Below are 57,671 nucleotides of genomic sequence, written 5' to 3'. Positions count from 1 at the left end.
GCCTCCCCATGGCGCTGTTTCTGGCGGCACTAAGCCAGATACCGCCGGAACTTTACGAAGCGGCCGAACTCGATCATGCCGGTCGGTTCAGCGTCCTGAAAAACATCACCCTGCCGTCGATCCGTCACACCGTGCTGCTGGTTCTGGTCCTGCAGATCGTCGGTCAGTTCCAGATTTTCGGTCAGGCCCACCTGATGACACAGGGCGGGCCTGCCAATCGGACGCGGACGCTGGTTCAGTACATCTACGAGACGAGCTTCCGCGACTGGCAGGTCGGTTACGCCACGGCCATGTCCTTCGGGCTCTTCATCCTGATGCTTGGCTTCACAATGCTGCAGCTCTGGCTCGGCCGCAGGGGGGACGAATGATGGCAAGCGCACGTACAAGCGGCCTGCGCCGCGCCACGGACGGTCTCATCCTCGCCGCAACCATCGCCTTTGCGATCCTCTGGCTTCTGCCCGTAGTCTGGGTCGTCGCCATGTCGCTGAAGCCGAATGCCGAGCTAATGCGTTCCACGGCAGGCTTCCTGCCGGTCCCATTCACCCTCGATAATTATATCGGCCTCCTGAAGCTCGATACCGTGCCGCGCTGGCTGATGCACAGTCTGATCGTCTCGGTAACGATGACAATTCTGGTTCTGGTCGTCTCGTCTATGGCCGGCTATGCGTTCGCGCGCCTGGAGTTCCCCTTCAAGAAGACGCTGTTCATGCTCGTGATTGCCGGCCTGATGGTGCCCGAGCAGGCAGTGTTCATTCCGCTGCACACGATGGTCTCGGGCTGGGGACTGCATAATACCCACTTCGCGCTGGTCATGCCGCGCGTCGCCGTGCCGATCGGTGTGTTTTTGATGATGCAGTTCTTCCGCAGCGTTCCGAAAGAACTGGAGGAAGCGGCCGCCATTGATCACGCCTCACGGCTGACGATCTTTCTGAAGATTATGTTGCCGCTCTCCGTGCCTGCACTGACCACGCTCGGTCTGTTCACCTTCATCTTCGCCTGGAACGACTTTCTCTGGCCGCTCGTCTCGGCGACCAAGGCCGACATGTACACGGTCACGGTCGGCCTTGCCTCGATCCAGACCAACTTCGCTTTCTCGGAGGGCATCGGCGCTGTCATGGCATCGGCGGTCTTTGCCAGCCTGCCCATCGTTCTTCTGTTCCTGATCTTCCAGCGCTTCATCGTGGCAGGTGTTGCCATGAGCGCCGGCAAATAGGCACCGGCCCGACCGGCCATGCCGGGACGGGTTTTTCGCAACGGCATCGCAAGGAGGATATGATGCACAAGACGAAAATGCTGCAACGTCTGGCGCTCGCCACGACACTGATGACCGCGCTCTGGGGAGGAGCAGCCCAAGCAGTCGACATCTCGTTCTTCCGCTTCTTCGGCGATTGCCAAGGCGAATACGGCGAGGTGACAGACGTGACCAAGGCCAATGGCGAATGCGGCATCATCACCGCGCTCACCAACAAGTTCAACGCAGAAAATACCATCGGCGCCAAGGTCGTCACCCAGACGGCCGAATGGGGCGCCTATTACGACCTGCTGACCGCGACTTATTCCACCGGCAACATCCCTGACGTCGCCGTCATGCACGCCTCGGTGATGCCGAATTTTTCCGACCGGGATCTGCTGACGCCGCTGACCAAGTCTATTGCCGATCTCGGCATCCAGACAAACGACTTCGTACCGGCGGCGCTGAAGAACGCTACCGCCAAGAATGAAATTTATGCCCTCCCATACGACCTTCATGCGCTGCTCTTCCACGTCAACATGGACCTGATGAAGAAGGCGGGCCTTGTGAACGCAGACGGCTCGCCGATCCTGCCGAAATCGCCCGAGGAACTGCTCGAGCAGGGCAAGAAGTTCAAGGAAGCGACCGGCAAGTACTACATCGGTTCGGAAGCCCAGAGTTCGGAAGGCATGATGGTGCGCCTGTTCGACACGCTTCTCTGGCAGCAGGGCGTCGATGTCCTCTCCGCCGACGGTAAGACGGCCAGCATCAACACAGCGGAAGGGCTGAACGCAGCCAAGCTAATCTCATCGATATTCTCGGAAGGTCTTGCCAATCCGGCGCTGGATTATCCCGGCTCCGAACAGGCGTTCCTCAACGGCGAAACCGGGATTCTGATCAACGGCACCTGGGGCGTCGACAACTACGATACCCAGGCCAAGAGTGGCAAAGTGGCCCTCAAGGACTATCGCGTCGCCAATGTGCCGCAACTCTACGCCAAGCCGTCCGTCTGGGCCGACAGTCATATGTGGGTCATTCCGAAGGACGACGATCGCAGCGAAGACAAGACGAAAGCCGCTCTCGCCTTCCTGAAGTTTCTGAACGACAACAGCTTCCAGTGGTCGCGTACCGGCCATTTGTCGACTCGTCAGTCGGTTCTGAATTCCGAAGAGTTCAAGGCCCTGCCGCATCGCTCCGAGTTTGCCGACACTGCCAAAAATGCCACGTCACTGCCGCAGATCCAGAACCAGCGTGCGGTCTACAACGCGATGATCACCGACTTGAACGCGATGTGGCTGACAGGCACCGATCCGCAGGCAACGCTTGAAGCGATGCAGGCCGGCGTCGAGCGCGTCCTGCGTCGCAATCGCTAGTTCCTCCAACCCCTCTTGAGGGGTTGGTTTCCCACCGGGATACGCGCCACGCCGTGCGTATCCCGGAACCCCAATCGAAAAAGCCGATCTTCCAAGGATAACCGATGAACGCCTATTCCCAGTCGCTCGCCCCAGCGAACACCCCGCTCCGCGAAACGCTTTCCCTTGATGGGACCTGGGAGTTCCGCCACGAGACCGATCGTGCATGGCGGCATGCAAAGGTGCCGGCCCACTGGCAGGCTTGTTTTGAGGATCTCGCCGTCAGCTTCGGATCGGCAACCTATCGCAGGACCTTCGCGCTCCCCGCAGAATGGTCGGATCGGGAAATCGCCATCCGCTTCGGTGCGGTCAGCGATCTGGCCACTGTCTCCATCAACGGCACCGAGATCGGCCGTCATGAAGGCGGTTATCTTCCTTTCGAATTCGTGATTCCACCCGCTCTGTTGAAGGCGGAGAACACCGTCGAAGTCCTGGCCTGCCTGCCGGATGCTTACCGCAACGAGAGTGGCGCCGATTTTGCGGAGATCCCGCATGGCAAGCAGAGTTGGTATGGCCCGCAAGGCGGCATCTGGCAGTCCGTCCTCATCGAGGCCCGCGATCCCGCTCACATCTCATCGCTTCGCCTCGACCCGATTTGGCCGGAAGCCAGGCTCGATCTTAAAGCCCGCTTTGCGAGCATGGTTGCAGGCTCGCTGAAAATCGAGATCATCGGCCCGCAGGGCATGCCAGTCTTTACCGGAAACATTCCGGCCGCGGGAAATACCCTCGATCATTGGATCCAGCTCGACTCCGTCGCGCCATGGTCGCCGGACAGCCCGAACCTCTATACGATCACAACGATCCTCAGCGCCGACGGCGTCGAGATCGACAGCCGGCAGGAAAGTTTCGGCTTTCGCCGCTTCGAAGCCAAGGATGGCTTCCTGCATCTGAACGGCAAGCCGCTTTATCTGCGCGCCGCGCTCGATCAGGATTACTATCCCGATGGTTTCGGCGCGCCGCCTTCGCTCGACCTGCTCGAAGACCAGTTGCGCAAGGCCAAGGCAATGGGCCTGAATTGCCTGCGCTGCCACATCAAAGTGCCGGACCCGCGCTATTACGAGGTCGCCGACCGGCTGGGCATGCTGATCTGGAGCGAAATTCCAAATATCGAGACCTTCACCCCGACCTCCGCCGAGCGGCTGCGCACGACAATGGAAGGTATTCTCGCCCGTGACGGCAATCACCCTTCCATCGTAATCTGGACCCTGATCAATGAAGATTGGGGCACTCGGCTGCGCGAAGCGGCCGAACAGCGGCAATGGATTTCCGACATGGTCGACTGGCTGCGTGTCGAAGACCCGCTACGGCTCGTTGTCGACAATTCCGCCTGCTTCCCGAACGTCCACGTCAAGACCGACATCAACGACTACCACTTCTACCGAACGGCGGTGGATCGGCGCGAGGAATGGGACACGCTCTGCCGCGAATTCGCAGGCAATGCCGACTGGACCTTCTCAACCGAAAAGGAAGCCGTGCGCACGAGGAAGGAACCGCTTGTCCTCTCCGAGTTCGGCGTCTGGGGTCTACCCGATCCTGCCCCTCTGCGCGAAAAGAACGGCCGCGACCCCTGGTGGATGGCCTATGGTGCCACCTGGGCGGATGGCACGGCACTGCCGCAGGGCATCGAAGCCCGTTTCCGCGAACTCGCCCTTGAGAAAGTGTTTGGCGATCTCGGCCAGTTCATCGAGCAGGTGCAGTGGTATCAATACATGAACCTGAAATACGAGATCGAGGTTATCCGAACGCACGCGCCGATCGGAGGTTATGTCATCACCGAACTCACCGATGTCCATTGGGAAGGCAACGGGTTGATGGACATGGCACGCAATCCGCGCGTCTTCGCCGAAGCGCTGCCGGCCGTCAATTCCGACATTGTCATCGCGCCGGGTGCTGCCCGCCACGCCGTCTATGAGGGGCAGACGGCCAGCTTCGACATCAAGGTGTCGAGCGGCGGAACAGCATTGCCCGAAGGCAGTCGCCTCGTCTGGGAATTTGGCGCTGAAAAAGGCGAGATACCGCTGCCGGCTATTGCGCCGATGCAGGTTCATAATGCCCCGGTCACCGCAACAGCAGATGCAGTGCCGGTGCCCGAGATCCAAAAGGCACGGTTCCAGGTCGTGGCGCCTGATGGAAGCGTGCTGTCTCAGAATTCGGAGACACTCGCGGTCTACGTTAAGCGCGATGCGCCCCCCATCCGCTTTGCTTCGAACGACGACGGCATTTCCGAGAGGTTGTCAGCCCTTGGCCATGTCAGCGTCTCGCCGCACGAGGCGGATGTCTTCGTCACCAGGGACATCGATGCCGATCGCGTCGAGGCAATCCATTCCGGCCAGCAGGTGCTGCAGATCGTCGACAAGGCCCCCGGCCGTCTGCGCGATGACGCGCCGCCGCGCGACGGCCCGATGTCGATTGAAATCGATCCGGGTGCCGGTGGCATGGTTTCCGGGCCATACTTCAGTTTTCCCGGCTACAATCTCGTCAATCGTCACAAATCGATCTGGCGCGGGGATTGGGTCGGCAACTTCTCCTGGTTGCGCCGGGATGGTGTCTTCGCTCATGTGCCGGGCGGTCCGCTGTTCGACCTGTCCTTCACCGGCGTCGCGCCGCACCAGGTGATGGCCGGCCTCCGTCCCTGGGAATTCCAAGGTCGCGTGCACGCTGGCGTCGTCATCGGCTGGGTTCACAAACCCGCTGCCTTCATCATCGAAAAGCGGCTCGGTCGCGGTAAACTTGTTGCGACGACCTTCCGCCTCCACCAGGAGGCACCAGATGTCGACCCGCTTGCCACCGCGCTTTACGATGGCCTCGTCGCTCTTGCCATAAGACCGTGAGCTCAGCGACAGTCAACAGAGGTCGCGGCAACTTTGCTTCGTGCTCAAGCGCTAGCGAGAGGGCTCAGGTCGCCGGTCGGGTATATGGTCCGAAGCGGGCGAAACGGATCGAAAGGCTTCGTAGCGAGCATCCCAGGCTGAACTGTCTTCCCAGGAGAATCATCCCTCTAGGAGATAGGTCTGTTATGCGATCTTCGGCTGCGATATTCTCGACCGATGAAACTCAGTCAGACCATACGGTTCGCTACAGCCGAGGACGGCACCCGTATTGCCATGGCGTCTTGCGGAGAGGGTCAGGTGATCCTGCGGGCGGCGCACTGGCTGAGCCATGTCGATTACGATCTCGAAAGCCCGGTGTGGCGGCCGTGGCTCCAGGCGCTGTCCGCCCACAACCGGTTTGTGCGCTACGATCCGCGCGGCTGCGGTCTGTCGGACCGGCATGTCTTTGACCTTTCGGTCGAAGCGTGGCACGCAGACCTAGCTGCCGTGGCAGCGTCGATCGAGGAGCCGCGCTTCGTCCTCCTCGGTCTTTCGCAGGGCGGCGCGCTCGCTATCGCATATGCCCTCAAGTATCCCGAGCGAGTATCGCATCTGGTGCTTCTGAACGCCTACGGTCAGGGTGCCCGCGCCAGAGCTCAGACCGAGGCGGAGCGGCTGGAAGCCGAGACCCTTGTCAATTTCGTTCGCATCGGCTGGGGACGCGATAATCCGGCGTTTTGCCGGTTCTTCACCAATCTCTTTATCCCCGACGGCACGCCTGAACAGCATCGCTGGTGGGGCGATCTCGAGCGGCAAACGGCAACGGCCGACGTCGCCGCACAACTGCTTTGGCAGATGCAGGGGATCGACGTGCTCGACCTTGCGGCGATGTTGCGCGTCCCGACGTTGATCGCACACTGCCGCGGTGACATGCGCGTGCCGTTTGACCAGGGTTGCAAGCTCGCCGCCGCGATTCCAGGCGCGAGCTTTGTGCCGCTTGAGAGCAAGAACCATGTGCTCTTGCCGGACGAGCCCGCTTGGAATGTATTTCAAACGGAACTTGCTGCCTTTCTCGGGCAGGATCGGTCGGTGCGGCCGCGCGCGGTCAGTGAGGCCGGTCTGACACCCGCCGAGGCCGCCCTTCTCGACCTTGTCGCGGAGGGGCTAGATAACCGCGCGATCGCCGAACGGCTTGGCAAGAGTGCAAAGACCGTGCGAAACCAGCTGTCGGTGATATTCAGCAAACTCGGCGTGCATAGCCGCTCGCAAGCGATCGTCGTCGCGCTCTCCCGATAGTCCCGCTCTGCAGGTGGATAGACACCTCCTCCGATGCCGACGGGACATGTGTCCCTCCAAGGAGTGGATTTCTTCGCAGACGCGGGACAACCGCCTCATGCTCGCCGAGACGGCAAGCTTCATCCTTGGCATCGCGGATGGCAGGACGCCATCCGAGCACCGGGAGGAATTCACATGACGGAAATCAACGAAACAACGCTCAATGAACTCGTGGGCCGCGTCCTTGGCGACCTCGGCGGAGCGGTCAGCGTGCCGCTGGTCCGGATCGGAGATGCTCTCGGGCTGTACAGGACACTGAAGGAGATCGGACCGGTGAAGGCCGACGAACTTGCCGATGCCTCGGGATGCGCACCTCGCTATGTGCGCGAGTGGCTGGCGGCACAGGCCGCCTCGGGTTATGTGCACCATGAGCGAGGACTGTTCTCGCTGACACCCGAGCAGGCCTTCGTGTTTGCCGAGCCGGACAGCCCGGTCAATCTGATCGGCGCGTTCGATACCGCTGCTGCGATGGTCGAGAACCAGCCGAAGGTGCAGTCCGCCTTCAAAACCGGCCGAGGCGTTGCCTGGGGCGATCAGGCCGGCTGCATGTTCTGCGCCGTCGCGCGGCTATTCCGCCCAGGTTATGTCAATGCCCTTGTGCAGGACTGGCTGCCGGCGCTCGACGGTGTCACCGACAGGTTGAAGATGGGTGCGAAGGTGGCGGACGTTGGGTGTGGGCACGGGTTATCGACGATCCTGATGGCGCAGGCGTTTCCCAATTCCCGCTTTGTGGGCTACGACTTCCATCCGGGCTCGATTGCCGCTGCGACTGCGCACGCTCAGGCACACGGTTTGACGAACCTGAACTTCGAGGTCGGCCGTGCGCAGGATTTCGACGGTCGGGATTTCGATCTGATCACCTGCTTCGACTGCCTGCACGACATGGGCGACCCGAAAGCCGCTGCGGCTCATATCCGGAAGGCGTTAAAAGAGGGTGGCGTCTGGATGGTAGTCGAACCAATGGCCGGAGATACGCTGGAGGAGAACATCAATCCGGTTGGACGGCTCTATTACTCAGCCTCGACGATGATCTGCGTTCCGACCTCGCTTGCGCAGGAGACAGGGCTGGCGCTCGGTGCGCAAGCGGGAGAGCGGCGATTGACCGAAGTGATCCGGTCGGGCGGTTTCACCCATATCCGGCGTGCAGCCCAGACGCCCCTCAACATGATCCTCGAGGCCAGCTGACAGGTCGCGCCTCCCGTTGGAAATGCCGCGCCGCATTCCCGGCCTCGTCAGGAAAGTCGACGAGTGCGGCGTCTGGCTTGCAGCAGAACGCCAGCCGCCCTATCCTCAACGGCGGCGGTAAATCGTGCGAAGGCTTTGCTCTTGGCGGGCTGTGTGGTAGGAGCGGGCCATGACATCATTGATCGATTTCGATTGCCAAGGCTGCGGAGCCTGCTGCTCCTTCTCGCCGACCTGGCCCAGATTTTCCACCGAAACAGACGCTGCTCTCGATTTGCTGCCGGCGCATTTCGTAGCCGCGAACCAGCAAGGAATGCGTTGCGACGGTGCGCGTTGCTCCGCATTGGTCGGTCGCGTCGGTTCAGAGACATCCTGTCAAGTGTACGATCTTCGGCCTGACGTCTGCCGCGCCTGCGTCCCAGGGGATGACGCATGCTTGACCGCGCGCGCGTTCTTCGGGCTCGGTCAGCCAAGTTTGCCGCCCAGCCACATCGATGCGGAACCGCCAATCAACTGAGGCGGGTTCCGTCCGGCTCATCTCTTCGCCTGTCGACTTTACTGCAGCGATTGTCGTCCGACAGTCAGCCGAAGGTAAGGCCCGGTGGAGCCATCCGACGTGGACTATCTGCCTAATAGCGCGACAAGCGATATCGGCATTTCGACCGCGAAAAAATCCATTGCCGCACCGATAATCATCACCCACACGACGATCAGGAAAATGAGCGCTGCAATCCTGATTTCTACAGGTTGCATTATTTGCGCCGTCCCAGCATATGCGTCCCCCCGAGACAAAACCCTGTTATCCCTCGTGCAAATTCCCTATGGCGAGGGATGATGCGTGACGGTCGAGAGCGTGGGCGCATGGGGCGCCGAACCCTTCGCTTTCTCGAAACTGATGTGGCTTTGACCGATCAAGTCGCCGGACGTAGCTCTGTCGCTGCGTTCGAGATGATGGCCATCAAGGAAGGAGCGATAGGCATCTGCGATACCCTCCTTCAGACCTATCTTAGGAGACCAGCCGAGAGTGCGAAGCTTGTCGACGCTCAGGAGTTTACGTGGCGTGCCATCTGGCTTGGTGAGGTCGCGCGTGATCTTGCCTTCGAAACCAACGATCTCGGAGACGAGGTATGCCAATTCGAGGATGGTAATGTCTTCGCCACAACCTACGTTCACATGACTTTCGGCGGAATAGGTCTTCATGAGATGGACGCAGGCGTCGGCGCAATCGTCAACATGCAGGAATTCGCGCCGCGGCGTGCCGGTACCCCAGATACATATCTCTTGTTGCTGGTTGACCTTGGCCTCATGCGTCTTGCGTATGAGCGCCGGCATGACATGGCTTGACCCGAGGTCAAAATTGTCGCCTGGACCGTAAAGATTGGTAGGCATGGCCGAGATGAAATCTCTACCGTGCTGTTTGCGATAGGCTTGGCAGAGCTTTAATCCGGCAATTTTGGCGATCGCATACCATTCATTCGTGGGCTCAAGCGATCCGGTCAGAAGTGAGTCCTCAACGATCGGCTGATCGGCGAATTTCGGATAGATGCAGGACGAGCCCAGAAACATCAGTTTTTCGACTTGAGTTCTATGGGCGGCGTGGATGACGTTCGCTTGGAGAATCAAGTTGTCGTAAAGGAAGTCGGCCGGATAGGTAGCATTCGCGAGAATACCGCCGACCCTCGCAGCAGCCAGGAAGACAGCATCGGGACGATGCTTACTCATCCAGGCCTCCACCTGCTCCTGCCGTCTGAGATCGACCTCGGCGCGGGTGGCCGTCAAAATCTCGCAGCCCTCGGAAGCGAGACGCCGCACGATCGCAGAGCCCACCATGCCGCGGTGCCCGGCGACATAGACCCTCTTTCCGGCAAGGCTGTAGATCATCTCAGGCATAGGCAAAACCTTTGGTTACACCGACCGACGGAACATTTTGTGCCATGAGTTTCAGATCCTCGCGAACCATCTCCGCAACCAGCTGATCAAGATTGGTCTCATGTTTCCAGCCAAGCTTCGTGTGCGCCTTCGTCGGATCGCCAATCAGAAGATCAACTTCGGTCGGACGGAAGTAAGCCGGATCGATCTCCACCACACACTTGCCGGATGTCTTATCGTATCCCTTTTCCTCAACCCCGTTCCCACGCCAATCAATCGGCATGCCCACCTGGGCAAAGGCTTTGTCGACAAAGGAACGAACCGAGTGCGTTTCGCCGGTCGCAAGGACATAGTCCTCCGGTTCGTCTTGTTGCAGCATCAGCCACATGCCACGGACATATTCTCGTGCATGTCCCCAGTCGCGCTTGGCGTCCAAGTTGCCGAGATAGAGCCTTTCCTGCAGTCCAAGATGGATCGCCGCCGCCGCCCGGGTGATTTTGCGCGTCACGAATGTTTCGCCGCGGATCGGGCTTTCGTGATTGAACAAAATGCCGTTCGAGGCGTGCATGCCATATGCCTCGCGATAATTGACCACAATCCAATAGGCGTAGAGCTTGGCCGCAGCGTAAGGTGATCGAGGGTAGAAAGGTGTCGTTTCGCTCTGCGGGACTTCCTGAACTTTGCCGTAGAGCTCTGAGGTGGACGCTTGATAGAAGCGGGTCTTCTTGGTCAGTCCCAGGAGGCGAATTGCTTCAAGCAGCCGAAGGGTCCCGGTTCCATCAGCGTTAGCCGTATATTCCGGCGTCTCGAAAGAGACTTGAACGTGGCTCTGTGCGGCGAGATTATAGATTTCGTCCGGCTGCGTTTCCTGAACGACGCGGATGAGGTTCGTTGAATCGGTCATGTCCCCGTAATGCAGAATAAAGCGAGGATTTTCGACATGGGGATCCTCGTATAGATGCTCGATGCGACTGGTGTTGAACGACGATGAGCGTCGCTTGAGGCCGTGAACAATATAGCCCTTTTCCAGGAGCAATTCGGCCAAATACGCACCGTCCTGACCCGTTATACCTGTAACCAGCGCGACTTTATTTTCGTTTTTCAATGCGGTCTCCGTAACTTATTTCGGAATCAGGCGGACTGCTGTTCGAGTTCATGTGAACTCGTGGTACTTCCTCAGGGAGCTCACAAACAGTTCTGAATCGCTGAAGTTGTACATGGCGTGTTGTTTCGGATTGACGTTGTTTATGGCAACGGCAATCTCTGCGTTGCGCGCGGTCTTCAGCTGATGTAGGCAAAACTCTACGGCGCGACGGCTCGTCTTTCCCCATTTTACGACCACCAGCGTTCGTTCTGCTAACGCTGTCAGATGCATCGTATCAGCCGAGGCGAGCACCGGCGCGCTGTCGAAGATGACGATTTGGCCGAGTGAGGCGGCCATCGCGACGATGTCCGCCGCATCAGCCAAACGAACGCGCCGATGGAGACTGGCATTGCCAGCCGGGATGAAGTCGATGCCGCTTGGATGGTGATGGACGATGTCCCGCATTCCGGCCTGTCCACACAGGAATTCGTTCAACCCCTCCTTCAGCTCCGATTTGAAAAACGAGTCGAGATTTCCGAGTCTGAGGTCGCCATCGACAAGCAGCACCGGAATCCCGTTGGCGGCGAGATCGATTGCCAGGGATCTGGCGACAAGCGACTTACCCTCTCCGCTGTGAGCCGACGTCACAACGATACTGTTGGGCAACTTTCCGCCATTGGATTGTTTGAGCGACGTCATGACGGAGCGAATTGCTTCGTCAAACATCCCGTCTTGGATGCTCCCGAAGAGCATCGACGGATCTCTCCGGTCTTTCCGTTTCAGGTGCGGGATGAATCCGGCGGGTACGATGCGCGACATTCCGGCCATCTGGTCGAAGCTGCGGACTGAGTTGTCCAACATCTCGACCACGAAAGCGGCCGTCACCGCGATCGATATCGAAGCCAAAAGGGCGCCGATCAAATAGAAAAGCCGCCCGCGTCCCTGCGGCGCCAGCGGCACCGCGGCCGGTGACAAGACTTCCAGTTCCGCGCCCGGCAACATGGCTTGCGCAGCCAGGCCACGGCGCTGCTCCTCGAGCTTGTCCAGCGCCGTTTGCTCTCTGTCAGCCATGTGCTGGAGTCGGGCCAACTCGGTTTGCGCCAGGGCAGAGCGAGTGCGTTTCTCATGAGCGGCCGCCAATGCCGACCGGATTGCGTCGTCCTCATGATCGAGCGCCGCAAGCTTGGCGTGTATCGATTGGAGATATCGATCGGTTGCATGGCTGAGATCGGTGCGAGATTTAAGGATCTTGGCGCGCGCGTCGACCACGGCTTCGGCGGTGTTGCCATATGTCTCAAGAAGGCGCTCGAGATCTTGCTCCTGCGCACGAAGCTCGCGTTGCATTGCAACAATGCTGTCGGGAATGACCATATTCTGCAGAACGAGCGAGGGGTCATCGGCCGCTTCGAGTGCGGATATCGTTGCTCTCGCTTCAGCGCGGCTTTGTTCAATTTTTGTCCGCCGCTCGCCCAGCTCCACTATAGACTTGATCTGTTCAACCTGATCGTCGTCATTTGAGGCAACGTCGGTAGCTTTCTGGTACACGTCGGCGGCATCGCGTGCTGCCTTGGCGCGCGCCATCTGTTCATCGATGCGCAGCAGAAGCCATTCTTCTGCTGCGTCCACTCGACCGCGCAGACTGTCCTTCCGCTCTTCGAGGTAGATGCTGATGAGCCGGTTCGGGACCGAGGCGGCCAGTTCGGGGTCGCTCGCATCGAAACCGATCTGAATGACGTCACCCTGGCCATCGCGCCAAACGCGGAGGGCCTTGTAGTATTTCGGGATTATCGGCTCGATGCTGTCCCGTATCGGCAAGGACGGTTTTTCACTATCGACCCAACCGCGCAGCATTGATCGGATCTTGTCGATAGGCGAGATTTCTTGCAGCGCCGGATTGAATTCCGGCCATTCATTGAGCCGCAGGTCGCGGATTACCCGCTCTGCGATGCTCCTGGAAAGAAGCCGTTCGGTCTCAGATGTGGCGTCCAGCGGATCGTTGCGGCCGGACTCGTCGATGCCGAGCTTTGTCGCCAGAGGCGTGTGGATGATCAGCCGGGACTCGGCATGATAAGTCGGCTTCAATCCAGAAATCACGGTGGCGGCAACCGCCATAAGGAGCATGACGATGGCCATTATCATGGCCATCCGTCGCCGGATAAGGCGCAGGCCTGAAGTCAGATCAAGGTCGTCCGAACGAGTCTCTACCTGAAGCCGGGGATCGTAGCGCATCGACGAGAGCGAGGTGTTGCGGTCTGGCGGCACAGTCGAAATAGTCATCGTTCACCCGCCGTCGTTTGAGGTTGCGCGGAGATCGCGTCGTAGAGTTTGTCCAGCGATCGCATGTAAGCCTTCATACTGAAATTGTTGAGATAATGAGCGCGGGCCTTGGCCGACAGATAGTTGCGGACTTCCGGGTCGGTGACGAGCTTAGCCAGCGCCGCAGCCAGGGCATCCTTGTCTCCGACAGGTACGAAGACGCCGGTTTCACCGTCGGAGATGACTTCGCCGTGCGCGCCGACGCGCGTGGTGACGACGGCGAGCCCATGGGCAAGCCCTTCGACCACAGCCATTGCCAAGCCCTCGGCATGCGAAGGCAAGACCAGGATATCTGCCCGTGTACACAACGCCTGCGCCTCGTCGGCGCCAAGCCAGCCCGGCATTTTCACCAGATCTGAAAGTCCCATGGCGGCAGCCTGGCGCCGGTAGTCTTCCACAGGTCCGTCGCCTGCCAGCACGGCTCGCCACCGGAGCTCTTTCATGATCGGATGACTTAAGGCAAGCAGAAGCTCCTGAACGCCTTTGCGTTCGCTCAGCCGGCCGAGAAATATGATCAACGGCATCTCGCCGACATGAACATTGCGCGGCCCGGGGTCGGGAACACAATTGCCGATGACGACGACGCGGCGCTCTTCCACGCCGAGAAGCGTCGTTAGCGTCACGCGGTCGCGCTGGCCCAGTGCCACGACCTGGTCGGCATGTTGGAACATCCGGCGTACAAGCATTTGTTGACGTGGCGAGCGTGCGGCAAAGTCGCTCGCGTAGTCGTAGTCGTGCAGGTGCAATATGTGAGAGCATCCAAGGAGACGGGCAGCCTCGGTCAGGATCAGTTTTCTTGCGGTGCTGCCGCGACCCGCGACATGAATATGGTGAATGCGTGCCGGAGCAATTATCCGGTCCTTCGCCATCATCAAGACGGCGCCGAGCAGGCGCACAGGCGACGCAACTGAGGACCACCGAGGCCCTCTGGTGTCGGTGACGAGGTGTGTTTCGCCGGCCTCCTTCGCCATGTTCGATATATAGCCGACGAGCCTGCCAATTCCGCCACCGTTTTCGCAACCACCCGGGACGTAGTGGCGGACGGTTGCTGCTGCGTTGCGCGTCGCTACCCGATTCCCATGCGTGAGCGCGTTCATTAGCATGCCCCGACCACCTCGCGATAAACGGCCGCAGCCTGTGCTCCGACCTGTTCAGGCGAATTCGGACCTGTAGCCCATGCAAGCGCGTTGGTTCCGAAATTGCTTCTGAGTTCGTTATTTTTCGCCAATGTCCAGATGGCCCGCGCGAGCTGCTCCACATCTCCCGGTGGAACTACCATTCCCAGTCCGTTTGGCAGAACGGTGGCTCGCAATTCGCCGACATCAGTCACGATAACCGGTTTGCCAAATGCCGCGGCAAGATTGAGGACGCCGCTTTGAGAGGCTTCCGTATAGGGAAGGACAACGATATCGGCATCCAGAAAAAGCTGGGCGACCTCCATATCCTCGATAAAGCGGTTGCGAATATCATAGCGGCCGGCGTCCCCCATAAGGGGCTGGAAGATCCACGGATCATCGCCGCGGCCAGCGACAGTGATGCGGAGATTGGGGAGCAGGTCCTTGAGCATCGCCTCGGCACGGATCAGATGCTCCAATCCCTTGTAAGCAAAAATCCGTCCGAAAAGCAGAACGCGCAAAGTTCCATCTGCGCCGCGCGGCGCCATCTTGTGCCGCCGAGCGAGTTCCGCGTAGCGATGAATGGCGGGATGCGACAGGACATGGACACAATCAGGCGATTTTGAATATCGCTCGAGGACCATTCGTTTCAGCCCTTCGCCATGGACGATGACATGACCCGATTGCCGCACCATCAATTGCGGAGCCCAGGCGGGCAGGGTGCGGGTGTCGGAATCGCCGGGATGCACCGCCACGTCATGGACGGTGGTCACGATCGGGATCGGGCGCCAGAACGGCGCGGCAAAGTTCAACCAGAGCGTCGAGTTGCTCAGAAGGTGAATGACGTTCGGCCGCTCCTGCCGGATAAGACGTGTGAGTTGGTGCAGGAACCAGGGATTGGAGAGCGAGCGGTGCCTTGGCCAGTCCATCAGGTGCAGATCGACAGCCGGATCGATCCATGGAGCAAGGTGTGCGTAGCGCCGGCGCGGAACCGCTAGGACGACGTGCGCATGTCGCGCAACGCCACTAGCGAAGGAGATGGTGTAGTCTTCCAGTTCGGAAACCAGCAGCAGCGCCTTCATCGTGCCGACTCCGACAAGCCGACATCCTGACCAAGTCGAGGCAGGTCGCAGGCTGTGCGCAGTGCATCACGCGTCCGCCTCAACAAGTTTGGTTCTCCGGCGAAAAAGAGCCCTTCCACGGCAAGTCTGAGCCGGGTGCGTGTATCGGCGCCCTGCAGCCTGGCTGAGGCCACCCGGTACGGATAGTGATCGGTCAGACGCAGCCTTCCCGCCAGATCGTGCGCAGAAAGAAACCGGTTCGTCGCTTCAACGGTCGCCTGCCAATGGGCCATCCGCCTTCGCAGCATGGCGGCGTCATCGACTGGCCGATACCAATTGTTGTTGTGAATCCGATAGAACCCGAGTGGATCCGACAAGGCGACAACGCCCCCCAGAAATGGGTAGATGCCTGTGAGCCAGGCATCTGCAGACATGCGGAACTGCTCGGGAATATCCCCTGCAGCATCCCACGCGCTACGCCTTACAGCGATAGCTGATGTCATCGGGAAGGGCCACCAACCAGCCGATCTGGCGAGCCGTGGCGACAAATTTCCTGAACACAGGGTCCGAGGGATTGGCTTGAAGGCTGGTGAACCATCGGTCTGCGTTGGCTGAAGTCGGTGATAAACAAGCGATGCCTGAGGATTGGAGTGGAAAGCAGCGGCTGTTGCCGACAGCTTACCTGGCGCCCACCAGTCATCGGCGTCGAGAAAACAGAGGATGTCGCCACTGCTTAACTTCACAGCAGCATTTATGGCGGCGGCCTGTCCCTGGTTTTCCTGGAAAAGCACCGCCACCCGCTTGTCATAGCCGTCGAGAACAGAGCGCGACTGATCGCTCGAGCCGTCGTCGACGACGATTATCTCAACATTGGACGCCTCTTGGCTCAAGGCGCTGTCAATCGCTCGTTCGACGAAGCGACCGTAGTTGTAGTTGTTGATAAGGACGCTGAATGTCGGCCGCTCCATGACACCCCTCAAGCGCGTCGCTGGGCGACACGTCGGTGCGCCAGAGTTGCGAACGCTCGCGCGTTTGGCAGCGCGAATTGATGGAAGGAGTTCAGCTCGATCAGGATTTCGCTTTGAGCCGGTAGGGTCACCGCCGACAACGCCGCAACGCGTGACGCTCCCTTTATATAACGTACAAAACCAGGACCATGACGCAGAACCATTGCAATCCCAACCCTTCTAAGCGTCACCTGCCAACAGCCGGCTGCGCCAGAATTATTGCCTCACTTCACCGGAACTGCGGCTCGGCGCGACGTGCTTCGCGGTATGCTTTCATCGTCAAGCTACCGGTGATTGGTCACGGGTGACATCTCCTCTTATGGGCAATGTCGTAGGCCCCAGCACCAACTTTTGGGGGAGGGGTAGACTGCAAGCTTAATCCAAACAACGCCCTTGGGTGGTGGGTATGGACGTTAGGCTTAGCCCCGCCTTCGTTTGCGTTGGTTGACCGGGGATATGGCGGGATGATTGTTCGTTGGTAAGCAGCGCAGCTATGAAAGGGGACCCATGTCTTTCCAAATTGCCGCGATCAACAGCCTCTCATCTGTCCAAGCAAATCGGGACGGGTAATGAGAGCGTATACGCTTAGAATAGCGAATGGGCCGACTGTCAGTTGGCGGGCAATAGAGTGCTGGGGCGCCGGCCTATGCCTTTTTCTTCAGACAGGCGCGCTTTTCCCGCTCATGCTGGCGGATGCCGACGGAGGCCTGAGCGATCATGCCAGGTCTATACTGCGTCTGCTTTGTTTACCGGTATACGGGTTTACATTGCTGATGCTGGCACGAAATTCTCCGCAATTCATCATAGCGCTGAAGCGAAATTGGTTTGTCCCCCTGATGGTCGCCATGCCCTTCGTGTCTGTCTTCTGGTCGGTTGGCCCGTCGACGACTTTCAGGCGTGCCATCGGCCTGCTCTTCACCGTACTTCTGGCCTATGTGTTGGCCATACGCTTTACACCGAGGCAGTTGCTTCTCATCGCATTTGCCACCTTCGGAACATGTATCGTCCTTAGCCTGTTGCTTCTTCTAGTGTCACCGGGGCTCGCTCGCATGCCCACGGACAGCGCGGTTCGCGGCATATTCATCCACAAGAACAGCCTTGGTTGGTACGCCGGCATGATGATACTGGTGTCGACCGCCATCGTAATGGACGGCAATCCAGGCTTGCGGCGAGCAGCTTTGATCTTGCTGATGGCGGGCGGGGCTTGTCTCTTCCTTTCCGGATCGATGACCGCGACAATTGCGACGGTATCGGCATATTGCCTGATCGGCTTCTACTCCATGTTGCAGCGAATCCGTGGCGTCGGTCGCATTGTCTTCATCCTGTTTTTCGTTCAAATCTTCGTCGGGATCCTCCTTTTGCTTCACGAGTTCTTGGTCCCATTCCTTGAGGCGCTTGGCAAGGATGCCACTCTGACGGGTCGAGTGCCCTTGTGGGAGCTGGTCGATGGTCAGATCGCCGATCATCTGCTGCTCGGCTTCGGCTACCAAGCGTTTTGGACAGAGGCGAATCCCGAAGCCTGGATTATCTGGTCAAAGATCCAATGGATGGCTCCCCACGCCCATAATGGATTCCGCGATACGCTGCTGAGCTTCGGAGCAAGCGGAATGACTTTGTTCGCTCTGATGCTTTTGCAGGCACTCCGCCAAGGCGCGGCCCTCCAATGCGGGGACCCGCGTTATGGCTGGCTCTGGTTGAACGTCTTCACGGTTGTGATTTTGGTGATGAACCTGACCGAGACAATCTTCCTGATCCAGAATGACGCGATTTTCATTCTGTTCACAACGGCCATCATCATGTTCTCTCTATACAAGCCTGTTGTTGCTTCGACGGCCCCCGGCCGGCAATTGCGAGCACCGGCCCGCAGCAAAACGGCGGAGCTGCAAATCTCATGAGGCTGCGCTTCGCACCGATCTTGAGCATTTTGCTTGCGATGCTCTTTCCGCAGCCGAGCAAGCTGGCTCCGGTGCGCCCGGACGCAGATGCGCCCGACAGGCTGCAGACGGCGGTCAGGGAGGCAACCTGCGCGGAAGCTTCGCCGGCGACCTTTTCGGACAAGCTGAAGGGGACTTCACTGAGCAACATAATGACCGGAACATCCGCGCCCCGGGCAGTATTCTATGTCTCTCCCGATGGCAAAGACACCTGGAGCGGGCACCTTCCTAAAGCAAATTCTCGGCGTACAGACGGTCCTTTTGCCAGTATTGAAAGAGCGCGGGATGCTGCGCGCCAGAAGGGCGGCCAGAATACGATCGCAATGGGCAATGGGGATTACTATCTCGCTGAACCGATAGTCTTCGATGCTCGCGATGCGGGCCTGATCATCGCGGCGAGATGCAACGAGGCGCCGGTTCTGCACGGCGGCCCGATCGTTCGCAATTGGACGGCGCAGGACGATGGTCGCTGGAAGGCGTCACTGAAGTTGCCTGCGGGCCGGGATCTGGGCGATCTTTTCGTCGGCGGCGCGCGCCAGACGCAGGCTCGCTTTCCCAACGCTCCACTCGATGGAGATCCGCGCAAAGGGTGGCTTTTCGCGGCTAAGTGCACGCAGGACGACGACTTATGGCATGGTAACACGCGTTTTTGCTTCCATGCCGGCGATCTTCCGATCTCAAAAAATGCAGCAGGCCTTGTCGCCCACATCGTTGGTGGTTTTCACCCCGGCAGCCAGTGGGGCAGTGATACCCTCCCAGTGGTTTCAGTCGACACCGCGAACCGGGCGATAAATACCCAAGGCACCGGCTATTTCTTCACCGCAGAAGGCAGCCGCTATTTTTTGACCGGGGCGGCAGCGCTGCTCGATGCGCCTGGGGAGTGGTGGTATGACCGCACCAAGGGTCAACTCGATTATATCCCGACCAATGGGCTACCAACAGGTTCTACGGCTGTAGCCGGCATCCTGCCGACCTTCTTCAGGCTGGATGGAGCCGACGGGATGGTTGTATCGGGGCTCCAGTTTCGGGATGGGGATCCGCGGGGCAGCGGCAAGTTCGGTACCGACACCAGAAGCTTTGGGGCCATACGGCTCGATCACTCGGATGGTGTTCGGCTGCTCGGCAACTCCATCGACAATGTCGGCGTCGGCATCCATGTTTCCGAGAGCAAAGGTGTCTTGATTGCCGGCAACGTGATTGGAGATGTGGCTGGCAACGGGATTTACGTTGGCACGACCTATGGCAGCTTCGGCAAATCCGACGGTGCCAAAATCCTCTCGAACCATATTCATGACATTGGAAGGGTCTACTTTGAAACCGCGGGCATATGGTTCCAGGCGGCCGACAGTATCAGGATCGCTCATAACCTGGTCGAAAATACTGCGCAGTTCGGTATCGCCGGCGGCTCATTGTGGGGGGCACAAGACGCAGTCCACGACGCAGTCATCGAACATAACGAGATCCGTAATGCCAATCAGCAGACGGCAGATGGCGGTGCCATCAAGCTGATGGGCGAGCAGGCAGACCTCCTGAACAGCAGCATCCGCTACAATCTGGTCACCGGGACAGGTCAACTTATGAACAGGGCCGATGGGACGTTTTGGCCTTTCGGATATGAAAATATCAATGAATGGCCGACGCCTATCAGTTGGGCGATCTACACGGATGGCAAGGCCAGTGGTGTGCGCATCGAAGGAAATACGCTCTCGGACAATATATCGGCGATCGGCATCAACGGCGGCTGGAGCAACTTGGTGACGGGAAACGTCATCACGCATGGATCGGGCGCGGCTTTTCGCGTTGATGACGGTACGGGCAGGGGTTGGCGTCCGCCATGGGCACGTCCCAATCGTATCGAGAGCAATATCGTGTCGATCGACAGTAGCAACGGGCTTGCAGCCTATGTCTACGCTCCTGACCATGGGCCTGGATACGTGCAGTTCGCGCATAACCGCTACACCGGCAATTTGAACGACAAGAGCTTCCGAATACATCCGGAGATCATGCCTTCGGGAGAATTTGGCAGTTTACAGGATCTTCAGAAGGTTGGGGCGGACACCGAAAGCGTAGTCGCGCCGCCCGAGTAACAAAAGGGCGACGCGACGAGCGATGTTCCGCACCGGCGAGATCTGCCCGAGCGGCTTGGCGACTATCGCTCGGTGAAGCGGCGCTATTACCGCTGGATCGAGATGAGGAAACTCGCCCAGCACGATTGTTGCGGCGATCGGACGACCGCCGCAACAAGTAATAGTTACAGGAGAAAATCGCCTGCGCCCACGTGGACGAGGCCCTTCAGCTGAACCTCGAAATCATGAACGCCGTCGCCGTTCAGGTCGCCCTGGATAACGGTAGCGTCGTTCGCGGATCCAGCCTGGTCGTCATAGTGCCAGGCGAGCGCGCCAGCCTTATGGTCGAACAAGGCATTCTCCTGCGCCTGGAAATGGAAGGTTCCATTGCCCAGCCCAGAACCATTCGCATCTATCGCCGCGATGTCGATCTTATCGACGCCATGCTGGAAGTCGGTGATGATGTCGCGGTTCGAGCCAGACCCGGCTTCCGTCGGTGCTTTGAAGACAAACGTATCCGCGCTGACGCCACCGGTGCTGACGCCACCGGTCATGATGTCTTTTCCGGCGCCACCGATGATGACGTCCCCGCCGGCGCCGCCATCCAGCTTGTCCGCCCCAGCCCCGCCATTGAGAACGTTGCTGCCGCCATTGCCGCCGGTCAGCACGTCGCTGTAGCTGGAGCCAGTCAAGTTTTCGATGCTGGCGATCTTGTCACCGGTGGCCTGCCCGCCCGCTGCGGCCTTGGTCGCCAAATTGACGCTGACCGCACCGGAGCCCGCATAGCTGGCCGTGTCGGTGCCATAACCGCCGTCGAGCACATCCGCGCCGGCGCCGCCCTTCAACACGTCACTACCGCCGAGACCCTTGAAGGTTTCGTTGCCGCCGTTGGACTGACCGGTATGTGGCAGGATGTCATTGCCGTTGGTGCCGGTGAATACCTTCGTCGGCGTGGTCGGTGTGGTCGGCGTTTCCGGTTGCGTTGGCGTGGTTGGCGTTTCTGGTTGCGTCGGCGCGGTTGGCGTACCCGGTTGTGTTGGCGTGGTTGGCGTTCCCGGTGTCGAGCTGGAGCCCGATTCGTAGGCACCCATGTCGACAGTTCCAACGACGCGAGCGTGGCCGTCCAGATCGACCGACCCGACGCCGTACTTGGCGGTTCCGCTGTCGATTGCCGCCGAGCCGGAGCCGAGGTGGAAGTTGTCGCTCGCTGCCCCCGAAAATTTGGGGTCGACGCCGAGCTTGTTGCCGTTCGCCGCGCTCGGCATCGCGTTGCCGCCGTCGGTCTTGACCGATGCCTGGCCGGCCGTGCCGTTGTAGGTGATGTTGTTGGCCCAGACGACGTTGTTGTTGGTGTAGCTGTCGGTCGACGTGTTATCGATCGCAGTGTTGTTCTTGTTCACCGATGGGTCCGCTACGGCGATGTTGTTGGCCCAGATGTTGTTGCTCGACGCCGAGTTGCTGAGCTCACCGCGCCAGGTGCCGCTGTTCGCCGGGTCCTGATTGTTGTGGTATGCGGTGTTGTTTTTCACCGTGACGGAGTCGCTCCAGGTAACCTGGATGCCTTTGCCGCCGTTCTCGTAGACGAGGTTATTGTCGACCAGGGTCTTGAACGTGTAGTTCGGATGACCGCTCGTCTGCGTGCTCTGGAAATCGTCGATGATGATGCCGTTGCCGTCGGTGTGCTCACCCGACTTGGTGACGTTATCGTGCGAGATGTTGTCCCGCACGATCGTCCGGTAGCCGTCGGTCGAGGTATCGCCGGTGATGTTCCGGTTCTGGTAGATCGAGATGCCCGAGAACCAGCCCGTCGACGCGTTGTTGTAGGTCTCGTTGCCTTCGATGCGAATGAAGTCCGACTGGTTGAACTGGATGCCCGACTCGCCGCTGCCGTGGACCTTGTTGTTGAGGATCTGGACGTGGTGGGCATTGTTCGCTTCGATGCCGTCGCCTTTGGCGCCGCCGATGTCAAAGCCGTCGATTGTCACGTAGTTGGCGTTGACACTGATCGCGTTCCACGAGCCCGCGGGCGGCCGGATCAGCGCCCCGCCGGGCACTTCCGAGCGCAGCGTGATGTCGGCTGCCGCCGAGCCGTCCGTGTCGATGTTAATAGCTTCGTTGTAGGTCCCCGCCTTCACCACGACCTCGTCGCCGGGTCTTAGGTTCGCCGACATCGCCTCGCTGATCGTGCGGAAGGGAGAGGAGGTACTGCCGTTACCGCCGCTGCTGCCAGTTGTCGCTACGTAATATGTTGTCATGGTCTTGTTCCTCAACCCCCGCCCGTTAATATTTGTGGTTAATCCAGCGTTACGGCGGCAGGTTATAGGGTGACATTTTTGAGGGCGCAACAGCAACGCAACAGTAAGTGCTTGAGAAGCATAGCCTTATTGCTGCCACAATATCCGAATCGATCCAAAGTTACGTTTTGAAATATTTGGTGAATTTGGAGTCGCCCAAAATGTGGCAGTATTAATATCTCGCTTGCCGGGAGTTATTCTTTCTGCAACCAGAGCGATATGCATCCATTGAAAACTTTAGAAAAATCTGATGGGCGTGGCTGGATTGCTCCCGCCAAATGCGGAATCGACATTTTTTTCTGAATTCGGCAATTTTTTGGGCAGCATCGCCTTACGATTGATGCTGATCGAGATGGTAATGGGGAGGTCGACCGTATCGATTCGGCCAACCCATTGCCCAGCATTTCAAGCGCCACCGCTTTCCCGCCGAGATCGTCTGGCATGCGGTGTGACTACACCTTCCGTTTCCGCTGATGTCGACAATCTGCTTGCCGAGCGTGATATCGATGTCTCGTTCCAGGCCGTGTCTGAGTGGGCGACCAAGTTCGGCCGCTGGTGCGAGACCTCGGAACGGTGGCGGGGAAGTCCTCTTTATGAAATCCAGCTTGCTCCGTCGGCTGACCCGGCTTGGATCGATCCGGTGTGCAAGATGCATGCACCATATTCATCTCATAAGCGTGCCGCCCCGCAGGGTCCCTGGTTTTTCTCGCCGCGTTGTAAAGAAGCATATCGACGGTTCTGCCGCAGACTATGAGTTGCCCCGGTCGCAGTAAACGGACAGGGGACAACTGTTTAACTCGGATGGCAACGGTGATGGCGGCGAGCTTGGCCAATCCCATGACGTTCACGAGCAGTTTGTCGTATCGGGTTGCGGCGCGTCGAAACTGTTTGAGCTTGCTGAAGAAGCGCTCGATGCACTTGCGCTCCTTGTAGAGGTCTGCGTCGCGGGCGCGCTGCACTTTCGGTTGCGCTTTGGCGCGATGGCGAGCCGCGTTCGGCTTTGCCGAGGTCAAACCGCTCTTTCGGGACAGCGCTCATCAAAAAGAGCAGCCTGGCAAGCAGCTGGGGTACATCGCCTTACTTCGAATATGTAACCTATCTCGGCGTAAGACGTAGAAACATGAAGTCTCTTCTACGTCCAATAGTTAGAGACGCAAGTATGGAGGCAATCGTCTTGGCAGCATATTCTGATGACAGTTTAGATCGCGAAAGCGTAGGTCATGAGAAAGCAATCAGCAGACAGAAGCCAAGATTCAGTTCTCAACCAAACGAGTTCTTTGGAATGTATTAATGTCCTTGGTGTTCGCATTTCGGCAGTTAATCTCAAGAGTGCCACCGGATTTATTCAAAAAGCGATCGAAGACGGCAGGAAGGAATATGTGTGCGTTCGCGACGCGCACGGCGTGGTCCGGTGTCAAGATGATCCCGAGCTCCGGTCGATACATAACCGGGCTTTCCTCGTAACACCCGACGGCATGCCGTTGGTATGGGCATTGAAGCGTGCCGGTCATGCGGAAAGCGACAGGGTCTATGGACCTGACCTGATGTTATCCGTTTTCGATGCCGGCAGCTCCAAGGGCTTGCGCCACTTCCTTTATGGCGCAACGGCCGAAACGCTCGAACAGCTGCAGGCGCGCCTTCTCGCAAAATTTCCGCAAGCTCGGATCGTCGGCTCCTATGCGCCACCTTTTCGCAAACTGTCGCCGCGGGAGGAAACGGAGATTGCTGACCAGCTCAATCGATCGGGCGCCGATATCATCTGGGTCGGGCTGAGCAGTCCAAAGCAGGAACTCTGGATGGCGCGCATGCGCGATCGTCTGGAAGCATCGATGCTCATCGGTGTCGGAGCCGCATTCGATTTCCACGCCGGCCTCAAGCGGCAGGCTCCAAGGATCATTCAAAGAAGCGGCTTCGAATGGGCGTTTCGTCTTTTATGCGAGCCGCGACGGCTGTGGCGGCGCTATGCGGTCGTCGTGCCGACGTTCATCTCACTGACGGCATTCCAGAGACTGGGGCTTCGAAAGTTTCCGATCGAAGACGCGGTTTTTGGACCAAGCGCGCCAAAAGAAGCAGCTGCAAAGGTGTAAAGCCATCATGTCCTTATTTGCGTCGCCAGCAATGACACCGAGGCCGCCGAAGGCAGCCACCTCAAATGACATGACGTCGCGGGCGATTGCGGCAGGTTCCGTGCCGCCCATAGCAGCTAAGACCGCCGATCCCTTTGACCGGGCAGGGCTGTATATGCCCGTCGCACTACGGAGTCGGCTTCCTCGGCTTGCAACCTCGTCCTTCCTGGTCGCCGGCGACATTGCAAGCTATTTGGTTGCCTACTTTGTTGTCCTGTCCTTTTTCCCCAGTGGTTTGGAGGGCACGCTGGCGGAGCGTACGTTCACGATCGCAGCATTCGCCGCGATTATTCTTTACACATCGGCCGGCCTCTATCCTGGGTATCGGTTGCATGACCATGAACATCTGCGGCGGCGCACTGTCGCTGGCGTCAAGGTGGCTGTCCTGGCGGCGTTTGGAGCAATTATCCTGCCGGAGGGGGAACGACTGCTGCTTGCCGTCATTGGGTTCCTCGCTCTCGGGCTGATTGTTCAGCCATTTGGGCATTGGCTTGCACGGAGCCTGTGCTGGAAACTTGGAATCTGGGGGGAGCGCGCGGTTGTCATGGGGGGAGGCGACCTTACTCCCGCTCTCGTGGCGCATTTCAAGAGCCACTGGCAGTATGGCATCAGGCCGGAGGCCATCTCCCTCGATAGTTTGGAGGCATTGCCCGATGGCGGGCCATCCATTGCCGTGATTGCGGGCGCCACAGGCGCGCTTGCATCCGATTTGGCGGCGATGCGTCGGAAGTTCGCCGAAGTTATTTTGCTGTCCGATACGCCGAGCCTCAAGGTAAGCGGATTGCGACCTGCGGATGTCGGCGGAGAGATCGGTATTCGCCTTATCAACAGTGGGAGTTCAATCAACTCGGACTTGGTTCGCCGGATCCTCGATCTCGCAATCGCCATCCCTGCATCGATTGTCGTCGCCCCATTCATCGCGTTTGCAGCGGCTGCAATCTATGCCATTGATCCAGGCCCTGTCTTCTTCCGGCACACCAGGGAGGGGCGGTCCGGCAAGCCGGTGCACGTCCTCAAATTGAGGACGATGTATCAGGATGCAGAGCAGCGCCTCGAAGCAGTCTTCCGAGATGACCCTAACATGCGCGCCGAGTGGTTGAGCCATTTCAAGCTCAAGGACGATCCGCGCGTCCTTCCGGTTATAGGACATATGCTGCGCTCTTCGAGCATCGACGAGCTGCCGCAATTGGCAAACATCATTGCGGGGCAGATGGCCATCGTCGGACCGCGTCCGTTTCCAGAATATCACCTCTCAGCGATGGATAGCGAATTTCGTGACAAGCGGCGTTCAGTAACACCGGGGCTGACGGGCCTCTGGCAGATATCCGAACGAAGCAATGCGGATATCGAACTGCAGCAGCAACTCGACGAGTTCTACATCGACAACCGGTCCCTGTGGCTCGATTGCCAAATTCTTCTCAGCACAATCCCTGCGGTGTTCAAACGCAGGGGAGCCTACTAACCATCCTCGCTTCCGCGAGGCAACCGTCAACAACGGAGCACACTAATGCACGGACAAAAGCGAGTTATGGTAACCGGCGGCACCGGATTTCTGGGATCATTCCTGTGCGAAAGACTTTTGCGAGAGGGCAATGACGTTCTCTGCGTGGACAATTACTACACCGGTTCGCGCGACAATGTACTGCACCTTCTCGACGATCCCCGCTTTGAGATTCTTCGTCACGACATCACCTTCCCGCTTTATGTGGAGGTCGACGAGATTTACAACCTCGCCTGCCCGGCATCTCCGGTCCACTATCAATTCGATCCCGTGCAGACCGTGAAGACCAATGTGCACGGGGCCATCAATATGCTCGGCCTGGCCAAACGCACCAAGGCGAAGATCTTCCAGGCATCCACGAGCGAAGTTTATGGCGATCCGGCAGTCCACCCGCAGCCGGAGGAGTATCGGGGCAGCGTCAATCCCATAGGCCCGCGGGCATGTTATGACGAAGGCAAGCGGTGCGCAGAGACGCTGTTCTTCGACTATCATCGTCAATATGGCGTGGAAATTCGGGTGGCGCGGATCTTCAATACCTACGGGCCGCGCATGCAGACCAATGACGGCCGCGTCGTCTCCAATTTCATCGTTCAGGCGCTTCGAAACGAGCCGATCACCATCTTTGGCAACGGCAGGCAAACACGATCGTTCTGCTATGTGGACGACCTGATCGACGGCTTTATCCGTCTGATGGCGGCGCCCGCTGGGGTTACAGGCCCCATCAATCTCGGCAACCCCGGAGAATTCCAGGTCCGTGAATTGGCAGAAATGGTGGTCGAAATGACCGGATCGAAGTCCGGCATCGTCTTCAAGGATCTGCCAGTTGACGATCCGACACAGCGCAAGCCCGATATCAGCCGCGCAACGCAAGAACTCGGCTGGCAGCCGAAGGTGAACCTTCGTGAGGGGCTTGAGAGAACGATCGCTTATTTCGAGTGGAAGCTTTCCGGCGGTGTAAGGAACAGGCTTGGCACCCAGTCCTCGCAAGAGGCTTATCCGCATCTGGCGGCTGCGAACGTCGAACTCACTGCTCCTGAAGCCATTCGATAGGGACATGAATAGCACCGTTGATGATCGAAAACCGCGGCTCGTTTTTTTTCAATGGGACCATCAGCCCAATGCGAACGCGGCCGGTTACCTGCTGCTGCACATGCAGCAGCAGGTCAAATGCCTCGCAACACATTTCGATGTCGTCGTCATTAACCGCGACTGCGATTATGCAGAGATATGCGCCAGGTACGAACCGGATCTGACGCTGTTTGAAAGCGGTTATCGGTCGCATGGCTCGCGTCGGATAAAAATCACCAACACCAATACCCATATCGCCGTTCCCAAGCTTGGCCTTCATAACGCCGACGCATGGTGCGATCGACGCGCGGGCTTCCTTTCCGATATGGAGCAGTGGGGCATCGAGGCGTATTTCGCGATCGCAACGATGGCTCCGGAATATATGCCGGCGGTGAAGGAGAATCTGTTCGTCTGGCCAAATTTCATCGATCCCGAAGTCTACCACGACTATGGCCAGCAAAAGGTCATCCCGGCCATGCTCACAGGTCAGGCCTACGGCCTTTATCCCTGGCGACAGACGGTCTTTCCGATAATCCGCGACCGTTACCCCTGCCTGGTCTCGCCGCAACACGCCTATGAGAGCAAGCTAGCTTCCCAGCTCCTGTCTGGAGAGGCTTATGCGCGCGCGCTCAACGCGAGCCTCATCGTCCCCACATGCGGCACTATGGGCGGCGAGGTCGTGCGCAAGCATTTTGAGATTCCCGGGGCAAAGGCCTGTCTCGTGACGGAACGCACGGCAGCCGTGGAGGCAGCCGGCTTTGTCGACATGGAGAACTGTGTCTTTGTTGACGGGCGCAACGTCGTCGAGCGACTGGATTACCTTTTTGCCCACCCCGACGAAATACGGCGTATCACGACAGCAGGTTACAGTTTGATCCATGCGCGTCATACACTGATCCACAGGCCGCAAATATATCAGTGGTTCATGCTGAACAAGGGCCTGCAGTTCGGCGAAAAGATCATCCAGTCCGGCCCGTTCGGCGATCTTACAAAGGTCCCGCGGATCTCCAAGCAAGAGAGCATCCATATCGTGGGGGAAGCGAGCGATCGCGCTTTACTGAAGCAGGGCGACCTGCTTCTCGAGCAGGGCAGGGTGGAGGAGGCGAAGCACTGCTACGCACGCTGCCTGGATTATGTATCGTACCTCCCCGAAGCTAAATTCCGCCTTGCCATTTGTGCGTTGCAGGAGGGCGACGCCGAGCGCGCCTATGACCTTCTGGTGGACCTAGTCAAGGTGACCATGACCGAATATGGGGCACTCAACCCGGATCCGGTCGAGTGGGCGTACTTCCTTCTCGCTTTGATCTGCAGAGGCCAGTTTGAGCGGGCGCGGAGGCTGCAAGATTTCTATCCATCTCTATCCCACGACGAATTCAGGCGCGCGCGCCTCGTCATCGCGCAACTCGGTCGCTCAGGCGATGGGGTCGTCTCGGGACGGTATGGCAGCGATCGAAAAAGCATTCATCAGCTTCCCGATCGGAGCGATTCCGATTGGCTTGCATGGTTCTCCGATATTCTTGAGCGGTGTCAGCAGCCAGATCTTGCAAATGTTCTTCGTCACGCTCCCGTCGGCCGAAGCGGCGCCGGCGAGAAAGTAACATTTCTACACTTCAAACGTGATGCTGGTTGGCGTCTGCGACTATATTCAGGCGCCGATGGCCTGATGGTCAGACTGCGCCTGAATGGCCTGAGGCCGAATGTACCGCCGCTGCCTGAGTTCCGATACTTCTGGCATCTTGCGCGGCGTCTGGTCCCCCATTCGCGGAGAGGCCCGTTGCGCAGGATCCGAACGGCGCTTTCCAGGCTTCCAATGGGCACCGGCAATTAGCTGTGAGCGCACATGCAGACAGCCTCACCTGGAGAGGCGTGCATGACAAACTTCTCCGGTGAGGCTGAAGATGCAATCGGGGACTCGGTGGCGTATTTGTCGCGCAGCCACCGAGCATGTTTAGAGCGAGAATGCGCTCGTGATGCGATGCAAGATCTGATCGGCCGACGCATCAGCACAGGCTGTTTGTCGCAGAGCCGCCCGAAAGAAAAAGATCGTTGAGCTTGAACACGACTTCCGTTCTGTTCGTCGCTTTGACCTTTTTCATAATATTGCGAACATGCACCTTTACAGTGCTTTCTCGCAGGTTGAGCTCATAAGCGATAATTTTGTTTGCCTTTCCGCGTCGGAGCGCCTCCACGACTTCGACTTGACGATCCGTGAATATGCCGGCTAGCGGGCGTGCGGTCGAATTGCTCGAGTCCAGCAAGTGACGCATGGCGAACAGAGCGCTTGCAGGCACAAAAATTCCTCCTGCCACCGACAGCGCGATCAGCTCCATACAGACACTGACGCTGACTGAGGCGGGTATGAACCCTTTGGCTCCGTACTCAAGTGCCCTAACGATTTGACCGAAATCGTCGCTATCGGCCAATACGATGAGTGGCGTCGATGCGAATTCCGACGAAAGCTTCCGGATTTGCTCCGAAACGGCCGGTTCATCGATCTTTTTGCCGCCGACGTTCAAAAGGATTGCCGAAAGCGGAGGATATTCGTCGCGCTTCTGCTTCCACTCCTCAATTGATCCAAAGGCCAAAATCTGCAAATCCGCTTTTTGGGCAGCCATGCATTGCGCCAGGCATTGACGATCGAGCTCACGATTATCGAGAATGACAAGCGAATGCGTGTGTCTTCCCGGCGCGGCAGATGTGTTCGGATTATCTATCCTGAGGGGAAGAGCTACGTTCTCCTGCCTGAGGTCCAAATTCGGTATAAGTGCTGAATTCACAGCTTACCCTCCCCTAACACGTTACGCTCAACTAAGACCCGAGTACCAACCCCTCTCAATACGGGGGTTTAGGAAACTCTAAAGTAGGAATCGAATACCACAATTCGCCGAGCGTTACAGTAGCTAATATAGGCTAAGTACTACACAGATTCCATAAATGGATAAGATGTTGAAGATAAGCCTGAGTATAGACCTAGGTCTTACTAGAGAGCTTGCGGGATAGTCTCTGTTGTTGCGTCGCCGTTTGGCGATGAACCCCTAAATGCATGGAAACCATCGCTGTCTCCGACGTAAGCAGCCGACGAGTGCGGGGGGTAACCCCACCACCAATGATGGTCAGGGGCATAAACCAGGGCGTAAGTCGTCTTAAGTAGATACGCCTTTCGGCGGATAAGCTTAAACGTTTTGTTTCTTTACTCAGATGAAGAAAACAATTCTCTTTGGAATGGAGAGAAGTATTTCTCCTGTTGGTGTGAAGCCTTGGACGCAATCGAACGATTATTTGTTTGACTGAAAATCGGGCCTGTTAGGAGTAGGGAGTTTGCAGGGATGATTGCATCAAACGTCAAGCTGGGTGAAGGCAGCGTCATCCACCATCGAGATCTTGTGAATCTCTACGGCTGCACGATCGGAGCAGGAACCCGCATCGGCACCTTCGTCGAGATTCAGAAGAACGTCATCGTCGGAGAAGACTGTAAGATCTCCAGCCATTCCTTCCTCTGTGAGGGCGTGACCCTGGAAGATGGTGTGTTCATAGGCCACGGGGTCATGTTTACGAACGACACCTACCCGCGCGCCGTCAATCGAGATGGCAGCCTGCAGACGGAGGCCGACTGGATTCTCATCCCCACGCTTGTCAAGCGCCACGCATCGATCGGCAGCAACGCCACCATTCTGCCCGGCGTGACGATCGGAGAGGCTGCCCAGGTCGGAGCGGGAGCGGTTGTAACAAAGGACGTGCCGGATGGCGCCATCGTCGCGGGCGTTCCAGCCAGGGTTATCGGCCGTGTCAATGACGGGCCAGTCGACATGCACGCGTTGGAGGGAATGTGATGATCGGCATCGCTGTTGTTGGGTATGGATATTGGGGGCCGAATCTGGTTCGCAACATCTCGGAGGCAGCCGGAGCGCACCTCGTTTCTGTCTGTGATCTCAATGTTGACCGGTTGGCGGCTGTCAAAAGCCGCTACCCCGCCGTGACGATCACCGATGATTTCGAGGAAGTGCTGCGTGATCCAAGAGTGGATGCCATCGCTATCGCGACGCCGGTCTTCACCCATTTCAAGCTCGCAATGCAGGCTATGATGGCCGGAAAGCATGTCTTCGTCGAAAAGCCGATGGCATCGACGACGGAGGAAGCTTCGCGGATGGTCGAAGAGGCCACACGTCGACGCCTCGTGCTGGCGGTGGATCACACCTTCGTCCATACCGGCGCCGTTCGCAAGATGCGTGAACTGGTCGAGAACGGCTTGGGGGACATGTATTATTATGACTCGGTTCGGGTCAATCTGGGGCTCTTTCAGCATGATGTCAGCGTCATCTGGGACCTCGCGGTCCATGATCTCTCCATCCTGGACCATGTCGTGCAGGAAAGGCCGGTGGCTGTTTCAGCGACAGGCATGAGCCATGTACTCGGCGAGCCGGAAAACATCGCCTACCTGACGCTCTTCTTCGAAAGCAAGCTCATCGCACACATCCACGTCAATTGGCTGGCGCCGGTCAAGGTGCGCCGCACGCTGATCGGTGGCAGCAACAAGATGATCGTTTACGACGATCTGGAGCCCAGCGAAAAAATCAAGGTCTACGACAAGGGCATCACCCTGAACCCCAATTCTCAGGCTTACGGCGAGAAGGTGCATCAGATGATGGTCGGCTACCGCAGCGGCGACATGTGGGCGCCCAAGCTCGATATGACCGAAGCACTGAAACGCGAACTGGATCAGTTCGTCGAGTGCATCGAGCAGAATTCGCGGCCCATTACGGACGGCCATGCCGGCCTGCGCGTCGTTCGGATTCTGGAAGCAGCAAGCCGGTCGTTGGCCCAGCGCGGTCGCATCATCGAGCTCGAAGAGGCGAGGCGCATCGCATGATCCCGTTCCTGGACATTAAGGCACAGTATCAATCAATCAAGGGTGAGATCGACGCCGCCGTGCTCGGCGTCCTCGCCTCGGGGCAATACGTATTGGGCGACGAGGTCGCGCATTTCGAGCAGGAATTCGCAGATTATTGCAACGTCAAGCATGCGATAGCCGTCAACACCGGAACGAGTGCCTTGCATCTTGCCCTGCTTGCGGCGGGCGTTGGTCCCGGCGATGAGGTCATTACCGTGCCATTCACGTTCGTCGCAACCGTGTCGGCTATCTGCTACACGGGCGCACGGCCCGTGTTCGTCGATGTTGAGCCCGTGGCACTCACGATGGATCCGGCGGAAGTCGAGGCAAAGATTACTCCCCGGACCAAGGCCATTGTTCCCGTCCATCTCTACGGTCAAATGGCCGATATGGACGCGATCAAGGCAATTGCCGAGCGCCACGGGATACCCGTCATCGAAGACGCCTGCCAGGCCCATGGCGCGCAATACAAAGGCCACCGCGCCGGCAGTATCGGCCTATCCGGCTGCTTCAGCTTCTATCCGGGCAAAAACCTCGGCGCCTGCGGCGAGGGGGGTATGGTCGTTACCAATGACGATGATCAGGCCAAGACGATGCGCATGCTGCGAGACTGGGGTCAGGAGCAGCGCTATCACCATCTGCTGAAGGGCTTTAACTATCGCATGGACGCCATTCAAGGCGCGATCCTGCGTGTCAAGCTCCGGCACCTTGAAGCTTGGACCGAGGCGCGTCGCACGCATGCGCGCCGCTACTCTTCGCTGCTTGCCGGATCGACGGTTTTGACGATCCCTGTCGAAGCATCCGATCGGCGTCACGTCTATCATGTCTATGCCATAAGAAGCCGTGATCGCGATGGACTTCAACGCCTGCTCAGCGCGGAAGGCATTCCGTCCGGGCTCCATTATCCCATCCCTGTTCATCTGCAGAAAGCCCATGCCGACCTTGGTTACCAGGCCGGGGATTTCCCGGTCTCGGAAGCCGCGGCACGGGAGGTCCTCTCGCTGCCGATCTATCCAGAGATGCCTGTACGACACGTTGACCAGGTGGTCGCCGCGCTGGAGTACGCCTATGTCAGTTAACCGCGCCGGCGAGGCTCGACTGGTGCAGGCGGTCCATGGTCGCCATGAAAGGCCGGCAGATCCTGGCTACCAAACTGGGTTGGTCGAAGAACTCAGACAATCATACGGGCGCGCTGGCCTGATAGACCTCTATGGTCGTTTCGCCACAGGCGACGGGGTCGTCGACACACTGATGCGCAAAGCCATCTGGCAAGCGATCGCGCGGAGCTGCGGCACGGGACTGCAGGTTGCGGGCGGCGCCGGTTTCAAACATCCGGAAACGTTTGAAATCGGCAATGGCGTGTTCATCGGCGCTCAGGCCTATATCCAGGGCCGCTTCGACGGCACTTGCGTGATCGGCGACAATGTCTGGATCGGCCCGATGGCTTATTTCGACGCACGCGACCTGGTTATCGAGGATTGTGTCGGCTGGGGCCCTGGCGCCAAGGTGCTTGGCTCGACCCACACCGCGCTGCCGGTGGATGTGCCGATCATTCGCACCGATCTCGAAATCAAGCCGGTCCGCATCGGCGCATGGGCCGATATTGGAACGAACGCAACGATTCTTCCCGGCGTGAGCATCGGAAAAGGGGCGATCGTCGGAGCGGGTGCAGTCGTTGTCTCCGATGTCGAACCGTTTTCAGTCGTGGCGGGTGTGCCGGCGAAGTTCATACGCTGGCGCACGGAAGCCGATCCTGTGCTGGATTTATCGCATGGAGGAAGATCGTGAGAAATCAACGGGTACTCATTACCGGCGGAGCCGGCCTGATCGGGTCGCATATCGCCGATCTCGTCGCATTGGAGAAGCCGCGGGAGATTATCATCCTCGACAACTTCGTGCGCGGACGCCGGGACAATCTCAGCACGGCAATAGGTGGCGGGTCCGTCAACATCATTGAAGGAGATATCCGTGACAGAGCCTTGTTGGCGAGAACCTTCGAGGGCGTGGACATCGTCTTTCACCAGGCGGCCATCCGCATCACGCAATGCGCCGAAGACCCACGGCTTGCCTTCGATGTACTGGCCGAAGGCACGTTCAATGTTCTCGAAGCTGCCGTAAAGGCAGGTGTGTCGAAAGTCGTCGCTGCCTCTTCTGCCTCTGTGCTGGGTTTGGCCGAGAGCTTTCCGACCACCGAAGCGCATCATCCCTATAATAACAGGACGATCTACGGGGCGGCCAAGACGTTTAACGAGGGGCTGCTTCGCAGCTTTGCGGAGATGTACGGCCTGCGCTATGTGGCGCTGCGCTATTTCAACGTATACGGGCCGCGAATGGACGTTTACGGCGCCTATACCGAAGTGCTGATCCGCTGGATGGAGCGTCTGGCGACCGGAATGCCACCCCTCATCTATGGAGACGGCAGCCAGACGATGGACTTCGTCGATGCACGTGACATCGCCCGGGCCAACCTGCTGGCTGCGAAGAGCGATGTCACCGATGAAGTGTTCAATGTCGCGAGTGGTAGGGAAATAAGCCTCCGGGAACTCGCGCAGATGCTGAGCAGCATCATGGGGGTCTCACTCGAACCGCAGCACAAAGAAGCCCGCGCGGTAAACGGCGTAACCCGTCGTCTTGCCGATATCAGCAAGGCCGAGAAACTCCTGGGCTTCAAAGCGGAAATATCGATGGAACAAGGGCTTCGCGACCTTGTCGCCTGGTGGAAGATGAAGACCGATGCGGCAGGAGGCCAAGCTGCATGAGCCCGTCGCTACCTGTAGTTCCAGTTGCCAAGCCCGTTCTCGGAGAGGAGGAGGCGGAGGCTGTTCGCCGCGTTATTCTATCAGGATGGGTGACGCAGGGGCCGGAAGTTGCCGCTTTCGAGAGTGAATTCGCTGCCTTTGTCGGCGCTGCACATGCCTGCGCCGTCTCAAACTGCACGACCGCACTGCATCTCGCCTTGATGGCGGTAGGTATCGGTGCCGGTGATGAAGTCATTACGGTCAGTCATTCGTTCATCGCAACCGCGAACGCCATCAGATACTGCGATGGCGTGCCTGTCTTTATCGACATCGAGGCGGACGGTTACAATATCGACCCTAGCCTGATCGAAAGGGCAATCACGTCCCGGACCAAGGCAATCCTGTGCGTTCATCAGCTCGGCATGCCTTGCGATCTTCGCCCTGTCGTTGAGATCGGGAAGCGCCTCTCGATACCGGTCATCGAGGATGCGGCGTGCGCAACGGGAAGCGAAATCCTTTGGGATGGAAATTGGGAAAAAATTGGCAAGTCGCATGGCGACATTGCCTGCTTCTCCTTCCACCCCCGTAAGGTCGTCACGACCGGTGATGGTGGCATGTTGACTACGGCCAATCCCGAGTATGACCGAAAATTTCGCCTCTGGCGCCAGCATGGCATGAGCGTCACCGACGCCGTCCGTCACGGCTCGAGGCAGGTGATCTTTGAAGACTATGATGAACTAGGCTACAACTACCGCATGACTGACCTTCAGGCGGCGGTCGGACGGGTGCAACTGCGGCGGCTGCCGGAGCTGATTGCGCAGCGCCGGCGGCTTGCCGAGCAGTATATAGAGCGCCTGTCCACGATCCCTAGGCTAACGCTGCCAATCGAGCCCGGCTGGGCTCGCAGCAACTGGCAGAGCTTTTGTGTGAGATTGCCTGATGCTGTCGACCAAAGGGCGGTCATGCAAGCGCTGCTCGATCAGGGGATATCCACCCGGCGCGGTGTGATGAACATCCATCTGGAGGGGGCCTATTCGGGCCAAAGTTCCCATCGTGCTGCCACAAGTCTGAAGCGAAGCGTGGCAGCGCAGCGGCAAACGATAATCCTACCGCTTTATGCTCAGATGACGGATCTCGACATCGTCAGGGTTGTCGAAGCACTTCGAAGCTCATTGGCTGAGGCGGCCAGCATACCCGCCGCCGTACAGCACGATCGGGACATCGCGCTTGTATGATTTCCTGATTGCGTGATGCAATCCTCGTTGTGCCGCAGGGCCTAATGCGCATCGCCTCGATGCGCATTTTTTATTAGGCAAATTTCGCGATCCATCCTCTGATCACTGCGGGCATCATCTCGGGCGGAAGAAGCTGGATCAGCATGCGCAGCGAGTAGATCCCCGTCAGAGCTACGGCCAAGGCGCCGATGCCTATCGCCGGCCATAACGGCAAGACCCAAAATGCCGAAAATACCAACACCGATGCAGGCAGGAAAAGCAGCACGTGCCTGCGGTTGGCTGCGGACCCGCGGAAGCCGGTAAGCCGCCGCACGATCACGTAAATGAGGATGCTATGCCAGACGTAGAGGCCGAAAAACGCCATGCCGGCTCCTGGCGTACCGAACTTCGATACGAAGTGCCATGCCAGCCCTACATGCACGAGCGTGGCCGCCACCTCCGTCCAGAAGAAAATGGCTTGGGCACGCTTCGCCAAGATGATGAAACCCATCGGCCAGGCGATGATCCTGAGCATCATGCCAAGGCAGATCCATCGCAAGAGATCCACCGCCCCATGAAACTCCGAAGAATAGAACAGGCTCATCATGAGCGGCGCCAGCGTCAACGTGGCGAGCAGACCAGGGCCGGCAAGAAGGATGCTGATTTCCATCTGTTCATTGACGAGGCGGTTGCATTCGGCGTGATTGTCCGCAGTCGTGGTCAGGCGCGGATAGAAGTCCGTTCCCATCGCCTGCAAAATGAAGCCGGCATAGAGACCGCCCAACCCCCAGGCCGCCTGATACAATCCTGCGGCCATCACGCCCCCGTCCTTCAATACGATGATGCGGATCGCATAGGCCGCGCCGAAGGTCAGAAGTCCGCTCGCCATGAACACGGCGCCGAATCTCAGCAGAGGTGCCCACTCTTGACCAAATTGGCGAGCCGACATTCGCGGCGAGTGTGCGCCTATCCGTCTGCTGTACCACCAGGTGGAGAGTGTTGTGACGGCCGCAATCGCTACGACCGACGGTGCGATCGCCTGCGCGCCGAACAGGTAAATCAGCGGGACAGTGCTCACTGTGCTGAAAAAACCTACGAGCACATTGATGCGGGCAAGATTTGCAATGCCACGTAAGCCCTGGATCAACGCCGTCTGCCCGGACGACACTATCCGGAAAAATACAGCGAGCGAGAGCAGCGCGATGCCACCGGCGTGCTGGTAGTCGCCGAAGGTGAAATCCGAGACCGGAAATGCCAGCGCTGCAAGAAGGAGCGCGCCAAGCAGGCCGAGTATTATCGATATGCGTCTTAGCGCTTTCGCCGACTGTGCGATCCTCGCTTCGTCGCCGGTACCGGCGGCCTCGGCGACCTGGCGCACCCCGCTGCCGCCCAGTCCCAGACCAGCGGCCGTTTGCGCGATATCGACGATTGACTGGTAGAGGCCCATGAGCCCCACGCCTTCTGGCCCAAGCAGAACGGCCAGGGCCTTGTTACGAATGACGCTTAGAGCGACGTTCACGAGCGAGGAACCGCCCATCAGCATCGTCGACTTGAGGATCTGGGTATAAGTCTGCCCACTGGCTGGGATCATGCGCAAAGTCATCAATTGTCCTTGGCCGCTATGCTGTGGGGCGGGATCTCCGGCGCAATGTCGCCGACATGTTGCCCAACGCCGCTTCGGAGATACGCGGCACAGGCATTGCTGTTGAGGCAGGAAGCGAATTTAAGACCTGGTCGGGTTTATGGCAGCTTGTATCAAGAGCAATTTCTCTCGCGCAGGTAGTCGGAGCGCCTTGGCGCTGGTCAATCGTCCGCTGCGAGTTCGTTTGCAATACATGCTTTTCGCGGGTCACTGGCTTGCCTGACTGGCGCGTGTTTCAGTTTCACGCGGCAGGTCGGCGGGCGCGGCCTGAGACACGCGATCCGCAATGGGGGGTCGAACGACCCTCACAACATCACCCGGGATCAGTGCCGTTGTCTCGGAGGCCTGGAACTGCCTGATTTGGCCTTCGCTTCGCCGGCTCACCGTAAACGTCAGCGGGAGCGCCTCGTCGGTGATATTCGAGCTTCCCCCTGTCGCGAGGTCATCGAGAAGCAGTTTTTGCGTCATCTCGCGCTTCAATTTGAGCTGGTCGAGACTTGCCTGTTCCGACTGCAATTCGGAAGCGACTTCGCTTCGCCGCGTATCATAAAGCCCCTCAAGATTTCGCGTTGTCTCACTGATCGCCTGACGGCCCCGCATGATGGCGGTGACAAGGTCGAGCCGATCGGAGCGGTAGGTGGTGAGCAACCGTTCCAGATCCAATTGACGCGACGAAACGGTGAGGCCTTTCGAAACCAGTGTTTTGACGCTGGTCAGCTGGTCCTCGATCGATTTGATATTGTCCTCCGAGCCCTGCACCTTCTCGCCCAGCATGCCGACTTCACTATTCAAAAGATCACGCAATTCCGTGAGCGCCTTCGACTGCCTGTCCAGCGCATTTGCGCGAGCCTGAAAAATGACCCGTTCCTCGTTGTATATTCCCGCGGCGTATTGCTGATTGACGCCGAGCGTCTGATCGAAAATTATCTCCTTTGCCCCTGTCATCTCTGCTTGGAGCCGTGCTAATTTGGCAGTGCTGCGCAGCAGGGAGTGGTCGATTTCCCGCAGCTCGCCCGCGAGTTTGATCGTCTGCGATTGCTGCAGACTTGTGGCGCGGAACGGGCCGCCGCTCATTGCCAGGGATTGCAGGACGGTAAGTCCTGAGCGGAATTTGTACTGCCCAGGCGTGGTTACGTCTCCGACGACATAGATTGGCGGGTATTCGAGAATTTCGATCGTGACTGCGGGTGGCTGAACCAATCCGATTTTTTCTTGCAGACGCTTGGCAATCTCGTTCGTGAGGCTGGTGTTATCGCGATTGCCGACGGAAACGGATCCAAGAAAGGGCAAAAAGACAGCGCCTTCATCCGAGACGGTATATTCACCGCCAAGCGCATCCCATCTTTCATATTGGCCTTTGGACTGCATCCATTGGACAATCGTCAGACGGATTTTCGTCTGCGGAGCAAAAGCAGTGTCATCGGCGAGAGCCGGCGGCACAGCTCCGGCAAGAAAGACGAGTGTACTGATGACAAGCGTCGCCGGAAAGAACACGTTAAGAACGCGATACGATAGCTTCATTTACATGTCCAGCCTGCAAAAGCGTCCTTAAACGGACACCGGTTCAATGCCTTAGGCGCTACGCGAGCATCGGGCGCCAGGTCCGAAGCCGCAATGCCAGTGTGCAATCTGGCGAAGCCTTGAGGAAGGTGGCGGTTGTTTGCATCGCCCTATCATTATTGATGAGGTGGGGGAGGGGGCTTAGCCTAAACCGAGTAGGAACATATACCTTCGGCGCGGTACAGAGGCATCGGCCCGAGAAACCACGAGGTCATGCGCGCAGGAAGAGGCGCGCTAAAGCATGTCGCGCAAAAGTGTGCAACGGTTTTGCGCTAACGACATGCGTAAAAGTAAAGTTCTAAAGCGCGACGCGCTTTAGCCGCGAAGGACAGCGATCCCTCGCCGCAGAGCCGTCGTGTTTGGATCGTTGATTTTGCAAGTCGATGATATTGACCGGCGGCGTCGCCTTATCAGTCGGCGCAAAGAAAAAGGCCTCCAAACGAACACCTTGCGTGTCTCGCCCATCACGTCGTCCATGCCAACACTGCGGTTTGCCCAAAGGATGCCGCCTGTAGAGCAAAAGGCGTAGGACCTACTCGCTTATTTTTGGGCTATCATTCAGGGCTTCGTAGCAAACGATCCCCGTAGATTCGATCCCGACAATCTCGCGAGAGAAGGCCACGCCATGTATCGCAACGCTCGCCGGTGGACATCACGCTCACTCCTGCTGGATTCGTTGGTTCCCCGATGGTTGACCGTCGGCGGAAAGGGAAGGCCTCGCAAGCCTGCCGATAAGCGCGAGGATAGTGCTCAACTTGCGACATCCGTGCAAACGGCGGATGGAAACAAGCATGATGGTACGCTTGTCGACAATCCCCACAACAACGCGGCGCTCAATGAGCATGATGTTGGACAGAGTGCGGGCGTGATCGGCGACGCGGACAGTGGGGTGGATATCAGCCACCCAGCGCCGTCCTTGCCTGCCCTGCCTGACGCTTTCGCAGCAAATCGCGAGACCGGGGTTCAAAGCGGGAACACTGCCGCGTCTCGGTTGTTCGCCCACACGCCTGGTTTTGCAGGTTTCGAGCGGGATGCGCGCGGCGTTGCATTCGGGGCGCAATCGTCCCTTTATCGCAGCTACGCTGGAATGAGCCTCATAGGCGACGATCCTTTGGCTCCGTATTTGCCGCAAAGCCCTGCACCGAGAGTTTCGGGAGAAGGATCTGCCGCGGTGACGGGCGAGCGTGCTCACTCGGGCAATGTCGTCATTCTCGAATCGAGCCCGTCAGCGCAGGCGACTGCGCATCAGACTGGCGCGGATTCACTGGCGTTTGGCATGCCCTTTGGTGTGTGCGGATGCGGCTACTTTACCTCCCCCACGCGGATTCTCGATTGGGCCCACGGCGGCGCCGTGCTTCAACAGGACGGTCAATTGCCGGGAACCAGGCTGACCGAGGGGCCGGACTTTGTATCGACGATCAAGCGGGCCATCGGCGCCTCGACCAGCGACCCGCTTCTCGATCGTAACCTGTCCCCTCTCTCGGGCTGGCGCGGGACCGCAACGTGGACGGCGGATTCGACGATCTTGAACGGATCGTTGCCAGGAGGCGGAGAAATCGGAACGGGCACCGCCACCAAGGGTATCGGCACTCTTTCCGGCTCGGTGACGACGCCACCTTCTACGCAGCGATCGTTGACGACGCAAAATCTGGCGGCCGCGGCTGCGGCCAACAACCTGATCGTGCTGGAAAACCAGAAGCAGGGTAACCCGGAGAGCGAGTGGGGCATCGACGGCGCCGGCAGCTCCAACATCGAAGGGTTTGCGACCGACATCAGCGTCGACAACGGCAAGACCATCAGCTTCAAGATCAATACCAATTCCACCAACTACCGGATCGATATCTACCGGCTCGGCTATTATGGCGGCATGGGCGCCCGCAAGGTCGACACCATTCAGCATACCGGATTGCAGACTCAGCCAAATCCGTTGCGCAACGCCTCGACCGGCACGGTGGATGCCGGCAACTGGGCTGTGTCGGCCTCATGGACCGCACCGGAGGACGCCGTATCGGGCGTCTATATCGCCAAGCTCGTGCGTCAGGATGGCACCTCCGGCCAAAATCATATCCCGTTCATCGTGCGCGACGACGACAGCCAAAGCGACATCGTCTTCCAGACGGCAGACCAGACCTGGCAAGCTTACAACGGTTGGGGTGGGGCAAACCTCTATGGCGGCAACGGCCCGGCGACGGGGCAGGGTGCGGGTCGCGCCTATGCGGTCAGCTACAACAGACCGATCGCGACCCGTGGCGGGGTTGGCACTTTTGCCGGTCCGCAGGATTATCTGTTCGGCGCTGAATATGCGGGCATCTATTGGCTGGAACAGAACGGCTATGACGTCTCCTACCTGTCGGGTGTCGACGCCGACCGCTATGGCAGCCTGTTGCTCAATCACAAGACCTATATTGATGCCGGGCACGACGAATACTGGTCTGGACAGCAGAGGACGAACGTCGAAGCCGCGCGCGATGCGGGCGTCAACCTGATGTTCTGGAGCGGTAACGAGGTCTATTGGCGCACCCGTTGGGGCAATGCCTATAGCGCCGACGGTACGCCTTATCGCACGCTGATCTCCTACAAGGAGACATTCTCGCCCACCGCGAGCATCGACCCTTCCAACGAATGGACAGGCACATTCCGTGATCCGCGCCTCAGCCCACCCGCCGTCGGTGGCGGAAACCCGGAAAACTCACTGACCGGACAGTTGTTCAAGGTCGACGATGTCGGCAGCAATCTCCAGGCGATCACTATTCCCTATGACGACGCCAACCTGCGCTTCTGGCGCAATACCAGCGTTGCCAATCTTCAGCCTGGCCAGACGGCAACGCTCACCAAGAACTATCTTGGTTACGAATGGGACGAAGCGGTCGATAACGGCTTCGATCCAGCCGGTCTTGTCAAGCTATCGTCGACGACGCTTCCGGTCAGCACCTACTTGCTCGACTACGGAAACACGACCGGCAATGCGACCTCGACCCACAATCTGACGCTCTATCGTGCGCCGAGCGGTGCATTGGTGTTCGGCGCCGGTACCGTCTACTGGACATGGGGCTTGAGCGACAATCACGATAATCAGGCGACCCCCACTGATCCCCGCGTGCAGCAGGCAATGGTCAATCTGCTTGCCGACATGGGCATTCAGCCGGGAACACTACAATCCGGACTCGTTGCCGCAACCGGTTCCACGGACAATGTTGCACCGACCTCCATCATCACCGTACCCGCGACGGCGGCCGTTGGATCCACCGTGACGATTACAGGCACCGCTGCCGACACGGGCGGCGGGGTCATCGCCGGTGTCGAGGTTTCCACCGACAACGGGGCGAGCTGGCATCCGGCGACGGGTGATGAGAATTGGACTTATTCCTGGTCGCCGCAGGTCGCCGGTAGCTACACCATCCGCTCCCGCGCCGTTGACGATAATATCAACCTCGAAACGCCCTCGTCCGGGCGCACGGTCACCGTGAGCGGACCGAGTTACACATCTCTCTTCGGTTCGGCAACGCCAGCGGTCGTCAACACCGACGATACCTCGGCTGTTGAACTCGGGGTCAAATTCCAGACCTCTGCGGCTGGCACCATCACCGGCATTCGTTTCTACAAGGGCAGTCAGGATACGGGCACGCATACCGGTTCATTATGGTCGAGCACCGGTACACGGCTTGCGACCCTCACCTTCACCAACGAGACCGCCAGCGGCTGGCAGACCGCCTATTTCACCAGCCCGGTGGCATTGACGGCCGGACAAACCTACACCGCGTCTTACCACACGAATACCGGTCACTATTCGACAACCGCCGACTATTTCATCTCCAATGTGACGAGCGGGCCGCTGACGGCGCCGGCCACCGGCAACGGCGTGTACACTTATGGCAGCGCCAGCCTGTACCCCACAAGCACCTTCCGGTCGACGAACTACTGGGTCGATGTGATGTTCAATCCGTCGGCCTCCAACACGACGCCGACGGCAGTTGCCGATGCGGGGAATGCGACCGAGAAGGGTGGCGTGGCCAATGGTTCGGGCGGTGTGGTTGCCAGCGGCAACGTGCTGACCAACGACACCGATGCGGATGCCGGTGACACCAAGGCGGTGACGGCGATCCGCTTCGGCGCTACATCAGGTACGCTCGGCACGGCGCTGAACGGCACCTATGGCAGTCTCGTGCTCAGCGCATCGGGCGTCTATAGCTATGCCGTCAACGAGAGCAATGCCGCCGTGCAGGCGCTGCGGCAGTCGACCAACACGCTGAGCGATGTCTTCAGCTATACGATGCGTGACACGGCCGGCGCCACCGCCACGGCAAACCTGACCGTCACCATCCACGGCGCCAACGACGCGCCGGTGCTGGCGGTCCAGACGGCTAGCCAGAACGCCACCGTCGGCTCTGCCTTCTCCTTCACGCTGCCGACGACCACCTTCACCGATGTCGACAGCGGCGAGACGCTGGCCTATGCGGCAACGTCTGCCGACGGCACGGCGCTGCCTGCCTGGCTGAGCTTCAATGCCTCGACGAGGATCTTCTCCGGAACGGCGACGACATCAGGTAGCTATGGCGTCAGGGTGACGGCAACCGACCTCGGCGGCCTTGCCGCCAACGAAACCTTCAACATCGCCGTGTCGACATCAGGCAACACGACGCCGACGGCAGTTGCCGATGCGGGGGATGCGACCGAGAAGGGTGGTGTGGCCAACGGTTCGGGCGGCGTGGTCGCCAGCGGCAACGTGCTGACCAACGACACCGATGCAGATGCCGGTGATACCAAGGCGGTCACGGCGATCCGCTTCGGCGCTACATCAGGCACGCTCGGCACGGCACTGAACGGCACCTATGGCAGTCTCGTGCTCAGCGCATCGGGCGTCTATAGCTATGCCGTCAACGAGAGCAATGCCGCCGTGCAGGCGCTGCGGCAGTCGACCAATACGCTGAGCGATGTCTTTACCTATACGATGCGCGACACCGCCGGTGCCACCGCCACGGCAAACCTGACCGTCACCATCCATGGCGCCAACGACGCGCCGGTGCTGGCGGTCCAGACGGCCGCCCAGAACGCTACCGTCGGCTCTGCCTTCTCGTTCACGCTGCCGACGACGACCTTCACCGATGTCGACAGCGGCGAGACCCTCACCTATGCGGCAACGGCGGCCGACGGCACGGCGCTGCCTGCCTGGCTCGCCTTCAACGCCACAACGCGGACGTTCAGCGGCACGCCGACGACATCAGGCACCTACGGCGTCAGGGTGACGGCAACCGACCTTGGCGGCCTTGCCGCCAACGAGACCTTCAATATCACTGCGACAGTGGCGCCTGCGACCTACAGCCTGTTTAACGCCTCCAGCACACCGGCCCAGACGAACCTCAACGACGGTCAGCAGCTCGAGGTCGGCGTCAAGTTCCAGTCGAACGTCGTCGGTGATATTACCGCCATCAAGTTCTACCGCAGCGCCAACGACAACGGACAGAACGTCGTCGATCTGTGGACCACGACCGGCACCAAGCTCGCCACCGCCACCTTCTCCAACACCACGGCAAGCGGCTGGCAGACGGTGAACTTTACAACGCCCGTCACCATCGCCGCCAATACCACCTATATCGCGTCCTACCACACCACCGGCGCTTACGTGGCGAGCAATGGCTTCTTCGCCAACGGCGTCAGCAACGGTCCGCTGTCAGCGCTGTCCAGCGCTGCGGCTGGCGGCAATGGCGTCTATGCCTACGGCGGATCTGCCACCACAGGTCTCTTCCCGACCAGCACCTTTGACTCGGCAAACTATTATGCCGATGTGGTCTTCCGGCCGCAGCTCGCAGCTTGACGCGTCGAACGAGGTTAGAGACGGTTTCGAATGAGGCTTATAAAACGCAAATGACAGTCGCTCCGAATGCCCTCATTCAAGGGATGCCGATAAACAGCATCGACCGGCTGCCGGTCACAGTGCTCTCGGGTTTTCTCGGCGCCGGAAAGACGACGCTTCTCAGCCACGTGTTGACCAATCGCGAGGGCCTGCGGGTCGCCGTCATCGTCAACGATATGAGCGAAGTGAACATAGACGCCAGTCTTATTCGAGACGGCGGCTGTAACCTGTCGCATACGACGGAGACGTTGATCGAGCTCAGCAATGGCTGCATATGCTGCACCCTGCGCAACGATCTCCTGACCGAAGTGCGGCGACTGGCCGAAGAGGGGCGATACGACTATCTGTTGATAGAGGGGACCGGCATTGCGGAGCCATGCCCTATCGCGGCAACCTTTTCATTCCGCGACGAGAACGGTGTTTCGCTCTCCGATTTTGCGAAACTCGACACGATGGTGACCGTCGTCGACGCCGCAAGCCTCTTGGCCGATTACAGCAGCGCTGATCTGCTTCGCGATCGCGGCCTGCAGCGGGACGGTGACGACCGGCGCACGCTCATCGACTTGTTGGTCGACCAGATCGAGTTTGCCGATATTGTCGTGATCAACAAGATCTCGGATGCGACCGAGGAGGTCCGCGCGGAAGTCCGCAAGACGGTGGCTGCACTCAACCCGGATGCCCGCCAGGTGGAGACGGACTTCGGCAAAGTTTCTCTTGCAACCGTCCTCGACACGGGCCTCTTCGATGAAGCAAAAGCCGCCGCTCACCCGTTGTGGCACAAGGAACTGTACAATCCGGGCGACCATGTTCCGGAGACGGAGGAGTACGGGGTATCGAGCTTTGTCTATCGCACGAGACGTCCCTTCGACCCCAAGCGGTTTCGAGCATTCCTGGACGAGCCCTGGCCGGGGGTAATCCGCGCCAAAGGCCATTTCTGGCTTGCCACGCGCCCGCGTCACGTGGGTTTGATGTCGGCTGCCGGGGTGCAACGGCGCTGTGAACCTATGGGGCTCTGGTGGGCGGCCGTTCCCCGACAAGACTGGCCCAGCCATCAACAGTTTCGTCAGCATATCGAGAGCCGATGGGACAGCGCTTGGGGCGACCGTCGGCAGGAGCTCGTGTTCATCGGTGTTGATATGGACGAGACAGGTGTCCGCACCGCGTTGGACGACTGCCTGGCCAGTTCGGATCCGCGGGACTGGTCGGCTCTCGAAGATCCGTTTCCGGCCTGGTAGCAGGCGACGCGGGAGTACCGGCTCGACCGGCCGGACCGGCGAAACAATACCGAACTAGAATTCCTCTTCACCCAGAGTCGGCCACTGAGCAGTAGCCGGAGGCAGCTTTGCGGCCTTGTCGGTCGGGTATGCGGTGAGGGTCATCATATCGGAGTACGGAGTATCACCCACATACCCCAGATTGCTGTCGTACATTCCCATACGAAAGCTGGCAGGATGAAGCCTTCCAATGCTGGTAGACGGGAAACGGGGACGCCGCTCTTGCTGAGATTTCATGTGAGGAATCGCGAATATCTAAGTACTGCCGGCGGCACGCCGAGCGTCTGTCACCCACCCTCCGTCTGGACCGCACTGCTTGGAACTGCGACCGTGGTGTCTTCAAGCACTCAGGGTCCCTACGGTTTTGCCAATCAGGGCAGCGCAACCGTCCAGTCCTCCTTCTCCGGCACGGTCACATCTTCCCTGATTTCATCAGGCGAGATGCAATCGTCCCCCTCGACGGCGATGCCGGCGCCTGCGGGAGATAGCGGCGCGCAAGACAGTTTCACCAAGACGGCGTCGGCTGCGACGGTGTTCCAGACGCCTTCCTCGACATCGCAACGCACCGTGCTTGCCCCGGATCCGTCCGAGGAGGCTGCGACACTGCCTGCCGCTCCCGCACTTACGGGCGTTACCACCGATGCCGACGCTGGAAGCTCCAAGACGGCGGCGCCGGTCAGCTCTTCCAGCACTCTTGGCACGACTTCGTTGCGCCTTCAGGCCTCGATAGCATCTATCTCTGTGGAGCCGAGCCAGGACGTTTCTGCTGAGACGACCGCGGCCCCGACGGCACTGGCGGCACCGATGGCGGCGGTTTCGGCTGCGGCGACACCCAACAAGATCGCGCTCGAAAACCTGAAGCAGGGCAACCCCATTAGCGAATGGGGACTGGAGGGCGATGGCAACGGCACCATCCAGGGCTTCGCCACCGAAATCAGCACCAATATCGGCCAGACGGTCGATTTCAAGATCGCCACCGATTCAACCCACTACCGCATCGATATTTACCGCATTGGCTATTACGGCGGGGCCGGCGCGCGCAAGGTCGACTCGATCGAGCAATCGCTGACATCGGCGCAGATCCAGCCGCACCCGATCGTCGACATGTCGCTCGGCCTCATCGATTGCGGCAACTGGTCGGTATCGGCGAGCTGGCAGATTCCCGACGATGCCGTCTCGGGCGTCTATTTCGCCAAGCTGGTGCGCGAGGATGGCACCGAGGATGCAAGCATCATCCCCTTCGTCGTGCGCGACGACGCCTCCACCAGCGATATCGTCTTCCAGACATCCGATACCACCTGGCAGGCCTATAATGCCTGGGGCGGCGCCAGCCTCTATTATGGCGAAGTCCCGGTCGATCCGGCCGACATGATCGGCTACCTGCCGCCGAACTGCAGCTGCGGCCTGACCGCGATCGGCCGTGCCTCGGCCGTCAGCTACAATCGCCCGATCATCACCAATACCAGCCCGATCGGCGGCCCGCATGATTTCGTCTTCGGCGTCGAGTCTTCGGCGATCCAGTGGCTGGAGCAGAACGGCTACGATGTTTCCTATATCTCTGGCGTCGATGCGACGCGTAGCGGCAGCCTGCTGCTGAACCATGATGCCTATCTCTCTGTCGGTCATGACGAATACTGGTCAGCCGAGCAGCGCGCCAATGTCGAGGCGGCCCGCGATGCGGGTGTGAACCTCGCCTTCTGGAGCGGCAACGAGTGCTACTGGAAGGTGCGCTGGGAAAGCAGCATCGACGGCAGCGGCCAGGCCTATCGCACCATGGTCTGTTACAAGGAGACCTGGGGCACGAGCACGGATCCGAGCGCTACCGGCACCGGCACATGGCGCGATCCGCGCTATGCCGATCCGGGACAGGAGCCGGAGAATTCGCTGACCGGCACGATGTTCCAGGTGGACAGCTACCGTTCCGATACGATCACCATCCCTTACGACTATTCGAACCTGCGCTTCTGGCGCAACACCGATGTCGCCGAGCTGGAGGAGGGCGAGACCTATAATCTGGTGCAGAACCTGCTCGGTTACGAGTGGGATTCCGACGTCGAGAACGGCTTCCGGCCGGATGGCCTCATCAACCTGTCGCTCTCCTCGATCGCGGTCAGCACCTATCTGCGCGACTACGGCACGACGGTCGGCGATGCGGTGGCGACCCACAGCCTCACCATGTACCGGGCCGAAAGCGGCGCGCTCGTCTTCGGTGCCGGCACCGTCTTCTGGTCCTGGGGCCTGAATGCCAACCACCAGGGAGCGCAGACGCCGACCGATCCCAACGTGCAGCAGGCGATGGTCAACATGTTCGCGGACATGGGCATCCAGCCGACCACGCTCGATGCGAGCCTGATCCTCGCGACCCAATCGACCGACGCGTTGAAGCCGACCTCGTCGATCTCGTCGCCGATCATTGGCGCCAGCTTCGTTGAGGGGCAGCGCGTCACCATCACCGGCACGGCGCAGGATTTCGGCGGCGGCATCATTGCCGGTGTGGAGGTTTCCACCGACGGCGGCCAGCACTGGTTCAAGGCCACCGGCCGCGAAAGCTGGAGCTATAACTGGGTCGTCCAGGCAAGCGGCACCTATACGATCCTGTCGCGCGCCGTCGACGACAGCGTCAATCTGGAGGCACCATCGGCCGGCAAACAGGTCACGGTTACCCTGCCGGGCACACAGGGCCTGTGGACGCTGGCGGAAAAGCCCGCGGTCGAAACGGCGATCGATCGCGATCCGGTCGAGCTCGGCCTGCGCTTCCAGGCGACGACGGCAGGCTCCGTGCAGGGCATCCGCTTCTACAAGGGCTTCTACAATACCGGCGACCACGTCGTCAGCCTCTGGTCCGGCAACGGAACCCTGCTTGCAACCGGCGTGTCGGTGGGTGAGTCGCTCTCCGGCTGGCAGACGGTGATGTTCTCCTCGCCGATCCAGATCGCCGCCGGTACGACCTATGTGGCCTCCTATCACAGCAATGGATTCTTCTCCGTCACCGAGAACTATTTCAGCGAGCCCTATGCTAGCGGCGCGCTGAAGGCCGTCGATGGCGGCGGCGTCTTTGCCTATAGCGGCACCAGCACGTTCCCCGGTCAGAGCCCCGGCGGCTCGAACTATTGGGTGGATGTGGTCTTCGATGCCGGCCCCAACAGCCAGCCGGTCGCAACCGACGACAGCGGGCTGATCATCGGCCATAACGGATCGCTTGTTATCTCGATTGCCGCACTCGTCGCAAATGATGTCGATGCCAATGGCGATGCGCTGACCATCACCGCCGTTGGCAATGCCCTCAACGGCACGGTTGCTCTCAACACGCAGACCGGAACCATCACCTTCACGCCGGCTAATAACTATTCGGGCCCGGCAAGCTTCGCCTACACGCTGTCGGACGGGCGCGGCGGTACGGATCAGGGCAATGTCAGCCTCACCGTTCAGGCCGCTCCGGCCGGCGAGACGCTGTTTACGGGAAGCGAGGGGCCGACCGGCGGCAGCTTCAACGACAATACGGCGATGGAACTCGGCATGAAGTTCGTCGCGTCCTCGAACGGCACGATCTCGGGAATCCGCTATTACAAGGCTGCCGGCGATACCAGCGTGCATACAGGCTCCATCTGGAGAGCGGACGGCACGCTTGTTGCCACGGTCACCTTCACCAACGAGTCGCTCTCCGGCTGGCAGACCGCGACCTTCTCCACGCCGCTGCAGATCACGGCGGGTGCGACCTATGTCGCCTCCTACCACACGACCGGCAGCTATGTGGCGACCGCAGGCTATTTCAACACGGCCCATACCAACGGCTCGCTGACGGCGCTGGCCGGTGCGAACGGCGTCTATGCGGTCGGATCGGGCTCGACCTTCCCGACGCAGAGCTACCAGTCGTCGAATTACTGGGTCGATGTCGTCTTCAACCAGTCGACGGGCAATACGGTGCCGGTTGCCGCCAACGACAACGGCTACACGACCTATGCCAACACGGCCCTGTCGATTGCCGCTGCCAACCTGCTTGCCAATGACAGCGATGGCGATGGCGACCCGCTGAGCATTACCGGCGCAAATGGCGCGGTCAACGGAACGGTGACGTATAACAGCCAGACCAACACGGTGATCTTCACGCCGAACTCGGGCTATACGGGCGTCGCAAGCTTTTCCTATTCGATCTCGGACGGGCAAGGCGGCACGGCTTCGGCCACCGTCAGCCTCACGGTCAATTCGCAGCCCGGCGGCGGCACGACCTCGAGCCTGTTTACCAGCGCCGACACGTCGGGGGTTACCGCCGCCAATGATGCCAACTCGGTCGAACTTGGCGTCAAGTTCATCGCTTCCGGCAACGGCCAGATCACGAGGCTCACCTATTACAAGAGCGCTCAGGATACCGGCACGCATGTCGGCTCGCTCTGGACCACGAGCGGCCAGCTCCTTGGCCAGGCAACCTTCATCAACGAGACGGCAAGCGGCTGGCAGACGGTTTCCTTCACGCAGCCGATCAATGTCACGGCCGGCGTCACCTATGTGGCGAGCTACCATTCCAACGGCTTCTATTCGGCGACCGCGAACTACTTCACGACAGACTATACGAGCGGCGCGCTGACGGCGCCGGCAAGTTCGATCAGCGGCGGCAACGGCGTCTATGCCTATGGCACGGGCAGCCTGTTCCCGACCGCCTCCTACAATGCCAGCAATTACTGGGTGGACGTGCTCTATCAGCAGGGCGCGCAGAATGCGGTTCCGGTCGCAGCCAATGACAGCGGCTACTCGGCCAATACGGGCACGCCGATCACCATCCAGGCCTCGGCGCTGCTTTCAAACGACAGCGATGCCGATGGCGATCCGCTCACGATTACCGGTGTCAGCGGCGCCGTCAACGGCTCGGTCGCCTACAATGCCCAGGCCCAGACGGTGACCTTCACGCCGACCGCAGGCTATTCGGGACCGGCGAGCTTCAGCTACGCGATATCAGACGGCAAGGGCGGCACGGCCACGGCCCAGGTTGCGCTCAGCATCAACAACCCGGCTGCAGGCCCGGAGCAGAACCTCTTTGCCGCCAATGCGACGCCTGCAATCGTCTCCACCAACGACAATCAGCAGGTCAATCTCGGCATGAAGTTCCAGGCCGATACGGCAGGCTGGATCACCGGCATCCGCTTCTACAAGGGCACCGACAATACAGGCCCGCATAACGGCTATCTCTGGACTGCCTCGGGCACGCTGCTCGGCAGCGTCGCCTTCAGCAACGAAACGGCAAGCGGCTGGCAGACTGCGACACTCACCCAGCAGGTGGAGATCGCCGCGGATACGACCTACGTCGTTTCCTACAGCACCAACGGCAATTATTCGGCGACCGGCAATTACTTCAGCGCCGATGTGACGAATGGCGATCTCAGGGCGCTCAGCGGCAGCAACGGCGTCTATGCCTACGGGTCGAGCGGGCTGTTCCCGAGCGCCAGCTATAACAGCACAAATTACTATGTGGACGTAGCATTCAGACCGCAGCTCGCGGCGTAAAGCCCGCGAGCATGTAAGGCCAAGCATCTGTAAAGGGTAACGAGATCGATGATGGGTGCAGACAACAGATTGCCGGTAACGGTTCTCGCCGGGTTTCTCGGCGCCGGCAAGACGACTGTCCTCAACCATGTCCTGAGCAATCGTGAGGGTCGCCGGGTTGCTGTCATCGTCAACGATATGAGCGAGGTCAACATCGATGCGGATCTCGTGCGCGAGGGGGGTGCAGACCTCTTGCGCACGGACGAGACGCTGGTAGAGCTCACCAATGGATGCATCTGTTGCACCCTGCGCGACGATCTCCTGAGCGAGGTTCGCCGACTCGCTAGCGCCGGCCGCTTCGACTATCTGCTGATCGAGGGCACCGGCATTGCCGAGCCGCTGCCGGTCGCAGCCACCTTCTCCTTCCGCGACGAGAGCGGGGCAGCACTCTGCGATGTCGCGCGGCTCGACACCATGGTTTCCGTCGTCGATGCGGTCAATCTTCTCGCCGATTACCAGAGTGCCGAGTTCCTTGCCGATCGCGGCGAAAGGCGTGACGCGGACGATGAGCGCAAACTCGTCGAACTCCTCGTCGAGCAGATCGAATTTTCCGACGTCGTCATCATCAACAAGGCAGCCGATGTGCCGCTTGTAATGCTCTCGGAGGTTCGCCGGGTCGTCGCGGCGCTCAATCCGGATGCCCGCATCATCGATGCGGTCTTCGGCCAGGTGCCGCTTGGCGCGATCATGGATACCGGGCTCTTCAGCGAAGCGAAGGCCGCCCGCCATCCGTTCTGGCACAAGGAGCTTTACGGCTGGGGCGACCACGTGCCGGAGACCGAGGAATACGGCATTGCGAGCTTCGTCTATCGCAGCCGCCGGCCTTTCGATCCCGCGCGGCTGAGCCGCGTCATAGAGCAGCCATTGCCCGGCATCATCAGGGCGAAAGGGCATTTCTGGCTGGCGACCCGGCCGGATGAGATCGGCCTGCTGTCGATTGCCGGCACGCAATGCCGCATCGAGAACAGGGGGTTCTGGTGGGCCTCGGTGCCGCGGGCGCACTGGCCGCGGCATCCGCAATTCCGCCAGTTGCTTGACCGGCATTGGGATGATGTCTGGGGCGACCGTCGTCAGGAGCTGGTCTTCATCGGCTCCGGCTTTGACGAGGCGGCGATCCGTGCCGCGCTCGACGATTGCCTGGCGGGGGAGGAGACGGGTTTCGATCCGCAGACCGCCATCGGCCTTCGCGATCCGTTTCCGGCATGGCGGCACGATACGCATCGGACCGAAAAGTGTGAAGCGGTTTTCGGATAATCCGATGCGTCGACTCAAAGGTGAACAGGTTTTGATTATCAACCAGAGGAGAGAACAATGAGCAACGAACTTTATGCAGATGGCATCGGCGAAATCACCATCACCGGAACGATCGTGCGCATCGACCTGATGTCGCTCTCGGCCACCGATCGTGACGCCAACAACAATCCGAAGCCGGTCTTCCGCCAGCGCATCATCATGCCGGTCGATGCCTTCGCCAATGCGGTCGATCTCATGCAGAAGGCGCTTGGCGGGTTAGTCGAGGCGGGTGCGGTCCGTCGCATCGGCGATATGCCAGCTGCGGCTGCTGCCGATATTCAGACGGTGCAGGCCGGCGCTTCGAACGCCTCGCCGAACTTCAACTGATAAAAAATATGCCTCGGTCTCGTATTGTTTCGGGTGGGCCATGAGTGGTTTTCTGCATACCAACCTGCACTGTCTTGCGCTGGTCGCGCGTCATCACGGTGTCGATCTTGCTCCTGAACGACTGCAGCACGATTATGCCGTCGGCAACGATCCCGTTGCCATGCGGCAGCTGCTGCGCATGGCCAAGGATGCCGGCCTCAGGGCAAGGCATCTGACGCTCGACTGGCGATCCCTGTTCCAACTCGGCGAGGCCTTCCCGGTGCTCGCCGAGTTGACGAACGGCAACTGGGTGGTCATCGCCGGCGCTGTCGGGAGCGGGGAGGATGAGAGAATCCGCGTTCTCGACCCGCTGGCATCACGCGCCGAGGTGATGATGCTCAGCGAAGAGCAGTTCGCCAAGGCCTGGCTCGGATCGGTGATCCTGCTGAAGCGCAACTATCGCATATCCGATGAGGACCGGCCCTTCGGCTTCCGCTGGTTCGTCCCCGAGATCATCAAGCAGCGCAGCTTCTTCCGCGACGTCGCGCTCGCCGCCTTCGTGCTCTACGGGCTGGGGCTGACGACGCCGATCTTCTTTCAGCTCGTCATCGACAAGGTGCTGGTGCATCAGAGCTATGCGACGCTGACGGTTCTGACGGCGGGCATCGCGATCGCGCTCGTCTTCGACGCGACGTTCACCTTCCTGCGCCGCTATCTGCTGCTTTATGCGACGAACAGGATCGACATCCGCGTCGCGACCCGCACCTTCGGCCATCTGCTCAACCTGCCGATCGCGCTCTTCGAGCAGGCCTCGGCCGGCGTTCTCGTCAAGCATATGCAGCAGACCGGGCGCATCCGCGAATTCCTGACCGGCCGGCTGTTTCTCACGCTCCTGGACGGCGTTTCGCTGCTGGTCTTCGTGCCGATCCTGCTTCTCTACAGCGTCAAGCTGACGCTTGTCGTGCTCGGTTTCGCCGCCCTCGTCGGGCTCGTGGTGATGATGCTCGTCGGGCCGTTCCAGCGCCGGTTGCAGGCGCTCTACCAGGCCGAAGGCGACCGGCAAGCATTGCTGGTGGAAACCGTGCACGGCATGCGCACCGTCAAATCGCTGGCGCTGGAGCCACGCCAGCGCAAGGTGTGGGACGATTATTCGGCCCAGGCGATATCCGTGCGTTTCCGGGTCGACAAGATCTCGACCATCGCCCAGGCGATGACCGGGCTGCTGGAGAAGCTGATGAGCGTCGCGATCATCGGCCTCGGCGCGCTCGATGTCTTCAGCGGCGCGATGACGATCGGCGCGCTGGTCGCCTTCAACATGCTCGCCGGCCGGGTCTCGGGACCACTGGTGCAGATCGTCACCATGGTGCACGAATATCAGGAAGTCGCGCTCTCCGTGCGCATGCTCGGCGAGATCATGAACCAGCGGCCGGAGCAGGCGGGCCGCGGGCGAGGTGTTCGGCCGCATCTGCAGGGCCGCATCGAATTCGACAGGGTCAGCTTCCGTTATGGCCCGGATAGCGCGCCGGCGCTCGACAATGTCTCCTTCGCCATTCCGGCGGGCTGCCTCTTCGGCGTGGTCGGCAAGAGCGGCTCGGGCAAGACGACGATCACAAGGCTCATCCAGGGGCTCTATCAGAGCCAGGAAGGCCTCGTGCGCATGGATGGCTATGACAGCCGCGAGATCGACCTCGTGCATCTGAGAACGAGCATCGGCGTCGTGCTGCAGGATAGTTTCCTGTTTCGCGGCTCGGTGCGCGAGAATATCGCCGCCGCCAAGCCCGATGCCAGCATCGAGGAGATCATGGAAGTCGCCCGCATTGCCGGCGCCGAGGAGTTCATCGAGCGCCTGCCGCGCGGCTTTGACACGATGCTGGAGGAAAACGCCTCCAATCTGTCAGGCGGCCAGAAGCAGCGGCTTGCCATTGCCCGAGCGCTGATCACCGATCCGAAGCTGTTGATCTTCGACGAGGCGACGAGTGCGCTCGACCCCGACAGCGAGGCGATCATCCGCGAAAATCTGAGCCGCATCGCTGCTGGCCGCACCGTCATCATCGTCTCGCACCGGCTTTCGACGCTCGTCGATGCCGATGCCATTCTCGTCATCGAGCGTGGCAAGGTCGCCGATATCGGCCGGCACGATCAGCTTGTATCGCGCTGCATGACCTATCGCCACCTGTGGTCCCAGCAGATGAGGCAGGTCGCATGAATGCGCACAGCAGTAAACCCAGCGAAAATCTGCCGGTCCCTTCAGGCAAAGGCCCTTCAGACAAGGCGCCCTCGGGGAAGGGCAGGGAGCTTACCGCCCGCCCGCCGTTACCGCCGGCAATTGCCGAATTCCAGTCCGACGCCGTCGAGTTGGAGGAACGCGCGCCGCCCAGAGTTGCGCGCATGACGCTCTACTGCGTGACGGCGCTGATTGTTTCGGCGATCATCTGGGCCTCGGTCTCGTCGATCGATGAGGTGGTGATTGCGCCCGGCAAGCTCGTCACCACCCAGCCGACCATCGTCGTCCAGCCGCTCGAAACCTCGATCATCCGCACGATCGAGGTGAAGGCCGGGGAAGTGGTGCATGCCGGGCAGACGCTCGCGACCCTCGACGCCACGTTCAGCCAGGCCGATGTCGACCAGCAGCAGGCGAAGTTCTCCGCGCTCGACGCCCAGGTGAGGCGCATCGAGGCCGAGCTTGCCGGCGACGACTACACGAAGATGGCGGGAGATACGCCCGACCAGTTGCTGCAGGCGCAGCTCTTCGGCCAGCGACAGGCCTTTTACATGGCGCAGCTGCAGAATTTCGAGCAGCAGATCGCCGGCCAGTCGGCCGCTCTTGCGGCGAGCGAGAACCAGGAGGCCGTGCTCAACGACAGGCGCGATGGGCTCTCGCAGATCGAGGCGGCGCGAGAGCGGCTCTATAACAAGCAGAGCGGCTCGCTGATCACGCTGCTCGGCTCGCGCGACGCCCGCCTCGACGTCGAGTCCGATCTGACGGCCGTTCGCGGCCGGGCCGAGGAGGCCGCGCACTCCTATGCCAAGCTCCGAGCCGACCGCCAGGCCTTCATCGAGGATTTCCGCCGCGCCGCAATGGAGCAACTGGTGGAATTGCGCGGCCAGCGCGACATGGCTGACGAGGAACTGAAAAAGATGGAACTGCGCCGCAACATGGTGGTGCTGACCGCACCCGCCGATGCCGTCGTGCTCGATCTCGCCCAGCGCTCGGTCGGTTCAGTGGTGCGCGAGGCGGAACCGGTCGTGACGCTGGTGCCCATTAACGTGCCGCTCGAAGCCGAAGTCTCGATCAACACCCGCGATATCGGCCGCGTGGCCGTCGGCAAGGAAGCCCGCATCAAGCTCGACGCCTATCCTTTCCAGAAATACGGCACCGCCTCGGGCGAGGTGAGAACCATCAGCCAGGACACCTTCCTCACCGGCCAACAGGAGCAGACCGAGACCCCGAGCCAGCCGGCCGCCCCCTTCTTCAAGGCGCGGATCCTGCTTGCCGATACCCGGCTGAATGCCGCAGGTATGCCGGTGCGGCTGCTTCCCGGGATGACCGTGTCCACGGAAATCAAGGTCGGCAACCGTACGGTGATCTCCTATTTCCTCTATCCGCTGCTGCGTGGCCTCGATAATGCAATACGCGAACCGTAGGACGCGGCGGATCAGTTCGCCCCGACGGGATCCCGTGTGAGCTTCGAGGCAGATATTTCGCATCTCATAGCTACGCCTGATCTGCCCGCAGAACACGCGCCGCCGAGACCAGCGTCGCCCGGCCGTCAACGACCTTCGACAAAACCTCGATCCGCTGCAGATCACGCTCGCTCATCGCAATCAGTCCCATCCGCAATCTCCACCCGGGGAGTGTGACATTCCAACTTTGCAGAAACAGGACACTTCAACTTTGCGGCTACACACAACTTGTCAAAGCTGATTAGATGCGCAACGCTGTCAGCCATTTAGAAATG

37 protein-coding genes and 2 pseudogenes (1 of these 39 running past the window's edge) are annotated in these 57,671 nt (G+C 59.7%); 27 read left to right on the top strand and 12 right to left on the bottom strand.

The features are described from left to right. The 7 genes from FY112_RS33865 to FY112_RS33835 form a co-directional block, all read left to right on the top strand. On the top strand, nt 1-368 hold the 3' portion of the coding sequence (locus FY112_RS33865; RefSeq protein WP_131602306.1) for a sugar ABC transporter permease. 523 nt of this gene lie to the left of the window's left edge; the window shows 368 of its 891 coding nt (coding positions 524-891); its start codon lies beyond the left edge, outside the window; it ends in the stop codon at nt 366-368. Continuing rightward, nucleotides 365-1,213 carry a carbohydrate ABC transporter permease gene (locus FY112_RS33860; protein WP_027667020.1) on the top strand — a complete coding sequence of 283 codons (849 nt, stop codon included), beginning with the start codon at nt 365-367 and terminating at the stop codon, nt 1,211-1,213. The genes FY112_RS33865 and FY112_RS33860 overlap by 4 nt, the downstream gene beginning before the upstream one ends. Before the next feature lie 62 nt (nt 1,214-1,275). Next, a complete protein-coding gene (locus FY112_RS33855) occupies nt 1,276-2,604 on the top strand; it encodes an extracellular solute-binding protein (RefSeq protein ID WP_151520324.1) in 1,329 nt (442 codons plus the stop codon). 104 nt (nt 2,605-2,708) lie between these two features. Then, on the top strand, nt 2,709-5,474 hold the full coding sequence (locus FY112_RS33850; RefSeq protein ID WP_151520323.1) for a sugar-binding domain-containing protein: 2,766 nt from the start codon (nt 2,709-2,711) through the stop codon (nt 5,472-5,474). 216 nt (nt 5,475-5,690) lie between these two features. Beyond that, nucleotides 5,691-6,749 carry an alpha/beta fold hydrolase gene (locus FY112_RS33845; protein ID WP_151520322.1) on the top strand — a complete coding sequence of 353 codons (1,059 nt, stop codon included), beginning with the start codon at nt 5,691-5,693 and terminating at the stop codon, nt 6,747-6,749. A gap of 174 nt (nt 6,750-6,923) precedes the next feature. Then, nucleotides 6,924-7,973 carry a class I SAM-dependent methyltransferase gene (locus FY112_RS33840; RefSeq protein ID WP_151520321.1) on the top strand — a complete coding sequence of 350 codons (1,050 nt, stop codon included), beginning with the start codon at nt 6,924-6,926 and terminating at the stop codon, nt 7,971-7,973. Between the two features lie 169 nt (nt 7,974-8,142). After that, complete coding sequence (locus tag FY112_RS33835) at nt 8,143-8,487, top strand: YkgJ family cysteine cluster protein (protein ID WP_025398434.1); 345 nt, start codon at nt 8,143-8,145, stop codon at nt 8,485-8,487. Nucleotides 8,488-8,789: 302 nt separating this feature from the next. On the opposite strand, the gene FY112_RS33830 is transcribed toward FY112_RS33835, so the two are convergent. Genes FY112_RS33830 through FY112_RS33805 form a run of 6 tightly spaced genes read right to left on the bottom strand, consistent with a single transcriptional unit; the run spans nt 8,790 to nt 16,383 of the window. Then, nucleotides 8,790-9,860 carry a GDP-L-fucose synthase gene (locus FY112_RS33830; protein ID WP_151520320.1) on the bottom strand — a complete coding sequence of 357 codons (1,071 nt, stop codon included), beginning with the start codon at nt 9,858-9,860 and terminating at the stop codon, nt 8,790-8,792. Beyond that, entirely contained in the window at nt 9,853-10,944 is a 1,092-nt protein-coding gene (gene gmd, locus FY112_RS33825) for a GDP-mannose 4,6-dehydratase (RefSeq protein WP_151520319.1), read from the bottom strand. Before gmd ends, FY112_RS33830 begins: the two co-directional genes overlap by 8 nt. 48 nt (nt 10,945-10,992) lie before the next feature. Continuing rightward, nucleotides 10,993-13,200, bottom strand: a complete 2,208-nt coding sequence (locus tag FY112_RS33820; RefSeq protein ID WP_151520318.1) for a polysaccharide biosynthesis tyrosine autokinase — start codon at nt 13,198-13,200, stop codon at nt 10,993-10,995. Beyond that, nucleotides 13,197-14,342, bottom strand: a complete 1,146-nt coding sequence (locus tag FY112_RS33815) for a glycosyltransferase family 4 protein (protein WP_026158331.1) — start codon at nt 14,340-14,342, stop codon at nt 13,197-13,199. The genes FY112_RS33820 and FY112_RS33815 overlap by 4 nt, the downstream gene beginning before the upstream one ends. Then, complete coding sequence (locus tag FY112_RS33810) at nt 14,336-15,436, bottom strand: glycosyltransferase family 4 protein (RefSeq protein ID WP_131621605.1); 1,101 nt, start codon at nt 15,434-15,436, stop codon at nt 14,336-14,338. The genes FY112_RS33815 and FY112_RS33810 overlap by 7 nt, the downstream gene beginning before the upstream one ends. Beyond that, the gene (locus tag FY112_RS33805; RefSeq protein WP_026158330.1) at nt 15,433-16,383 is read right to left on the bottom strand and encodes a glycosyltransferase; all 951 of its coding nucleotides are present in this window, start codon (nt 16,381-16,383) and stop codon (nt 15,433-15,435) included. Before FY112_RS33805 ends, FY112_RS33810 begins: the two co-directional genes overlap by 4 nt. Before the next feature lie 608 nt (nt 16,384-16,991). On the opposite strand from FY112_RS33805, the gene FY112_RS33800 reads away from it, so the two are divergent. Both FY112_RS33800 and FY112_RS33795 read left to right on the top strand, forming a co-directional pair. Next, a complete protein-coding gene (locus FY112_RS33800; protein WP_077979681.1) occupies nt 16,992-18,317 on the top strand; it encodes an O-antigen ligase family protein in 1,326 nt (441 codons plus the stop codon). Continuing rightward, nucleotides 18,314-20,443 carry a right-handed parallel beta-helix repeat-containing protein gene (locus tag FY112_RS33795; RefSeq protein WP_017957543.1) on the top strand — a complete coding sequence of 710 codons (2,130 nt, stop codon included), beginning with the start codon at nt 18,314-18,316 and terminating at the stop codon, nt 20,441-20,443. The genes FY112_RS33800 and FY112_RS33795 overlap by 4 nt, the downstream gene beginning before the upstream one ends. A gap of 164 nt (nt 20,444-20,607) precedes the next feature. Here the strand turns inward: FY112_RS33795 and FY112_RS33790 are convergent, their stop codons facing one another. After that, nucleotides 20,608-22,677, bottom strand: coding sequence for a choice-of-anchor Q domain-containing protein (locus FY112_RS33790; RefSeq protein ID WP_131641735.1), 2,070 nt, complete (start codon nt 22,675-22,677; stop codon nt 20,608-20,610). Between the two features lie 431 nt (nt 22,678-23,108). Between FY112_RS33790 and FY112_RS33785 the strand changes: the two are divergent. Beyond that, nucleotides 23,109-23,266 (top strand): annotated as a pseudogene (locus FY112_RS33785) (IS6 family transposase); the annotation flags it as partial. A 301-nt stretch (nt 23,267-23,567) separates the two neighbouring features. Here the strand turns inward: FY112_RS33785 and FY112_RS33775 are convergent. Beyond that, nucleotides 23,568-23,651: pseudogene (locus FY112_RS33775) on the bottom strand (IS5/IS1182 family transposase); the annotation flags it as partial. Nucleotides 23,652-23,936: 285 nt separating this feature from the next. Between FY112_RS33775 and FY112_RS33770 the strand changes: the two are divergent. Genes FY112_RS33770 through FY112_RS33755 form a run of 4 tightly spaced genes read left to right on the top strand, consistent with a single transcriptional unit; the run spans nt 23,937 to nt 29,239 of the window. Further along, a complete protein-coding gene (locus tag FY112_RS33770) occupies nt 23,937-24,803 on the top strand; it encodes a WecB/TagA/CpsF family glycosyltransferase (RefSeq protein ID WP_017957541.1) in 867 nt (288 codons plus the stop codon). A 7-nt stretch (nt 24,804-24,810) separates the two neighbouring features. Further along, nucleotides 24,811-26,304, top strand: a complete 1,494-nt coding sequence (locus FY112_RS33765) for a sugar transferase (protein ID WP_151520354.1) — start codon at nt 24,811-24,813, stop codon at nt 26,302-26,304. 45 nt (nt 26,305-26,349) lie between these two features. Next, a complete protein-coding gene (locus FY112_RS33760; protein WP_151520317.1) occupies nt 26,350-27,393 on the top strand; it encodes a UDP-glucuronic acid decarboxylase family protein in 1,044 nt (347 codons plus the stop codon). 4 nt (nt 27,394-27,397) lie between these two features. Next, nucleotides 27,398-29,239, top strand: coding sequence for a glycosyltransferase (locus FY112_RS33755; RefSeq protein ID WP_151520316.1), 1,842 nt, complete (start codon nt 27,398-27,400; stop codon nt 29,237-29,239). A 172-nt stretch (nt 29,240-29,411) separates the two neighbouring features. Here FY112_RS33755 and FY112_RS33750 read toward each other — a convergent pair whose 3' ends face one another. After that, a complete protein-coding gene (locus tag FY112_RS33750; RefSeq protein WP_132614741.1) occupies nt 29,412-30,188 on the bottom strand; it encodes a response regulator transcription factor in 777 nt (258 codons plus the stop codon). 549 nt (nt 30,189-30,737) lie between these two features. On the opposite strand from FY112_RS33750, the gene FY112_RS33745 reads away from it, so the two are divergent. From FY112_RS33745 to FY112_RS33720, 6 genes are read left to right on the top strand one after another with little or no spacing between them, the layout of a single operon-like run. Then, entirely contained in the window at nt 30,738-31,241 is a 504-nt protein-coding gene (locus FY112_RS33745; protein WP_017957536.1) for an acyltransferase, read from the top strand. Next, a complete protein-coding gene (locus tag FY112_RS33740) occupies nt 31,241-32,278 on the top strand; it encodes a Gfo/Idh/MocA family oxidoreductase (RefSeq protein ID WP_017957535.1) in 1,038 nt (345 codons plus the stop codon). Before FY112_RS33745 ends, FY112_RS33740 begins: the two co-directional genes overlap by 1 nt. Beyond that, nucleotides 32,275-33,378 carry a DegT/DnrJ/EryC1/StrS family aminotransferase gene (locus FY112_RS33735; protein WP_151520315.1) on the top strand — a complete coding sequence of 368 codons (1,104 nt, stop codon included), beginning with the start codon at nt 32,275-32,277 and terminating at the stop codon, nt 33,376-33,378. The genes FY112_RS33740 and FY112_RS33735 overlap by 4 nt, the downstream gene beginning before the upstream one ends. After that, a complete protein-coding gene (locus FY112_RS33730; RefSeq protein ID WP_020047526.1) occupies nt 33,368-34,087 on the top strand; it encodes an acyltransferase in 720 nt (239 codons plus the stop codon). The genes FY112_RS33735 and FY112_RS33730 overlap by 11 nt, the downstream gene beginning before the upstream one ends. Continuing rightward, complete coding sequence (locus FY112_RS33725; RefSeq protein ID WP_017957532.1) at nt 34,084-35,058, top strand: NAD-dependent epimerase/dehydratase family protein; 975 nt, start codon at nt 34,084-34,086, stop codon at nt 35,056-35,058. The genes FY112_RS33730 and FY112_RS33725 overlap by 4 nt, the downstream gene beginning before the upstream one ends. Beyond that, nucleotides 35,055-36,272 carry a DegT/DnrJ/EryC1/StrS family aminotransferase gene (locus FY112_RS33720; protein WP_151520314.1) on the top strand — a complete coding sequence of 406 codons (1,218 nt, stop codon included), beginning with the start codon at nt 35,055-35,057 and terminating at the stop codon, nt 36,270-36,272. Before FY112_RS33725 ends, FY112_RS33720 begins: the two co-directional genes overlap by 4 nt. Nucleotides 36,273-36,345: 73 nt before the next feature. On the opposite strand, the gene FY112_RS33715 is transcribed toward FY112_RS33720, so the two are convergent. The 3 genes from FY112_RS33715 to FY112_RS38350 form a co-directional block, all read right to left on the bottom strand. Next, complete coding sequence (locus FY112_RS33715) at nt 36,346-37,854, bottom strand: O-antigen translocase (RefSeq protein WP_017957530.1); 1,509 nt, start codon at nt 37,852-37,854, stop codon at nt 36,346-36,348. A gap of 246 nt (nt 37,855-38,100) precedes the next feature. Then, on the bottom strand, nt 38,101-39,414 hold the full coding sequence (locus FY112_RS33705; RefSeq protein ID WP_077979670.1) for a polysaccharide biosynthesis/export family protein: 1,314 nt from the start codon (nt 39,412-39,414) through the stop codon (nt 38,101-38,103). A gap of 697 nt (nt 39,415-40,111) precedes the next feature. Then, nucleotides 40,112-40,357 carry a hypothetical protein gene (locus tag FY112_RS38350; protein ID WP_231285844.1) on the bottom strand — a complete coding sequence of 82 codons (246 nt, stop codon included), beginning with the start codon at nt 40,355-40,357 and terminating at the stop codon, nt 40,112-40,114. 267 nt (nt 40,358-40,624) lie between these two features. On the opposite strand from FY112_RS38350, the gene FY112_RS33700 reads away from it, so the two are divergent. The 7 genes from FY112_RS33700 (at nt 40,625) to FY112_RS33670 (ending at nt 57,357) form a co-directional block, all read left to right on the top strand. Further along, entirely contained in the window at nt 40,625-45,265 is a 4,641-nt protein-coding gene (locus FY112_RS33700) for a N,N-dimethylformamidase beta subunit family domain-containing protein (RefSeq protein ID WP_246700821.1), read from the top strand. Nucleotides 45,266-45,315: 50 nt separating this feature from the next. Beyond that, nucleotides 45,316-46,539 (top strand): GTP-binding protein, encoded by a 1,224-nt coding sequence (locus tag FY112_RS33695; RefSeq protein WP_017957527.1) that lies wholly within the window; start codon nt 45,316-45,318, stop codon nt 46,537-46,539. Nucleotides 46,540-46,755: 216 nt separating this feature from the next. After that, nucleotides 46,756-52,074, top strand: coding sequence for a DUF4082 domain-containing protein (locus tag FY112_RS33690; RefSeq protein ID WP_151520312.1), 5,319 nt, complete (start codon nt 46,756-46,758; stop codon nt 52,072-52,074). Nucleotides 52,075-52,122: 48 nt separating this feature from the next. Further along, the gene (locus tag FY112_RS33685; RefSeq protein ID WP_151520311.1) at nt 52,123-53,367 is read left to right on the top strand and encodes a GTP-binding protein; all 1,245 of its coding nucleotides are present in this window, start codon (nt 52,123-52,125) and stop codon (nt 53,365-53,367) included. A 57-nt stretch (nt 53,368-53,424) separates the two neighbouring features. Then, nucleotides 53,425-53,733, top strand: a complete 309-nt coding sequence (locus FY112_RS33680) for a hypothetical protein (protein WP_003549393.1) — start codon at nt 53,425-53,427, stop codon at nt 53,731-53,733. A gap of 40 nt (nt 53,734-53,773) precedes the next feature. Next, nucleotides 53,774-55,918, top strand: coding sequence for a peptidase domain-containing ABC transporter (locus tag FY112_RS33675; protein WP_017957523.1), 2,145 nt, complete (start codon nt 53,774-53,776; stop codon nt 55,916-55,918). Then, a complete protein-coding gene (locus FY112_RS33670; protein WP_151520310.1) occupies nt 55,915-57,357 on the top strand; it encodes an HlyD family type I secretion periplasmic adaptor subunit in 1,443 nt (480 codons plus the stop codon). The genes FY112_RS33675 and FY112_RS33670 overlap by 4 nt, the downstream gene beginning before the upstream one ends. Nucleotides 57,358-57,671: the final 314 nt, after the last annotated feature.

Origin of the sequence: Rhizobium sp. PEPV16 (assembly GCF_008919455.1) — a bacterium.
Taxonomy (GTDB): Bacteria; Pseudomonadota; Alphaproteobacteria; order Rhizobiales; family Rhizobiaceae; genus Rhizobium; species Rhizobium leguminosarum_Q.
This window is presented reverse-complemented; position numbering and strand designations above follow the sequence as displayed.

Coding starts and splice junctions, on each gene's coding strand:
- FY112_RS33735 (WP_151520315.1), top strand. CDS start 32,275: ATGATCCCGTTCCTGGACATTAAGGCACAGTATCAATCAATCAAGGGT.
- FY112_RS33815 (WP_026158331.1), bottom strand. CDS start 14,342: ATGCTAATGAACGCGCTCACGCATGGGAATCGGGTAGCGACGCGCAAC.
- FY112_RS33805 (WP_026158330.1), bottom strand. CDS start 16,383: ATGGAGCGGCCGACATTCAGCGTCCTTATCAACAACTACAACTACGGT.
- FY112_RS33715 (WP_017957530.1), bottom strand. CDS start 37,854: ATGACTTTGCGCATGATCCCAGCCAGTGGGCAGACTTATACCCAGATC.
- FY112_RS33860 (WP_027667020.1), top strand. CDS start 365: ATGATGGCAAGCGCACGTACAAGCGGCCTGCGCCGCGCCACGGACGGT.
- FY112_RS33690 (WP_151520312.1), top strand. CDS start 46,756: ATGAAGCCTTCCAATGCTGGTAGACGGGAAACGGGGACGCCGCTCTTG.
- FY112_RS33770 (WP_017957541.1), top strand. CDS start 23,937: ATGAGAAAGCAATCAGCAGACAGAAGCCAAGATTCAGTTCTCAACCAA.
- FY112_RS33820 (WP_151520318.1), bottom strand. CDS start 13,200: ATGACTATTTCGACTGTGCCGCCAGACCGCAACACCTCGCTCTCGTCG.
- FY112_RS33685 (WP_151520311.1), top strand. CDS start 52,123: ATGATGGGTGCAGACAACAGATTGCCGGTAACGGTTCTCGCCGGGTTT.
- FY112_RS33800 (WP_077979681.1), top strand. CDS start 16,992: ATGAGAGCGTATACGCTTAGAATAGCGAATGGGCCGACTGTCAGTTGG.
- FY112_RS33840 (WP_151520321.1), top strand. CDS start 6,924: ATGACGGAAATCAACGAAACAACGCTCAATGAACTCGTGGGCCGCGTC.
- FY112_RS33855 (WP_151520324.1), top strand. CDS start 1,276: ATGCACAAGACGAAAATGCTGCAACGTCTGGCGCTCGCCACGACACTG.
- FY112_RS33720 (WP_151520314.1), top strand. CDS start 35,055: ATGAGCCCGTCGCTACCTGTAGTTCCAGTTGCCAAGCCCGTTCTCGGA.
- FY112_RS33790 (WP_131641735.1), bottom strand. CDS start 22,677: ATGACAACATATTACGTAGCGACAACTGGCAGCAGCGGCGGTAACGGC.
- FY112_RS33795 (WP_017957543.1), top strand. CDS start 18,314: ATGAGGCTGCGCTTCGCACCGATCTTGAGCATTTTGCTTGCGATGCTC.
- FY112_RS33765 (WP_151520354.1), top strand. CDS start 24,811: ATGTCCTTATTTGCGTCGCCAGCAATGACACCGAGGCCGCCGAAGGCA.
- FY112_RS33760 (WP_151520317.1), top strand. CDS start 26,350: ATGCACGGACAAAAGCGAGTTATGGTAACCGGCGGCACCGGATTTCTG.
- FY112_RS33705 (WP_077979670.1), bottom strand. CDS start 39,414: ATGAAGCTATCGTATCGCGTTCTTAACGTGTTCTTTCCGGCGACGCTT.
- FY112_RS33730 (WP_020047526.1), top strand. CDS start 33,368: ATGTCAGTTAACCGCGCCGGCGAGGCTCGACTGGTGCAGGCGGTCCAT.
- FY112_RS33845 (WP_151520322.1), top strand. CDS start 5,691: ATGAAACTCAGTCAGACCATACGGTTCGCTACAGCCGAGGACGGCACC.
- FY112_RS33680 (WP_003549393.1), top strand. CDS start 53,425: ATGAGCAACGAACTTTATGCAGATGGCATCGGCGAAATCACCATCACC.
- FY112_RS33830 (WP_151520320.1), bottom strand. CDS start 9,860: ATGCCTGAGATGATCTACAGCCTTGCCGGAAAGAGGGTCTATGTCGCC.
- FY112_RS33670 (WP_151520310.1), top strand. CDS start 55,915: ATGAATGCGCACAGCAGTAAACCCAGCGAAAATCTGCCGGTCCCTTCA.
- FY112_RS33835 (WP_025398434.1), top strand. CDS start 8,143: ATGACATCATTGATCGATTTCGATTGCCAAGGCTGCGGAGCCTGCTGC.
- FY112_RS33675 (WP_017957523.1), top strand. CDS start 53,774: ATGAGTGGTTTTCTGCATACCAACCTGCACTGTCTTGCGCTGGTCGCG.
- FY112_RS33740 (WP_017957535.1), top strand. CDS start 31,241: ATGATCGGCATCGCTGTTGTTGGGTATGGATATTGGGGGCCGAATCTG.
- FY112_RS33695 (WP_017957527.1), top strand. CDS start 45,316: ATGACAGTCGCTCCGAATGCCCTCATTCAAGGGATGCCGATAAACAGC.
- FY112_RS33745 (WP_017957536.1), top strand. CDS start 30,738: ATGATTGCATCAAACGTCAAGCTGGGTGAAGGCAGCGTCATCCACCAT.
- FY112_RS33850 (WP_151520323.1), top strand. CDS start 2,709: ATGAACGCCTATTCCCAGTCGCTCGCCCCAGCGAACACCCCGCTCCGC.
- FY112_RS33755 (WP_151520316.1), top strand. CDS start 27,398: ATGAATAGCACCGTTGATGATCGAAAACCGCGGCTCGTTTTTTTTCAA.
- FY112_RS33810 (WP_131621605.1), bottom strand. CDS start 15,436: ATGAAGGCGCTGCTGCTGGTTTCCGAACTGGAAGACTACACCATCTCC.